Raw genomic sequence first — 55,697 nt, 5'->3', positions numbered from 1 at the left:
ACAGCACGTCGTCCGCATTGAATTCGCGCGTCGGCTTGAAGAAGTCGGTCGTGTGGAACTTCACGCCATGGCGCAGGTGGAACGTGTACACCTTGCCGTCGGACGAGACGTCCCACTTCTCGGCGAGGCCCGGCTCGACCTTCGTGCCGCCGCGCTCGAATTCGACGAGGCGGTTGTAGACGGTGAACGTGGCGGCGGTGAAATCGACGCCGGTCGTGAATTGCGCGGAATCGAAACCCGCCGGGCTGCCTTCTGAGCAGTAGACGAGCGTTTTGTTCGGGATCTGTGCGAATGCAGAACCCGCGACGCCGAGCGATGCCGCTGCCACGCCTGCCATGGCGGTAACACGCAGGGTGTGCAACAGACGGTTGTATTCCATGTTTCCTCCAGGTCTCCAGATCGGAACCGGTCCCGCCAGGGAGCCGGCGTACGCGGATATTACTTGAGCTAGCGATTCTGCAACAAGCTGGAGAAAAAACTCTTCTAGACGCCCGCCGGGTTTTTGCCGATGTTTAGTGTGGGTAAAAAAATGCGACAGCGCGCGTGAGCGGCGATTCCGTTCATTTCGCGCGTGTTTCGTTCGGCGACTAAACAATCCGGACGCGAACACGAAGGTGCGGCACGCGATCCTCGTCGTTCGGCCGCCCATCGTTGCGTTTTGCGAAACGATGTAATGACGGCATTCGATCCGTCACGCGCTCACGCCGGCGCATCGAGGTCGGCGCTGCGCGCGGGCACGAACGCGACCGCGACGATCGACAGCGCGATGCCCGCCATCACGTAGTAGGTGGGCGCGAGCGGCGTGCCCGTGACCTTGATCAGCCACGTGACGATGAACTGCCCGAAGCCGCCGAACAGCATCACCGCGACGTTGTACGCGATCGACAGCCCGGTCGAACGCACGTTGGCCGGGAACAGCTCGGCGATCATCGCGCCGAACGGCCCGTAGTAGCCGGCGAGCGTCACCGACAGCACGGCCTGCACCGCGATCAGCCGCCCGATGCTCGGCGCCGCGTCGAGCCACGCGAACAGCGGATACATCAGCGCGAGCGTCAGCACGAGCGACCACAGCGACAGCCCCTTGCGGCCGATGCGGTCCGACCATGCGCCCGCGACCGGCGACAGCACCATCAGCAGCAGGTTGCCCGCGATCACCGCGTAGAACGATTCCGCATAGGGCAGCTTCAGCTGCTTCACCGCGAACGTCGGCAGATAGCTGATCAGTACGTAGATCGTCACGGTGAGCGCGATCACCGAGCCGAGCCCGCACAGCACCTCGCGCGGGTGGCGCGTGAACACTTCGCCGAGCGTCGCGCGGCGCGCGCTTTGCTGCGCATGCAGGAATGCTTCGGAATCCGCGAGATGGCGGCGGATGTAGAAGCCGATCGGGCCGATCACGAGCCCGAGGACGAACGGCACGCGCCAGCCCCAGCTGCGCAGCGCGTCGGGCGACAGCCCGCGCGTGACGGCCGCGCCGACGAGCGCGCCGATCAGCAGCGCGGCCGCCTGGCTCGCCATCTGCCAACTGCCGTAAAAGCCGCGTTTCGAAAACGGCGCGGCCTCGATCAGCAGCGCCGTCGCGCTGCCGAATTCGCCGCCCGCGGAAAAGCCCTGCAGCAGGCGGCCGAGCACGATCAGAAGCGGGCCGCCGATGCCGATCGCCGCATAGGGCGGCGCGATCGCGAGCAGGAAGATGCCGGCCGTCATCAGCAGGATCACGAGCGACAGCGCGGCCTTGCGGCCCGCGCGGTCCGCGTACAGGCCGAACACGATGCCGCCGATCGGGCGCATGAAGAATGCGACGCCGAACGTCGCGGTGGTGAGCAGCAGCGACGAGTATTCGCTGGAGGTGGGGAAGAACAGCTCGGCGATCACGACCGTCATGAAGCCGAACACCGTGAAGTCGTACCACTCGAGCGCATTGCCGATCACGGCCGCCACGACGGCACGCCGGTTCAGCGCGCGCTCGGGCCGGGTCGTTTTCGTTGAATTCGCAATCGTCGCCATGCGTGCCTCGTCCTCGTGGATTCGCCGTATCGGGCGGTTCGGCGCGCGGGGTGCCGCGGCGCGCTGGTGTGCAGCGAGTGTAGAAAGCGACGGAACCGTTTTCAAGCATTAAAAAAACGCCCGCCATCGAACGACGGCGGGCGTTTGCGGTTTTCGCCGCATTGCGGCATCGCACGATGCCGCACGGGCCTCAACCCATCTTCGAGAAAGCGCTGCACCAGCCCTTCGCCGACACCTGCTTGCCGGGGAATGCGCCGCACGGGCCCGAAGCCGAGCCCTTCTTGCCCTGGTACAGCATGCAGGCCGCGCAATCCTGGCCCGCGGCGTATTTCGGGTACTTCGTCTTGTCGACCTTCGTGGCATCGGCCTTGTAGCCGAGCGCCACCGCGGTCGGATCGGTTTCCGACAGCATCGGCGCATCGGCCAGTGCTTCGCGCGACAGCGCCAGCGCGGACACGGCACCAATGCTCGTGATCAGGAAACTCCGACGGGATGTTTTCATGGGGACTCGCTCCAACGTTATCGGTTTGAAAGCCGTTCTGGCGACGGCGTCCAACAGAATAACGCTCAAGCGAATAAATGTGCGCGCCGAAATGCCGGAGATAAGGGATTTCACACGGGCTTCACACGCGCTTCACGCGGCCGGCCCGCGCGGCGGCGGGCCATGCGTCACACCCGCGACACCATGTCGCCCACGCGCTGCGCGAGCGCGAGCGACGCGGTCAGCCCCGGCGACTCGATGCCGAACAGGTTCACGAGCCCGCGCACGCCGTGCTGCGCGGGGCCCTGCACGATGAAGTCGGCCGGCGGCTCGCCGGGCCCCGCGAGCTTCGGCCGGATGCCCGCGTACGCGGGCTGCAGCGCATCGTCGGGCAGGCCCGGCCAGAATGCGCGGATCGACGCATAGAATGCCCCCGCGCGCGCCGGATCGACTTCGTAGCGCAGCGAATCGCACCACTCGACGTCCGGGCCGAAGCGCGCCTGCCCGCCAAGATCGAACGTCAGGTGCACGCCGAGCCCCGCGCGCTCGGGCATCGGGTAGATCAGGTGCGAGAACGGCGCACGGCCCGACAGGCTGAAATAATTGCCGCGCGCGAGATAGAGCGGCGGCACCCAGCGCGGGTCGAGGCCGCGCGTGCGGCGCGCGAGCGCCTGCGCGCCGAGCCCCGCGCTGTTGATCACGCACGCGGCGTCGATCTCGGCCGGCGCGGCGCCGCCGGTGCGCACGACGAAGCGCCCGCCGCGCAGCACGTCGATCGATTCGACCGGCGCGTGCAGCGCGCATACCGCGCCGTCGCGTTCCGCGTCGCCCAGCAGCGCGAGCATCAGCTGATGGCTGTCGACGATGCCGGTCGACGGCGAGAACAGCGCCTCGACGCATTCGAGCGCGGGCTCGAGCGTCTGCGCCTCGGCGCGCGTGAGCGGCAACAGGTCGAGCACGCCGTTTTCGGCCGCGCGCGCGGCGATCGCCTTCAACTGCTTCACCTGCGCGGCGCTCGTCGCGACGAGCAGCTTGCCGGTGCGCCGGTGCGGCACGTGATGCGTGTCGCAGAACTCGTACAGCAGGTCGCGCCCATGCACGCACGACGTCGCCTTCAGCGACCCGCGCGGATAGTAGAGCCCCGCGTGAATCACCTCGCTGTTGCGCGAACTCGTGCCCGTGCCGATCGCGTCGGCCGCCTCGAGCACGATCGTTTCACGCCCGCGCGCGGCCAGTTCGCGTGCAATCGCCAGACCGACGACACCCGCGCCGATCACGACACAATCCGTCTGCTCCATGGCTTTTCGCGCTGCTCGCGCGTCGAAGGGAGAGAGGACGATTGTACGTCCCGGTTCGCCCGCTTGCCGAACGCCCGCGCATCGCGACGAGGCCGACGATGCGGGCGCGCGCGCCACGAACGCCACGCGCGCACGCCGCGGCCGTGCGCGCGCGGCCGCGTCAGAAGCCGATCGGCCGGCGCTTCGCCGCGCCTTCGTCGGCGCGGATGTCGGCCGGCCCGATCGCATCGCGGCCGTCGAGCCGCGCGGCGCCGAACGCGTGCAGCAGCGCGCGGCGCATCGTGCGCGGCGGCGTCGCGGCCAGCACGTCGAGCGCATCGTCGCCGAGCGTCTCGGGGAAGCGCCGCCCCCACGCATGCGACGTGCGGATCTCGTCGTAGATCGTCTGCGCGATCCGGCGTGCGCCGGCCGCATCGGGCGGCGCGATCTCGTACACGTTCATCCGGTTGAGCAGCGGCTCCGGAATCGCGTGCGCGTCGTTCGCGGTCGCGATCCAGATCACGTTGCCCGCGTTGATCGGCACTTCCGCGAATTCGTCGACGAACGCGCGCGCGGTGTCGTGCTCGAGCAACGCGTACAGCGCGCCGAGCGGATCGTATTGCGCATCGCTGCCGGCCTTGTCGATCTCGTCGACGGCGATCACCGGGTTCGCGTAGCTGCCGTTCACGAGCGCATCGAACACCTTGCCGGGCTTCGCGTTCTTCCATTGCGACGACGCGCCCGACAGGATCCAGCCGGCCGTCAGCGAACTCATCGGCACGTAGTGATACGCGGTGCCGAGCAGCTGCGCGAGCGCCTTCGCGAAATGCGTCTTGCCGATCCCGGGCGGCCCGAGCAGCAGGATCGGCATCAGTTCGAGCCGGTCGTCCGTTTCGAGGCACAGCGCGATCTGCTTGCGCACGTCGTCGAGCGGCTCGCCGAAATTCGGCAACGCCTCGCCGAGCGCGTCGAACGACGGCATCCGGTTCGGCTTCACGCAGAAGCGCAGATTCCCCGTCTTGAGCATCTTCTCGTAGGTCGAGCGCAGTGCGTCGCTCGCGCTCTCGTTCAGGTCGCCCAGCGCCGTCTCGACCTGCTCGAGGTCGTACACCGTGCTGAAGGACGCCACCGCCAGTTCATGTTTCACCATCGCCGTCGTCATACTCACCTCGCTGCACTTGCCGTCATACACGCATCAGACCCTTACGATTTCAGTGTAGCGATCCCGCATCGCCGCGCAAGCAAGCAGCCGGGCGCGTCTGCTGCTAACAGCGCGCGCACGCTGCACGGCCGCGCACCGCGGCGTATCATCGAAGATTCACGACGCTCGCGCGGGGCTCGCCGATGGCGGCCACGCGCCGCGCGCATGCCGCTCCGCACCTCGCCTGACACCTCGCCAGAAGGGTTGCCGATGTCCGTCCCCGCTTCCCCGCGCGTCGACGCCGACGCGCTCCGTTGCGTCGATGCGGTCGATGCCGTCGACGCCGCGCTCAAGTCGCGCCGCGCGGTCCGCGCGTTCCTGCCGACGCCCGTGCCGCGCGACACGATCGAGGCGATCCTCGAAGCCGCGAGCCGCGCGCCGTCGGGCACCAACATCCAGCCATGGCGCGTGTACGTCGCCACGGGCGCGACGCGCGACGCGCTCGCGGCCGCGCTCACCGCGGCCTACGACGATCCCGCGCGCGACGAGAAATACGTCGCCGAATACGACTACTACCCGCGCGAATGGGTGTCGCCGTATCTCGACCGGCGCCGCAAGGTCGGGTGGGACCTGTACGGGCTGTTGAACATCCGCCGCGACGAGAAGGCGCGCATGCACGCGCAGCACGCGCGCAATTTCCGTTTCTTCGATGCGCCGGTCGCGCTGTTCTTCACGCTCGAGCGCATCATGGCGCAGGGCGCGTGGCTCGACTGCGGAATGTTCCTGCAGGGCGTGATGACGGCCGCGCGCGCCCGCGGCCTCGACACCTGCCCGCAGGCCGCGTTCGTGCCGTTTCACCGGATCGTCGCCGAACACCTCGGCATTCCCGCCAACGAGCAGTTCGTCTGCGGCATGGCGCTCGGCCATGCGGACCCCGACGCGATCGAGAACCGCCTCGTCACCGAGCGCGCGAGCGTCGCCGAGTTCACGCGCTTTTTCGCTTGAAAACGCATGACGCGGCCTCACTTGTCGGGCAGGACCGCATCGTGCTGCGAACCTGCCGCGGCACGTCCTGTCACATCACGGCCGAAATCGATCGGGCGTAAGATGTGCGTCCGTTCCCCGCTATCGCGCGTTTCCGGAGACGTTTCATGCTGAAACACGGCCTGGCCGTCCTGCTTGCGAGCATCGTGCTCGCCGCCCATGCGCAGAGCCCCGCGCCGGCCGTCGTCGCATGGGAAATCCAGGTGGTGCGCGACGGTCAGACGATCGACACGTTCCAGCAAAACACCACCGTGGGTCAGTCCCGCACCGATACCCATCGCTATCCGTCCTCCGTGCCGGTGGGCTGCGGCAATGCCGCGCGCGTCGTGCCGACCGAGCGCTCGCGCTCGGTGACGGTCGCCCCGCTCGCCGTCGACGCCAACGCGCACACCGTGTCGCTCGGGCTCGACGTGCAGGAAACGCTCGACGACGACAATGCGACGCATGGCGATGCGTGCGTGCCCGCGGCGCCGCGGCAGATCGTCGCGAGCCACCCCGGCCTGGCGGTCGGGGGCGACGCGTGGACCGACTGGACGCTCGTCGAGCAGCATCCGCATCTCGTGTACCGCGTGCGTGCGCACGTCGCGAAGGATTGAGCGTCATGTCCGCCGACGCCCTGTCCCTGCCGTTCGCCGAGCCGCACGCCGCGCCCGATGAAATCACCGCCGTGAGCTGGAACCTGCACAAGGGCCGCTCACCGCTCGGCTTCACCGCGTGGAACGCGATGCGCGACTGGATGCAGTCGATGCATGCCGACGTGTATTTCCTGCAGGAAGCGATGGCGCGCCGCATGCCGCGCCCGATGCTCGCACCGGGCTTCGGCTCGCCGATGGACGACGCGGTCGACGACGTGTGGCATTGCCAGGCCACCGAGATCGCGCAGGCGCTCGACTGGCAGATCGCGCTCGGGCCGAACGTGTTCAAGCCGTCGTGGCGGCACGGCAACGCGATCCTGTCGCCGCATCCGCTCGACCTCGGCGGCCGCTGGGACATCTCCGCGCACCGCTTCGAGCGGCGCGGGCTGCTGGTCGCGCGCGCGACGCTCGCGGGCGCGCGCCCGGTCACGCTGCTGTGCGCGCACCTCGCGCTCACGCGCGCCGCGCGGCTGCGCCAGATGCACTGGATCGCGCACTGGATCGTGCGCAACGCGGGCGACGGCCCGTTGATGCTCGCCGGCGACTTCAACGACTGGCGCAACGATTCGGTCGCGCTGTTCGGCGAGATCGGGCTGTCCGAGGTCGCGACGCTGCTCGGTGAATCAGGCCGCACGTTCCCCGCGTTCTCGCCGGCGCTCGCGCTCGACAAGATGTTCGTGCGCGGCCTGACGCCGCTCGAATGGCGCGCGCCGTCCGGCGAAGCCGCCTGGCTGTCGGACCACCTGCCGTACATCGCGCGGCTGCGCCTCGATCCGCAGTAACGCGCCGGCGGCCGCGCGCTGCCGTCAAGGCGCCGCCCGAACGTGTCGGCCTCGGCGCGAAACGCATGGTCGAGCGCGGCCGATCGCCGAAAGCCCATTGAAAGGATGCGTTGCGCCAAATCCGCGCGGCCGCGCGGGTCAAGCCCGCATCTGCCCCAAGCAGGGTAAAATAACGAGTTCCTCAAACGTCTGTCATCGAGAAGGCGCGTGTCCGACGCGCCGGCCGGCCGGTCCGCGATCGGGCCGACGCACTCGGTTTTTTTGCCCGTTTTTGGGCCCGTTACACGCGTCCGCTACGCGCGTCCGTTTTCAAAGCCATGAGCAAATACGACACCGCCACCGTCCAATCCGTCCATCACTGGACCGACACGCTTTTCAGCTTCACCTGCACCCGCGAGCCGAGCCTGCGCTTCAACAACGGCGAATTCACGATGGTCGGCCTCGAAGTCGACGGCAAGCCGCTCGCGCGCGCCTACTCGATCGTCAGCCCGAACTACGAAGAGCATCTCGAATTCTTCAGCATCAAGGTGCAGAACGGCCCGCTGACGTCGCGCCTGCAGCACCTGAAGGTGGGCGACACGGTGCTGATCGGCAAGAAGCCGACGGGCACGCTGGTCGCCGACAACCTGCTGCCGGGCAAGACGCTGTGGATGCTGTCGACGGGCACGGGCCTCGCGCCGTTCATGTCGATCATCCGCGATCCGGACATCTACGACCGCTTCGACAAGGTGATCCTGACCCACACGTGCCGCCTGAAGGGCGAGCTCGCGTACATGGACTACATCAAGCACGACCTGCCGGGCCACGAGTACCTGGGCGACATCATCAAGGAAAAGCTCGTCTACTACCCGACGGTCACGCGCGAAGCGTTCGACAACGAAGGCCGGATCACCGACCTGATCGCGACGGGCAAGCTGTTCACGGATCTCGGCGTGCCGGCGTTCTCGCCGGAAAACGACCGCGTGATGCTGTGCGGCAGCACCGCGATGCTGAAGGACACGACCGAGCTGCTGAAGCAGGCCGGCCTCGTCGAAGGCAAGAACAGCGCGCCGGGCCACTACGTGATCGAGCGCGCGTTCGTGGATTGACCGATCCCTCAGGGCCGTTCCCGCCAATAACGGGAACAGGCCCTCATTGCGCGTCATCAAGAACCGGAGCAAAAGCTCCGGTTTTTTTTCGTCCGCACTTGGCGAATTCGTAACAAACTGGGACCATTCCATCTCAAATAGTTACATTTGGATACGTCATCGCCCGGTGGTCGGGTGTCAGTGTTTTTCCTACAACACCTTCATTCCGATTATTCACATTTACCCTTAAATGTCCGCCCGACATGACGTTTTCGGAAGTTTTGAGATATTATTCGGCGCGCGTGGTTGCCGTTCGGAAGAGCATGGAAGGGTCGGATGCATGTGTTACAAGATGTAACTTTTGTTACCTCGGCATGGAGCGATTCTCTGGCGGCGACCGTCATCGAAACGGCAGCCAGCGCACGCAGCCAGCCGGTGTCTGAACCGCTTTCTGAGAGCAGGAGAGTCATGGATACGTCGCTTAACGCGCCCTCGGGCGCCCACGCCCCGTTCCCGTCACGGCAGCGCATGCCTGGCTGCGCTGCTACTCCGCCCATGGCCGACGCCGCGTCGACACGCGACGCGTCCGCCGCACGGATCGCCGCCCTGTCCGCCCAGCTTCTGGCCGCCGACGAAGCGGCCCGCCGCCATCTGGCCGGCGAGCTGCACGACGGGCTCGGCGCCGAACTGACCGCGGCCCGCTTCGCGCTCGCAAACGTTCAAACGTGGCTGCCGGCCGACGCGCCGGAAGGCTGCCTGCGCGCGCTGGCGCTGGCGCAGCAGGCGCTCGACGCCGCGACCGACGCGAATCGCCGGCTCATCGACGAACGCGATACGCCGGCACTGGACGCAGGCGTGGTCGGCGCGCTGTCGTCGTGGATCGACACCCATGCGGCGCGCACGGGCCTGCGCACGAGCTTCGTGTGCGCGGCCGACGCGCGCCTGACGCAGATCGCCGGCGCCGGTGCGCTCGCGGTGTTCCGCGTCGCGCAGGAAGCCCTGTCGAACGTCGCGAAGCACGCCCGCGCGACGTCGGTCGACGTCCGGATCGTCACCGACGGCACCCATCTGTCGCTGAGTGTCACCGACGATGGGACCGGTTTCGCCCGGCGCCGCCGCAACGGCTACGGCCTCGCCGGCATGCGCGCGCGCTGCGAGGCGTTCGGCGGCAGCTTCGAGACGGCCACGCCGGCAACCGGCCGCGGCACGCGCGTCATCGCGCGCTTCGCGTGGAATTCGCTGCTCGCGGTGCCCGTCGCGGCACGTCGCACGTCGCTTTCGTGAGGCCGCGATGAGCCTGAACATCCTGCTCGTGGACGATCACGCGATCGTCCGGCAAGGGATCCGCCAGTTGCTGATCGACCGCGGCGTCGCGCGCGACGTGACCGAGGCAGAGAACGGCGGCGATGCGATGGCCGCCGTCGACAAGCAGGAATTCGACGTGATCCTGCTCGACATCTCGCTGCCTGACACGAACGGCATCGAGCTGCTCAAGCGCCTGAAGCGCAAGCTGTCGCGCACGCCGGTGCTGATGTTCTCGATGTACCGCGAGGACCAGTACGCGGTGCGCGCGCTGAAGGCAGGCGCGTCCGGCTACCTGTCGAAGACGGTGAACGCCGCGCAGATGATCGGCGCGATCCAGCAGGTCGCGGCCGGCCGCAAGTACGTGAGCCCCGCGATGGCCGAGGCGCTCGCCGAATACGTGTCGTTCGAGAACGAGCCACTGCCGCACGAGAAGCTGTCCGACCGCGAATACCAGACGCTCTGCATGCTCGCGTCGGGCAAGCGGCTCACCGATATCGCGAACACGCTGTCGCTGTCGGTGAAGACGGTGAGCGTGTACCGGTCGCGGCTGCTCGAGAAGATGCGGCTGTCGAACAACGCGGAACTCACGTTCTACGTGATGAGCAACCAGCTCGTCGACATGGCGCCCACGGCCGGCGCCTGATCCCCCGGCCAGTTCGAATTCGTCCGATCCGGCGGCGCGGCGCAGGCCGCGCCGCGCCCAGGCGCGCCCGTTGCGCACGCAAGCGCTTGTTTTCTCGGCCGATTCCGCGGCGCGCCGCTGCACCGCAGCAGGGCTTGCACGCCAAATCGGCTAAAATTACGGGTTTTCACTCAATCGGCGCGCCGTGCCCGCGCGTGCCGGCGATTCCTCCGCAATGTCTCTCTTCCGCAAGAAAAACGTCGATCGCATGATCGCCGGCGCGCAAGCCGCCGGGCTCAAGAAAGCGCTCGGCGCGATCGACCTCACCTTCCTCGGCATCGGCGCGATCATCGGCACCGGCATCTTCGTGCTGACGGGCACCGGCGCCGTCCAGGCCGGCCCCGCGCTGATGCTGTCGTTCGTGATCGCCGCGATCGCGTGCGGCCTCGCCGCGCTGTCGTACGCGGAGTTCGCGTCGACGATCCCCGTCGCCGGCTCGATCTACACATATTCGTACGCGACGCTCGGCGAGCTGGTGGCGTGGATCATCGGCTGGGACCTGATGCTCGAGTACGGCCTCGCGTCGTCGGCCGTGTCGGTCGGCTGGTCGGGCTACCTGCAGTCGCTGCTGCAGGGCTTCGGGCTCACGCTGCCGGCCGTGCTGACGGCCGCGCCGGGCGCGGTGCCGGGCGTCACCACGTGGTTCAACCTGCCCGCGTTCCTCGTGATGATCGTGATCACGACGCTGCTGTCGATCGGCATCCGCAAATCGACCCGCATCAACAACATCATGGTGTTCATCAAGGTGTCGGTCGTGCTGCTCGTGATCGCGGTCGGCCTGTTCCACGTGACGCCCGCGAACTGGCAGCCGTTCATGCCGCACGGCTGGAACGGCGTGTTCGGCGCGGCGGCCGTGATGTTCTTCGCGTTCATCGGCTTCGACGCGGTGTCGTCGGCGGCCGAGGAAGTGAAGAACCCGAAGCGCGACCTGCCGATCGGCATCATCGCGTCGCTCGCGGTGTGCGCGGTGCTGTACGTGACGGTCGCCGCGGTCGCGACCGGCATCGTGCCGTCGGCCGAGTACGCGAACATCTCGCACCCGATCTCGTATGCGCTGCAGGTCGCCGGCGAGAAGTGGGTCGCGGGTTTCATCGATCTCGGCGCGGTGCTCGGCATGCTGACCGTGATCCTCGTGATGAGCTACGGCCAGACGCGCGTGATCTTCGCGATGTCGCGCGACGGGCTGCTGCCGGCCGCGCTGTCGCGCGTGCATCCGCGTTTTGCGACGCCGTTCCTGACCACCTGGCTGGTCGGCCTGTTCTTCGGGCTGATCGCCGCGCTCGTGCCGCTCAACGTGCTCGCCGAGCTGATCAACATCGGCACGCTCGCGGCGTTCTCGATGGTGTCGATCGCCGTGCTCGTGCTGCGCCGCACGCACCCCGAGCTGCCGCGCGCGTTCCGCTGCCCGGGCGTGCCCGTGGTGCCGATCCTCGCGGTCGCGTCGTGCCTGTTCCTGATGCTGAATCTGCAGGCCGTCACGTGGGCCGCGTTCGCCATCTGGCTCGTGATCGGCCTCGTGATCTACTTCCTGTACTCGCGGCACCACTCGAAGCTCGCGCACGGCCACCCCGACGCGCACTGAGCGCCGTCATGGCGCGATGACGCCTCCCGCGCGGGGCCGCTGCCGGCCCCGCACGCCCCCTTCTCTCCCGCCCCCCTCGGCACCCGCGCGATCACTGTCGGATCGTCGCGAAATCTTGCCCGATCGTCCGGATTTGCCCGCGCGAGCCGCACGCCGCCTGCACGCGCGCGCCGGGCGGTTCATAATCCCGCCATCGAACGACGGCGCCGCGCGGCGGGCCGTCCGACAACAGGAAAAACGATGGAAAGCGTCGATCTCGATGTACTGAAATCCAGCGCGCGCTGGCTCGAAGAAGGGCGGCGCGTGCTGCTCGTGACGGTCGTGAAAACGTGGGGCTCGTCGCCGCGCCCCGAAGGCGCGATGCTCGCGGTGCGCGAGGACGGCCTCGTGGTCGGCTCCGTGTCCGGCGGATGCATCGAGGACGACCTGATCGCCCGCGTGCATGCGAGCGGCATCGCGGCCGATGCGCGCCCGGAAGCGCTCAAGTACGGCGTGACCGCCGAGGAAGCGCACCGCTTCGGGCTGCCGTGCGGCGGCACGATCCAGCTGGTGCTCGAACCGCTCACGCGCGACAGCGGGATCGCCGCGCTGTGCGCGCAGATCGAGGCCGGCCACCTCGTCACGCGCACGATGACGCTCGCGACCGGCCGCGCGTCGCTGTCGCCCGCGCAGGCGACCGACGGGCTCGCGTTCGACGGCGAACGGCTCGTGACGATCCACGGGCCGCGCTACCGGATGCTCGTGATCGGCGCCGGCCAGTTGTCGCGCTATCTGTGCCAGATCGCGGTCGGGCTCGACTACCAGGTGACGGTGTGCGATCCGCGCGACGAATACACGGATGCGTGGGACGTGCCGGGCACGCGCGTCGTGCACTCGATGCCCGACGACACGGTGCTCGACATGAAGCTCGATGCGCGTTCGGCCGTGATCGCGCTCACGCACGACCCGAAGCTCGACGATCTCGCGCTGATGGAGGCGCTGAAGACGCCCGCGTTCTACGTGGGCGCGCTCGGCTCGCGGCGCAACAACGCGGCGCGGCGCGAGCGGCTGCGCGAATTCGACCTGAGCGAAGCGGAACTGGCCCGGCTGCACGGGCCGGCCGGCATCTACATCGGCAGCCGGACGCCGCCGGAAATCGCGATCTCGATCCTGGCCGAGATCACCGCCGCGAAGAACAACGTGTCGCTGCCGACGATCCTGCAGGTCGAAGGCGCGAAGGCCGCGCGCGAAATCGCGGCGAACGGCGGCGCGGCCTGCGGCCTCTGACCCGCGGCGGCGGGCGGCCGTGCTCGCGCCGGGCGCCGGCGCAGGCCGGCGCGATCGTCGATCAGGTCAGGCCGGCAGCCAGCGCGGCGGCAACCGAACCGACCACCAGCACGACGCCGACCGTGCGGCGCTTGTTCAGCTCGGTCCACAGCAGCACGCCCGTCAGCGACAGCAGGATCAACGAACCTGCGATCGTATCCATCAGCAGCACCCAGCCGAGGTTCATCCCGACGCCGCGATGCAGGTTGTTCAGCGTCGTCAGGAACGTGTTGCCCGTGCGTTTCACCGACACGTAGCCGTTGCCGACCCAGTACTCGGCCTGCAGGTTCTGGTGCGGCCCGAACACGCCGAATTGCCAGTGCTCGGGCTGCATCACGCGCTTGTCGCCCCACGCGACGGCCTGCGCCGGCTCCTTGCGCATGCGGCCGGGCTTGCCGTCGAAATGCAGCTCCTGCTGCAGCCACTTCGTCATCGCGGCGGGCGTCTTCGGCACCGGATCCGGCAGCGCGACCTGCATCTCCTCGACCTGCGGCTCGCCGGTCGGAATCTTCAGCGGCGGCGCGCGGTGATTCAGCACCACGCCGGTCACCCCGAACAGCAGCCCGAGCACCGCGCCCCACAGCCCGACCCAGCCGTGCACCTTGCGCAGCCACTTGATGAAGGTCGCGCGGCGCGAGCGCTGGCGGCGCGCGGCCAGTTCGTCGTCGCTCAGCGGGCGGCCCGCCGGGTGCAGCATGGTGACGCCGGCGCGCGGCATGCCCGTCTTGGGCGGGTCGATCGTTTCGGGCGCGTTCACGCGAAAGGTTCCATTCGTTCAAAACAACGGGCGGCGCGCAGGAAGTGCGCACCGCCGGGGCAGCATGAAAATGAGAATGGATATCATTACATAAATCAAAAGCCGGCTCAATCCGTGCGCGTGCGGAACGGCCGGTTCCCTGCGCGCCGGAACGCGCAAGAAAGGCGTCGGTTGCAGCACGAAGCCAATCGATCGGCGCACGATGCCGGCGGAATGATCCCGCCGACCACGAGCCGCATGTCGCAAGAAGCCGCGCGACGGCAGGCCGTTCAGCGCAACGGCGGCAGCGGGAAGCGCGGCGCGGCCGCGTCCGGCGCGGGCTCGGTGCGATCGAGCGCGTACAGCCACGCGAGCAGATCGGCGACCGCCTGATAGAGCTGCGGCGGGATCCGGTCGTCGAGATCGACCTGCATCAGCAGCGACACCATCTCCGGCGCCGTATGCACGTAGAGCCCCGCATCGTGCGCGCGCGCGACGATCATCTCGGCGAGCACGCCGTAGCCCTTCGCGACCACCCGAGGCGCCGCGTCGCCGCCTTTCGGGTCGTAGACGAGCGCGGCCGCGCGCTTGCGGGACGTCATGCTCATCACAGCGCCTCGTCGTCGTCGCCCGGCACCCGCACGTCGGCCGCGCCGCGCGCGTACGCGGCGGCGGCGGCCTGGGCGGCAAAGAGGTCGAAGCCGTCCGGCCCGTCGTCGACCGCGCGAATCGACAGCCCGCCCACCTTGAGCCCCGAACCCTCGAGCCGCTGCCGCAGCGCGGCTTCGTTGCGCGTGAGGCGGTCGGCGCCCGTCTGGTTCGCGCGCAGCCGAGCGACGAGCTGCGCGCCGTTGAGCACCAACTCTGCGTCGACCGTGCCGAGCGACGGCAGCGTCAGCGTCAGGCGCGTGCGCCACGCGATGCCGTCGCCCGTGTCGTCGTCACCGCCGCCGCGCGGTGCACGGTGGCCCGGCTCGTCGGGTTCGATCGTCCAGTCGAGCCGCGCGCCGGGCCACGCCTCGCCGGTCCAGCGAAACTGGTCGGTCGCGAGCGCATCGAGCTGCTGCCGAACGAGCGGCACGGCGGCCGGGTGCACGGGCGCGAGCGGCTGCGCCTGCGGGTCGGACGATGCGGCGGCCAGCCCGGCCCGCGCGGGCGTCCAGTGGGTATCGGCGTGCGCGGCCAGCGGATCGGCGGTGTCGGGCGGCGACGATGCGCCCGGCCGGGCGGCCGCCGGCGCGGCCTGGGCGGAGTCGCGTGCAGGCGCGCCGCCCTGGGCCGGCGGTTGCGCGGTGGCCCGCGCGGCGGCGGGCAGCGGCGGGCGCGGTGCGAGCAATTCGTCGAGCACGTCGGTCGGCTCGCGCGGGACGGCTTCCGGGTCGGCCGGCCCGGGCGCGAGCGCGGTCGCGAGGCGCGCCTGCGGCTCGCGCATCAGTGCCGCGAGCGGCCGCTGGCCGGCCAGCCATTGCGCGAGATGGGATTCGTAGAAGAGGCCGCTTTCGCTCACGGCCTGCGCCAACGCCGCCCGCAACGCCGCGACCGGCGGCGGCGCGGCCGCATCGCGCGTCGCTGCCGTGGACGACGCTTCAGCGGAAGCCGGCGTGGAAGACGCAGCGGGACCGGACGCAGCCGGCGCGCGCGCCGGCACGGGCGTCTCGGTGAGCAGCACGGCGGGATCGGCGAGCAGCGGCAGCCGGCCGGCGATCGCCGGCGTCGCGTCGCCGCCCGAGCGCGAGATCGCGTCGAGCACGCGCCCGACGTCGGACAGCGCGGTCTGCGTGGAAGCGGGCGGCGCGGCGCTCGGGCTGCCGGCCGGGGGCGGGGACGACGCGCCGGCGCCGGGCGTGCCGACCTGCGAGGCCGCGCCGCCGCCCGCCGGCGCCGATACGGTGCCGGTCAGCAGGCTGTCGAGGCGGCTCGCCAGCAGCGCGGCCGCAACGGAGTCGATACCGGTCATGATCGAAGCCTGCCTATATCAGCCACATCGTTGCGAATCGGGGCGCGGCACGCAGGTGCCGCCCGCGGGACCGGCACGCGCCGCGTGCGGCGCCGGGCCCGGGCGCCCCGCACCCGCCTCCGGACCACGGCCCTACCCGCGCGCGCGGTACAGATCGGTCAATACCTGGGTCGAGCGCCGCGCCTCGAACAGCGCGGACAGCCGCGCGACGTCGGGACTCGCGAGATCGCGGATCGCGGCGTCGTCGGCCAGGATGCGACGGATCAGGTCGAGCTTGCGGCCGAGATCCGACTCGTCGAGCGCGACGCCCGGATCGGCCTCCTTCAACCCGTCGACGAGTTGCATGAATTCGGCCTGCAACTCCGGCAACGCGCTCCAGTCGGCGTCGCGCGCGGCGCACAGCATCCGGCCCGACACGGCGGCGAGCGCCTCGTAACGCGCGAAGTATTCGGCCTTGTGATTCATCGTGATGCTTCCGCTACCTGTTGCGCGGCCATCCGCGCGACTTCCGGGGCGATGCCCGTCCATGCTTCCTCGAGCGTTGCGAGCAGGCGGTCGACCTCGACCAGCATCGCGTCGCTCGCCTGCGTGTTCGCTTCGAGCAGGCGCCGGCCGATATACGCATACAGCGCATCGAGCCGGTCGGCGATCTGGCCGCCCGCGTCGCGGTTCAGCGACGCCTGCAGGCCGCTCTCGACGATCCGGATCGCCTTGCCGATCGCCTCGCCGCGCCCGGACACGTTGTCCTGCTGCAAATGCATGCGCGCCAGTGCGATCGCCTGCCGTGCGCCCTGGTACAGCATCGCGATCAGCCGGTGCGGGGAGGCGCCCATCACCCCCGTCTCGACTCCGACACGCGCGTACGCATTGGCTCCAGCGTGTCCTGGGGAAAACATGCGCTTCTCCTTGTTATTTGCGTTGGCTAGTCAGGAGCCGCGGCCGTGCGTTGCACGGGACGGCCTTCACCGGAGTTATCGGAAGGGATTTGAAAAGCTTTAGGCGCGCGGTGGCTGCCGTCGGGCAAGCGATGCCGGCCGCCCGCCTCACCCGGCAAGCCCCGAGCCGTCGCCGGACGGCCGTCCCCGGATGGCCGTCACACCGCCATCTGCATGATGTCGTTGTAAGCGCTCACCAACTTGTTGCGGACCTGGAGCCCGAACTGGAAGCCGATATTGGCCTTCTGCATGTCGACCATCACGTCGTTCAGCGAGATGTTCGGCGCGCCGACCTCGAACGCCTTCGCCTCGCCGAGCGCGTGCTGCTGGTCGCCGCTGATCTTGTCGAGCGATGCCTTCATCGCGCTCGCGAACGTGCCGGCCGTCGCCGCGCCCGAGCCGGCCAGCGCCGCCGTCGGGCTCGCGACGCCGCCGGACGCCTGCGCGGCCATCGACTGCATCTGTTGCAACACCGAACCGATTCCGCTGACGTTCGCAGTCATGCTGTCCCCAGACATAGAGAAGAGACCCGGACATACCGGGCGACCCGCCGGCGCCGCACCACGCGCACCATGCCGGATCGCGACAAAGGATAGCAGCGCGGTGCGCGTCAAAGCCGCGAAAGTACGGGGGAAACCCCGCTCTTTTCGGTCGATCGGAGTGCGCCGCGGGTCCCGATAATCGCATCGTGTCATTGTCCGCCCGCTCGTCCGAGCGAGCTCAGTCGTCCCGCTCCGGAGAAACTCGACGCATGGATTCGCAGGCCAACTCGCTGATCAACCCAGACGCCCGCGCGGGCCTCAGCCCGGTGCCCGGCGCCGCCGCGGCCGCCGCGTTGCCGGGCGCGGGCGGCGCAGGCGCAGGCGCGGACTTCGGGCTTGGCGGCTTCGCGGAACGCATTCCCGGCATCTCACGGATGAAGGGCAACCCGAAGCTGCCGTTCGTGATCGCCGTCGCGTTCGCCATCGCCGCGATCACCGCGCTCGTGCTGTGGAGCCGGGCGCCCGACTACCGCGTGCTGTACAGCAACCTGTCGGACCGCGACGGCGGCGCGATCATCGCCGCGCTCCAGCAGGCAAACGTTCCCTACAAGTTCGCCGATGCCGGCGGCGCGATCCTCGTGCCGTCGAGCCAGGTGCACGAGACGCGCCTGAAACTCGCCGCGATGGGGCTGCCGAAAGGCGGCTCGGTCGGCTTCGAGCTGATGGACAACCAGAAATTCGGCATCAGCCAGTTCGCCGAGCAGATCAACTACCAGCGCGCGCTCGAAGGCGAGCTGCAGCGCACCATCGAATCGATCAATGCCGTGCGCGGCGCGCGCGTGCATCTCGCGATTCCGAAGCCGTCGGTGTTCGTGCGCGACAAGGAAGCGCCGAGCGCGTCGGTGTTCGTCGACCTCTACCCGGGCCGCGTGCTCGACGAGGGCCAGGTGCAGGCGATCACGCGGATGGTGTCGTCCGGCGTGCCCGACATGCCGGCCAAGAACGTGACGATCGTCGACCAGGACGGCAACCTGCTGACCCAGACCGCGTCCGCTTCCGGCCTCGACGCGAGCCAGCTCAAGTACGTGCAGCAGGTCGAGCACAACACGCAGAAGCGCATCGACGCGATCCTCGCGCCGATCTTCGGCGCCGGCAACGCGCGCTCGCAGGTCAGCGCGGATCTCGATTTCTCGAAGATCGAGCAGACCTCGGAAAGCTACGGCCCGAACGGCACGCCGCAACAGGCCGCGATCCGCAGCCAGCAGACCAGCAGCGCGACCGAACTCGCGCAGGGCGGCGCGTCGGGCGTGCCGGGCGCGCTGTCGAACACGCCGCCGCAGCCGGCCTCCGCGCCGATCGTCGCCGGCAACGGCCAGAACGCGCCGCAGACCACGCCGGTCAGCGACCGCAAGGACCAGACGACCAACTACGAGCTCGACAAGACGATCCGCCATACCGAACAGCCGATGGGCAGCGTGAAGCGGCTGTCGGTGGCGGTCGTCGTCAACTACCAGCCGGTGGCCGACGCGAAGGGCCACGTGACGATGCAGCCGCTGCCGCCCGCGAAGCTCGCACAGGTCGAACAGCTCGTGAAGGACGCGATGGGTTACGACGCGAAGCGCGGCGACTCGGTGAACGTCGTGAACAGCGCGTTCTCGACCGTGAGCGACCCGTACGCCGACCTGCCGTGGTGGCGCCAGCCCGACGTGATCGCGATGGCGAAGGAAGCCGCGAAGTGGCTCGGCATCGCGGCGGCCGCGGCGGCGCTCTACTTCATGTTCGTGCGCCCGGCGATGCGCCGCGCGTTCCCGCCGCCCGAGCCGGCCGCGCCGGCGCTCGCGGCGCCGGAGGACACGGTCGCGCTCGACGGCCTGCCCGCGCCGGAGAAGGCGGCGGAGGAAGCCGATCCGCTGCTGCTCGGCTTCGAAAACGAGAAGAACCGCTACGAACGCAACCTCGACTACGCGCGCACGATCGCCCGCCAGGATCCGAAGATCGTCGCCACCGTCGTGAAGAACTGGGTGTCCGATGAACGCTGAAGGCTTGACCAAGAGCGCGCTGCTGCTGATGTCGATCGGCGAGGAAGAGGCCGCGCAGGTATTCAAGTTCCTCGCGCCGCGCGAGGTTCAGAAGATCGGCGTGGCGATGGCCGCGCTGAAGAACGTCACGCGCGAGCAGGTCGAGGACGTGCTGCAGGAGTTCGTGAAGGAAGCCGAGCAGCACACCGCGCTGTCGCTCGATTCGAACGAGTACATCCGCTCGGTGCTGACGAAGGCGCTCGGCGAGGACAAGGCCGGCGTGCTGATCGACCGCATCCTGCAGGGTAGCGACACGAGCGGCATCGAGGGCCTCAAATGGATGGATTCGGCCGCGGTGGCCGAACTGATCAAGAACGAGCATCCGCAGATCATCGCGACGATCCTCGTGCACCTCGACCGCGACCAGGCGTCGGAAATCGCGTCGTGCTTCACCGAACGGCTGCGTAACGACGTGCTGCTGCGGATCGCGACGCTCGACGGCATCCAGCCGGCCGCGCTGCGCGAGCTCGACGACGTGCTCACCGGCCTGCTGTCCGGCAGCGACAACCTGAAGCGCAGCCCGATGGGCGGCATCCGCACCGCGGCCGAGATCCTGAACTTCATGACGAGCGTGCACGAGGAAGGCGTGCTCGAAAGCGTGCGCCAGTACGACGCCGATCTCGCGCAGAAGATCATCGACCAGATGTTCGTGTTCGAGAACCTGCTCGACCTCGAGGATCGCGCGATCCAGATGATCCTCAAGGAAGTCGAGTCCGAAACGCTGATCATCGCGCTCAAGGGCGCGCCGCCCGCGCTGCGCCAGAAGTTCCTCGCGAACATGTCGCAGCGCGCGGCCGAACTGCTCGCCGAGGACCTCGACGCGCGCGGCCCGGTACGCGTGTCCGACGTCGAGACGCAGCAGCGCCGCATCCTGCAGATCGTGCGCAACCTCGCCGAGAGCGGCGCGATCGCGATCGGCGGCAAGGCGGAAGACGCCTATGTCTGATTCGGCGAGCGATCGCGTGGGCACCCTCACCGCGTACCAGCGGTGGGAGATGGCGTCGTTCGACCCGCCGCCGCCCCCGCCGCCGCCCGACGACGCGGCGGCCGCTGCGGCCGCGCTCGCCGAGGAGTTGCAGCGCGTGCGCGACGCCGCGCACGCCGAAGGCCATGCGGCCGGCCACGTCGAAGGCCAGGCGCGCGGCTACCAGGCCGGTTTCGAACAGGGCCGCGAACAGGGTTTCGAGGCCGGCCAGGCCGAAGCGCGCGAACAGGCCGCGCAACTGGCGGCGCTCGCCGCGTCGTTTCGCGAAGCCGTCTCGGCCGTCGAACACGATCTCGCGTCCGACCTCGCGCAGCTTGCCCTCGACATCGCGCAGCAGGTCGTGCGCCAGCACGTGAAGCACGACCCGGCCGCGCTGGTCGCCGCCGTGCGCGACGTGCTCGCGGCCGAACCGGCGCTCGCCGGCGCGCCGCATCTCGCGGTGAATCCGGCCGACCTGCCCGTCGTCGAAGCGTATCTGCAGGACGACCTCGACACGCTCGGCTGGAACGTGCGCACCGACGCGTCGATCGAGCGCGGCGGCTGCCGCGCGCACGCCGCGACCGGCGAGGTCGACGCGACGCTGCCCACGCGCTGGCAGCGCGTCGCCGCCGCGATCGGCAAGGTGAGCACGTGGTGACGCGCTCGCCCGACGCGCTCGCGCACGACGGCATGACGCCGCTCGAACGCGAGCTCGCGCTCGCGTCGTTCGGGCCGGCTGCCCCGCACGATCCCGCATCCGACGCCTCGCCGCACGCGGCATCCGAGGCCGCCGGCGCCGCCCCGCGCGCGCCGCACAATCCGCACCTCGCGCACTGGCGCACGCACCTGAACGGGCTCGCCGCGCGCAGCCACCGCGCGCTGCCGCTGCGGCCGTGCGGCCGCCTCACGCGCGCGGCCGGCCTCGTGCTCGAGGCGATCGGGCTGCGCCTGTCGGTCGGCGCCGAATGCACGATCGAACTGCCGCCAGGCAGCACGCTGCCGCACGCGCAAGCCGAAGTCGTCGGCTTCGCCGGCGACCGCCTGTTCCTGATGCCGACCACCGACGTCGCGGGCGTGCTGCCCGGCGCACGCGTGTGGCCGCTCGAGGCCGCGCCCGTCGCCGATCCGCTCGCGGGCGCGAAGCGGCTGCCGGTCGGCTGGGAAATGCTCGGGCGCGTCGTCGACGCATCGGGCCGCCCGCTCGACGGCCTCGGCCCGCTCGCGTCGAAAGTCGATGCGCCGCTGTCGGCGCCGTCGATCAACCCGCTCGATCGCGAGCCGATCCACCATGTGCTCGACGTCGGCGTGCGCGCGATCAACGCGCTGCTCACCGTCGGCCGCGGCCAGCGGATGGGCCTGTTCGCCGGCTCCGGCGTCGGCAAGTCGGTGCTGCTCGGCACGATGGCGCGCTACACGAGCGCGGAAGTGATCGTGATCGGGCTGATCGGCGAACGCGGCCGCGAAGTGAAGGAATTCATCGAACAGATCCTCGGCGAAGACGGGCTCGCGCGCTCGGTCGTCGTCGCCGCGCCGGCCGACGTGTCGCCGCTGCTGCGGATGCAGGGCGCCGCGTACGCGACGTCGCTCGCCGAGTACTTCCGCGACCAGGGCAAGCACGTGCTGCTGCTGATGGATTCGCTGACGCGCTACGCGATGGCGCAGCGCGAGATCGCGCTGGCGATCGGCGAGCCGCCCGCGACGAAGGGCTATCCGCCGTCGGTGTTCGCGAAGCTGCCCGCGCTCGTCGAGCGCACCGGCAACGGGCCCGAAGGCGGCGGCTCGATCACCGCGTTCTACACGGTGCTGACCGAAGGCGATGACCAGCAGGACCCGATCGCCGATTCGGCGCGCGCGATCCTCGACGGCCACATCGTGCTGTCGCGCGCGCTCGCCGAGGCCGGCCACTATCCGGCGATCGACATCGAGGCGTCGATCAGCCGCGCGATGACCGCGCTGATCGACGAAACGCATCTCGACCACGTGCGGCAGTTCAAGCAGATGCTGTCGCGCTACCAGCGCAATCGCGACCTGATCGCGGTCGGCGCCTACGCACCCGGCCGCGACGCGCAGCTCGACCGCGCGATCGCGCTCTACCCGCGCATCGAGGCCTTCCTGCAGCAGGGCTTTCGTGAATGCGCGCCGTTCGCATCGAGCCTCACCGCGCTCGATGCGCTGTTCGACGCTTACGGAGGCTGATCCCGATGGCCCACGGCTTTCCCCTTCAGTTGCTGCTCGACCGTGCGCAGGAAGACCTCGACTCGGCCGCGAAGCAGCTCGGCACCGCGCAGCGCGACCGCACCGCGGCGGCCGAACAGCTCGACGCGCTGCTGCGCTACCGCGACGAATATCACGCGCGCTTCGCCCAATCCGCGCAGAGCGGGATGCCGGCCGGCAACTGGCGCAATTTCCAGGCGTTCATCGACACGCTCGATGCGGCGATCGCGCAGCAGCGCACCGTGCTCGCCGCGGCCGACGTCCGCATCGACGAGGCGCGCCCGAACTGGCAGCAGAAGAAACGGACCGTCGGCTCGTATGAAATCCTGCAGGCGCGCGGCGTCGCGCAAGAGGCGAAGCGCGACGCCCGGCGCGAACAGCGCGACGCCGACGAACATGCCGCGAAGATCCTGCGCATGCGGGCCGACGCGGCCCGCTCGTCGTAACCGACCACCGCCTTCGAACGAGAGAACCGTCATGCCTCCCCTGCCCCTGCTCGGCGCGCTGCTCGACACCGCCGGCGCCGCACTCAAGGCCACCCGCGGCCCGGGCGCGTCCGCCACTGCCAACGATGCGTCGGCTGCCGCGAGCGCCGTGCCGTTCGCGCAGACGCTGAAGCAAAGCGTCACCACGCGCGGCGACACGGCCAGCACCGCTGCGCCGGACGTGCCGGCCAAACAGGCTGCGTCGAAGCCGGCCGCCGGTGCGAAGCCGTCCGGCACGGACGACGACGACGCAACCGACGCCACGGCCGCGAACGCCACCGCCACCGCCAACCCCGATGCCGCCGCGCTCGCGGCTGCCGCGGCCGTGCAGGCGCAACTGCAGGCGCGCCCGGACACCGCGACGCCGGCCGACGCGACGACCGCTGCCGCCGCGGCTGCCGCTGCCGCCGCGCAAAAGACGGCCATGCCGGGCCAGCCGGACGCCGCCGCCACGCTCGCCGACCATGCGACCCAGGACGCAGCCGCCCTGCCAACCGACCCGGCATCGAGCCGCGACGCGCTGCAAGCGGCGCTCGCCAAGCTGACGGGTGGTGCGAGCGCGATTGCGATGCCTGCGACCGGCACGAGCGCCGCCGCCACGCCGACGGCGCCGGCCGCGACCACGTCGAACGCCGCCGCGCCGCTCACGCCGAAAGTGCCGACCTTCGACCGTACGCTCGCCGACGCGAAAGGCGCGCTCGCCACCCAGCAGGCGCCGGCCCAGGTCACGCCGCAGACGCTGCAGGCCGACGCGAACGCGCAATCCGGCGCACAGCACGCGCTCGCGGCAGCCGGCAACGCAACCGACCCGGCCGCCAGCGCGACGCTCGCGGCAGGCGCGGCGGCCACCGCCGCCGCGCAGGCGAACCTGCAACTGTCGCCGGCCGCCGGTGCGATCGCCGCCGCCAACGCGCACGCGCTCGCGCCGCACGTCGGCACGGCCGACTGGACGGATGCGCTGAGCCAGAAGGTCGTGTTCCTGTCGAATGCGCACCAGCAGAGCGCCGAGCTGACGCTCAACCCGCCCGATCTCGGGCCGCTGCAGGTCGTACTGCGCGTCGCGGACAATCACGCGCACGCGCTGTTCGTGTCGCAGCACGCGCAGGTGCGCGACGCGGTCGAAGCCGCGCTGCCGAAGCTGCGCGAGGCGATGGAAGCGGGCGGGCTCGGGCTCGGCAGCGCGACCGTCAGCGACGGCGGCCTCGCGTCGCAGCAACAGCAGCAAAACCCGCAGCAGACCTTCGCCGGCGGCCAGCCGTCGCGACGCGGGAACGGCGGACCGTCAGCCGTCGATGCACCCGTCGACGCCGCGCGATCCGCACCGGTCGCCGCACCCGTGAGCCGCGCCGGCCTCGTCGATACGTTTGCCTGAGCATGGTCGCTGCCGTGCGCGCGCCGCGTCTAGCGACCGTGCACCGCCGCGGCCGCCTCGCCGCGCGGCACGCCGCCCTTGCGCGCCGCGGCGATGAAGTCCGCCGCGCGTTCGCCGATCATCACCGACGGCGCATTCGTGTTCCCGCCGACCAGCGTCGGCATCACCGACGCATCCACCACGCGCAATCCGTCGACGCCGCGCACGCGCAGTTGCGGATCGACGACCGCGCGCGCATCCGAGCCCATCCGGCAGGTGCCGACCGGGTGATAGATCGTGTCCGCATGCGCGACGATCGTCGCGCGCAGCTCCGCTTCGCTCTGGTCCGGCCGCGTGTACAGCTCGCGCCCGCCCTGCGACGCCAGCGGCGCCTGCGACAGGATGCGGCGCATCGCCTGCGTGCCGCGCACCAGCAGGTCGAGGTCGCGTGAATCGCTGAAGAAGCGCGGATCGATCAGCGGCGCATCGCGCGCATCGCCGCTCGCGAGCGCGACCGTGCCGCGGCTGAACGGCCGCAGTGCGCACACGTGCAGCGAATAGCCGAAGCCCCAGTGCATCTTGCGGTTGTGATCGTCGACGAGCGCCGTGCAGAAATGCAGTTGCAGGTCGGGACGCTCGAGCGACGGGTCGCTCTTGATGAAGCCGCCGGCCTCCGCGACGTTGCTCGTCATCATCCCCGTGCGGCGCGAGAAATAGCGCACGAGCGCCGGCGTCATCTTCGCGATGCCGCGCAGGCACACGCCGACCAGCTCCGACGAATTCACGCGCGTGTTGATGATGAAATCGATGTGGTCGATCAGGTTCGCGCCGACGTCCGGCGCATCGTGCACGACCGCGATCCCGTGCCGGCGCAACTGCTCGGCCGGGCCGATCCCCGAACACATCAGCAGTTGCGGCGAATTGAACGCGCCGGCCGACAGGATCACTTCCGCGCGCGCGCCGAGCGTCTCGACCCGCCCGTTGCGCGACACGACGACGCCGACCGCGCGCTTGCCGTCGAACCCGACGCGCAGCACCGTCGCATCGGTGATCACGTGCAGGTTCGGCCGGTTGCGGCCGTAGATATACGCGCGCGCCACGCTGCAGCGCGCGCCGTCGCGATGCGTGACCTGGTAGAAGCCGACGCCTTCCTGCGTCGCGCCGTTGAAGTCGTCGTTCAGCGGATAGCCGGCCGCATGCGCGGCCTGGATGAATCGTTCGGAGAACGGATTGCGAAAGCGCAGATCCGACACCGTGAGCGGGCCGTCCGCGCCGTGCCATGCATCCGCGCCGCGCTCGTTGCCTTCCGCGCGGCGGAAATACGGCAGCACGTCCTGCCAGCCCCAGCCCGTCGCGCCCAGTTGCGCCCACTCGTCGTAGTCGCCCGGGTGGCCGCGCGTATAGATCATCGCGTTGATCGCGCTCGAGCCGCCCATCCCGCGCCCGCGCGGCTGGTAACCGCGCCGCCCGCCGAGGCCCGGCTGCGGTACCGTCTCGTAGCCGTAGTTCGTGCCGAGCTTGAACGGCACCAGCGCCGCGATGCCGACCGGCATGTTGACGAGCAGATTGCGCTCCGTATGCGAGCCGGCCTCGATCAGCGCGATCGTCGCATCGGGGCAGGCATCGGCGAGACGGCCGGCAAGGCTCGCTCCGCCCGAACCTCCGCCCACGATGATGTAGTCGTATTGCATGTCACGTCTCCGTCGTGTCATGGAGGTCGCCCGGCACTGCCGCGCGACCGTGTCTCCTCTTTGGAGGGTCTGTTTGCAGATGGAACCGCATGCGAATGCCCGAAATCGCTCGTAGGGCAAGGGGCGACGAGCGACGCAGCCATACGCCCCGAAGGAAGTCCCCTTGGGGGATGGGCGATTTCGGGCATTCCCGTGACATGATTTTTTTAATTTGGAGTTGCCACGAGAACGGCCGCTCGCGAGGCGCGCGACGCCGCGAGCGGCCGTTCTCGTGGCAACGCATGCGTGTTCCATCTGCAAACAGACCCTCGGCGCATTGTAGGAATGGCCGTCCCGTGCGCGGCGCGCCGATTCAAGAGCGATTCCTCTAAACGCCCGCGTGAACTAAATTTAAGATGTGTCGATGCGCTTCGCGCGATGCACCGGCCACGAGAAGCCGATTCGTCGCGAAACGGGAGGAATGACGATGCAGCGCCAGATCCTGCAGGCCGCGTGCCGACCGGGTGATCCAGAGGTCAAGCGCGCGGCCCGTATTTCATTTCAAACGGCGGCCCGCGCGACGCTGCGCGGCGTGATGCGCGCCCTCGGTCGAAATCGAACGGCGCGTGTCGTCGCCGACCGTTTGGACGGTGTCTCGGCGCCGTCGCACGACGCGCGGCGACGCGCCGTCACGGACCCGTCGCGCGACGCTGCCGCGGTGCACCGGCACACGCTCGCAAGACGGCGTCGCGTGCCCGCGCGTCACCGCATCGGGCCGTGCGCGCGTGCCGTGCGGCACGACTTTCGGACACGGACACCGTCGCGCGGATACGACGCCGGCCGCATGCATCAACCGGTTTTCGAGCACCCGTCGCATCCGGCCCCGTGCCGCGCGACACGCATCACCCGATCCGCGTCGCCGCGCTCGCCGAGCGTGCGGCGTGACGGCCGGCCGACCAGCCAGGCCCAACTGGAGGAGACGACATGAAGAACGACCTGCCCGAACTGGCTCCGCAAGCACGCCCGTCGGTCGATGCGCTGACGTCGCTGCTGCACGACCAGCGCGCGGCGTACCTGCGCGCACCGTACCCGGCGTGGGACACGCGTGCGCAGCACCTGCGCGCGCTGCGCACGATGCTGATCGACCACGCGGATGCGCTCGCCGACGCGATCAGCGCCGATTTCGGCCATCGCGCGAAGCAGGAAGTGCTGCTGTCGGAAATCTGGATGGCGAAGGAAGAGATCGACGACGCGCTGAAGCACGGCAAGCGCTGGATGAAGCCGATCCGCAAGCCGATGAACAAATGGCTGCGCCCGGCGCGCGCGAAGGTCGTGCCGCAGCCGCTCGGCGTGGTCGGCATCGTCGTGCCGTGGAACTACCCGGTGCTGCTCGCGGCCGGCCCGCTGATCTGCGCGCTCGCCGCCGGCAACCGCGCGATCATCAAGATGTCCGAACTGACGCCGCGCACGTCGGCGCTGTTCGAGCAGCTCATCGGCAAGACCTTCACGCGCGACCACGTCGCGGTCGTCAACGGCGACGCGGAGGTCGGCGCCGCATTCAGCGCGCTGCCGTTCGACCATCTGCTGTTCACCGGCTCCACGCAGGTCGGCCGCCACGTGATGCGCGCGGCCGCCGACAACCTCACGCCCGTCACGCTCGAGCTCGGCGGCAAGTCGCCGGCGATCATCGGCCCGAATGCGCGCTTCGACGCGGCCGTCGACGCGATCGTCGCCGGCAAGACGCTGAACGCCGGCCAGACCTGCATCGCGCCCGACTACGTGCTGCTGCCGCGCGGGATGGAAGGCGCGTTCATCGAACGCGCGCGAACCCGCTTCGCGAAGCTGTATCCGGACCTGTCGGCCAACGGCGACTACACGACGATCGTGTCACCGCGCCACTACGCGCGTCTGCAGCAACTCGCGAGCGACGCGCAGGCGGGCGGCGCGCAGTTGCATCCGCTGTCCGACGCGCAGTCCGATCCCGTGTCGCGCCGCTTCGTGCCGTGCGCGCTCACGCGGGTGCCGGCCGCGTCGCAACTGATGCAGGAGGAAATCTTCGGGCCGCTGCTGCCGCTCGTGCCGTACGAACGGCTCGACGAAGCGATCGCATACGTCAACGCGCGCCCGCGTCCGCTCGCGCTGTACCTGTTCGACGAGGATGGCGGCACGGTCGACCGCGTGATGCACGAAACGATCTCCGGCGGCGTAACGGTCAACGAAACGCTGATGCACATCGCGTGCGGCAGCTTGCCGTTCGGCGGCGTCGGCGCGAGCGGCATGGGCGCGTATCACGGCTACGACGGCTTCGTGACGTTCTCGAAGATGAAGCCCGTGCTCACGCAGGCGCGGCTGAACGCGCGCAACCTGCTCGCGCCGCCATACGGCAAGCGCTTCGCCGCGCTGATCAAGCTGATGCTGAAGTTCTGAGGTAGACGGGCCGCGCGCGTCGCGCCGCGGCCCTTGCCGCACGGCATGGGATGCCGCGCACGCAGCCGTCGTCCATCACACGGGCCAGAGCGGCCCTTCCTGCATCGCGCCGATCTGCTCGCGCAATTCGAGCACGCGCGCTTCCCAGTAACGATGCGTGTTGAACCACGGGAACGCGGCCGGAAACGCCGGGTCGTCCCAGCGCCGCGCGAGCCACGCCGCATAGTGGATCAGCCGCAGCGTCCGCAGCGCTTCGACCAGATGCAGCTCGCGCGGCTCGAATTCGCAGAAATCCTCGTAGCCGGCGAGCAGGTCCGCCAGCGCGCGCGACGCGCCTTCGCGATCGCCCGGCAGCAGCAGCCACAGATCCTGGACGGCCGGCGCCATCCGGCTGTCGTCGAAGTCGACGAAATGCGGGCCGGCATCGGTCCACAGCACGTTGCTCGGATGACAGTCGCCGTGCGTGCGCAGCAGGCGGATCTCGCCCGCGCGTTCGAACGCGGCCTCGACGCCTTCGAGCGCGAGTGCGACCGCGGTCTCGTACGCCGGCCTTACGTCATCCGGAATGAAATCGTGCGCGAGCAGGTAATCGCGCGGCTCGTAGCCGAACGTACCGATGTCGAGCACGGGACGCGCGGCATACGGTTGCGTCGCGCCGACCGCATGAATGCGGCCGATGAAGCGGCCGAGCCATTCGAGCGTGTCGCTGCGATCGAGATCGGGTGCGCGGCCGCCGCGCCGCTCGAAGATCGAGAAGCGGAAGCCGTCGAACGCGTGCAGCGTGCGGCCGTCGAAGGCTCGCGCGGGCACCGCCGGAATCTCGCGCGCGGCGAGTTCGGCGACGAACGCATGCTCTTCGAGAATCGCGTCGTCCGACCAGCGCGCCGGGCGATAGAACTTCGCGACGACCGGCGGGCCGTCTTCGATACCGACCTGGTAGACGCGGTTTTCGTAGCTGTTGAGGGCGAGCAGGCGCCCGTCGGTGCGCAGGCCGGCCGGCATCAGCACGCTGTCGAGCGCGTCGAGCACGCACTCGGGCGTGAGGCCGGCGAACGGCGGGCTGGCGGGAGAAGCGGGAGCGGAAGTGGTGTCGGTCATGCCCCGCATTGTGCCGCCAGCCGGACCGAAAGACGAGCGTCCGGTACGAGCGCCCTTAGTGAAGCGCCGCGCCGGCCGGCAAGACGGATTCGCCGGTATCGATCAGGTCCTCGAGAAAGAACGGCTCGGTGTTGAGTTCTTTCGACTCACCCGGCACGCCCGCGTACCAGGTCACCATGGCCATGTCGCCCAGGATGCGCTGGACGATGCCGCGCGCGCCCTTCGGCACCGCGATATGGGTAGTGCAGACAATCGACCCGATATGCATGATGGTTCCCCACTCTTGAATCTTGAAACCCGGCCCGCTGGCGAGCCGGCAAATGCACGATCCGCGCCGCTCTCGGCGGAGCGTTGCGCGTGATCCCATTGTTCACGGTTTATCGAAGCGCGAAAAGAAGAAGAAGCGGGCGAAGTGCCGCGAATTCGTCGAATGTCTCCAATCAACCACTGCGCCGGGCACGCACTTGCCCGCCCGGTTACCCCCATCATACCCTGTCGAATGCGGCTGCCTACCGAAACCGTCCGGCGCCGCCGCGCACACGCGATCGACGCAACGCGCGTCCCGTTTCGCTTGCGCCGCGCGGGATCGTCGGAACACGCCCGCGATCGGCGCTGACATCACCTCACGCGCGTCGCTTGCCGATCGCCTTCTTCCGGTCGTCGAAAGCTTGCATGCGCATCGGCCAGCGAGCCGGCGCCGTCTTGCATCGCCCCGCCCGCGATGCGCCGCCGCCGACAGCAGTTGCGTTCGACGGCTGCCTTGCGGTACCTTTGGCTTTCATTCGCGTTCAATCGCATTCCGACACGATGCATCCGCTCACGTCCGCCCGCGCAACATCCCGGCCGCAGTTCGACTCGCGGCCGCGGGCGTGCGTGCATCCGTCGGTCCTTCCTCCTCATGTCGCACCGCCGCGCGTCTGCGCCGCGCCGCCCCCGCCGGCGGCACGCGCCGGCTGACTCGCCGGCTTCTTCGTCTTCCATTCGCCCCGTTGTCTGCACGTGCGTGCGTCATGACGCACGGCACGTTGCCGCGCGCGGATGGAACGTTTCGATCCGTTCGACAGGTGGATTCACATGGTTTCGTTCAAACGCGCGCTTGCCGCGCATGGCGCGACGTCGCTCTTCGTACTGCTGTGGAGCAGCGGCGCGATCTTCGCTGAACTCGGTTTGCGGCACGCCTCCGCGTTCGCCTTTCTCACTGCCCGTTTCGCGCTCGCCTCATTCGTGCTGCTCGTGCTGGCCTTCATGCGCAAACGCTGGCTGCCGCCGCGCGGCGAGCGGCGCATGGCCGCGCTGACCGGATTGCTGATGATGGGCGGCTATTCGATCTTCTATCTGCTCGCGCTCGAGCGCGGCATCGCGCCCGGCGTGCTCGCGACGATCCTCGGCGTGCAGCCGATCCTCACGCTCGCGATCGTCGAGCGGCGCTGGCAGCCGGCGCGCATCGCGGGGCTCGCGCTGTCGCTCGCGGGCCTCGCGCTCGTCGTCGGTCGCGGCGTGAGCGGCGGGACGGGCGGCCTGTCGGCGGCCGGCATCGCGTGCGCGCTCACGGCGCTCGTCGCGCTGACCGTCGGCTCGCTGCTGCAAAAGCGCGTGCGCGCGGCGCCCGCCGACGTGCTGCCGATGCAGAACGCGATCGGCCTCGCGCTGTGCGTCGCGATCGTGCCGTTCCGGCCGGTGTCGTTCGAGCTGAACTGGGCGTTCGTCGTGCCGCTGCTTTGGCTCGGCATCGTGATTTCGGTGATCGCGCAACTGCTGTTCTACCGATTGATGCAGCGCGGCGATCTCGTGAACGTGACGAGCCTGTTCTATCTCGTGCCGGTCGTCACCACGCTGATGGATGCCGCGTGGCTCGGCAACCGGCCCGAGCCGCTCGCGCTCGCCGGCATGGGCGCGATCATCGCCGGGCTCGCGCTCGTGTTCCGCGCGCCGGCCGGCCGCCCGCAACCCGACCGCGCGTGAGCGGGCCGGCCGCCGCGCCCGCGGGTGCGGCGGCCCGTATCGGACACATACGACGATTCCGCGAAAATCGAAAGGAATGGGAAAGATGCGTGCAAGGCGTTCGTCTTGTTCGCACGAAAAATGCGGGATTCCCGGGGCTTTCCGCTGATTTTTAATGGTTCGGATAGCGAAAAACGCCGCCGGTTGCCTATACTCGAATGGACCGGCCTGCTCGTAACGGGCCGGACCAACTAGAAACACCCGGCATGGGGCCGGGGTGAGCGCACGCGTGCCGGCTTCGGCCGATATCCCGCGGGGATGGAGCCGCCAAGGCACGCACTGAAGCGCTCACTTCGGCCGACACTGGAGACACGCATGACGACCTACTTCACGATCGGCGACTTCATCCTGTTGATTCCGATGGCGCTGGCCGGAGCGCTATTTCTCGGCGCGGTGCCGTGCGCCACCCAGTTCCGTCACAACCTGCTGCGCGTACTCGGCGTCATTCTCGGCGTCGGCGTCGCGGTATTGCTCGTTGAAGGCCTGCCCGCGCTGATCTAGCGCCACCGCCGTGCGCGACACACCTCGCTGCACGGCAGCGAGGTGACGCACTGCCTGCGCGTCGACGATACGGCGCGCGATGTTTCGCATGCCGTATCGACTTCCGGTCAGATCGCCTGATCGGTGGACGGCTTTTCCCACAGATTGATGCCGCCTTCCGTCGCGTAGCGATCGATCTCCGCGAGCTCCTCCGCCGAGAATTCGAGGTTCTTCAACGCGCCGACGTTCTCGCGCACCTGCTCCATCCGGCTCGCGCCGATCAGCGCGGACGTCACGCGGCCGTCACGCAGCACCCACGCCAGCGCCATCTGCGCGAGGCTCTGCCCGCGCCGTTCGGCGATCGCGTTGAGCTTGCGTACATGCTCGAGGTTGTCCGCGCTCAGGTGCTCCTGCTTCAGCGAGCCGCCGCCCGGCTTGTTCACGCGCGCGTCGGCCGGCACGCCGTTCAGATACTTCGACGTGAGCAAGCCCTGCGCGAGCGGCGTGAACGCGATGCTGCCCGCGCCGACGTCGTCGAGCGTGCCGAGCAGGTCGCGCTCGATCCAGCGGTTCAGCAGGTTGTACGACGGCTGGTGAATCAGCAGCGGCACCTTGTACTGCGCGAGCAGGTCGGCCATCTCGCGCGTCTTCGCGGCCGAATACGACGAGATGCCGATGTAGAGCGCCTTGCCCTGCTGCACGGCCGACGCCAGCGCGCCCGCCGTTTCCTCGAGCGGCGTATGCGCGTCGAAACGGTGCGAATAGAAGATGTCGACGTAGTCGAGCCCCATCCGCTGCAGGCTCTGATCGAGGCTCGCGAGCACGTACTTGCGCGACCCGCCGCCGCTGCCGTACGGGCCCGGCCACATGTCCCAGCCGGCCTTCGTCGAGATCAGCAGCTCGTCGCGATACGGCCGGAAATCCTCCTTCAGCAGCCGGCCGAAATTGGTTTCGGCGCTGCCGTACGGCGGCCCGTAGTTGTTCGCGAGGTCGAAATGGTTGATGCCGAGATCGAACGCGGTGCGCAGGATCTCGCGCTGCGTCGAGATCGGCGTCGAATCGCCGAAGTTGTGCCACAGGCCGAGCGACAGGGCGGGCAGTTTGAGCCCGGATTTGCCGCAGGTACGGTATTGCATGTCGGCATAACGTTCGGAAGCTGCTTCGTAGGCCATGAGTCTGTTCCGTCAGGACATCGGGGGAAGGGACGCGCGCCGGCCGCGCCGATGGCGCGACGGCGGCGAAGGAGTCATACGACGACTATGGTAGCGAAAGCGGCCGAATCGCGCACGGCGGCACGGCGATGGACGCGACCGCGGCGCTCGCCTACACTGCGGCGTCTCGAATCACCGTTTCAGCGAGGTTGGTATGTCCCGGGCCATCTCGGTTGCACTGCTCGTCGGCGGCATCGTGCTGCTGTATTTCGGCGGCCAGTCGTTCCATTCGATCAACGACAACGTGTCGCGCTTCTTCACCGGCTCGCCCGCGACGAAGACGATCCTGCTGATCGTCGGCGGCGCCGTCGCGTCGTTCATCGGCCTGATCGGCCTCGCGATGCCGGGCGGCAAGCGCTGATCGCGACGCATCCGCGGCTCGCGTCACGCGCGGGGGCCGCGCCACACGAAACGGGCGGCCAGGCCGCCCGTCGTTTCATCCGCCCGCGATGCGCCGCATCGCGTGGCCGCGGCGGCTTCACCGGCCGCCAGATCCGCGCCTAGAACTGCACTTCCGGCTTCGACGCCGAGCGCGTGCCGGGCACCGGCCGGTTGCTCGCGCCATGGTACGTGTACACGAGCGAGAACTTCACCTGGTCGGAACGGTTCTGCCCGGCCGAATGCAGCGTGTTGCAGTGGAAGAACACGACGTCGCCCGTCTGCAGCGACGGGCACGTGGCCGCGTCGATCATCCTGCGATTTTCCGGCAGATCGCCGCGGAAGAACTTCGCGTCATCGAACGCTTCCGGCCCGAATTCGGCCGTATGCGAGCCGGGCACCAGCCACAACGCGCCGTTCTCGTTGGTTTCCGGCCCGAGCGCGAGCCACACCGACACCATGTCCGGGCGCTCGAACGCCCAGTAGCGGAAATCGCGATGCCAGCCGGTCAGGCTGCCGTACGCCGGGTGCTTCGTCATCATGCAGTTGTGATGCGCGCGCGACAGCACCGGTTGCTCACCGAAATACTCGCGCATCCACGCGCCGATTTCGGGCGCGATCGCACGCTCGGCGAATGCCGGATCGCGCGCGTACGCATCGAGCAGGCGCCGCACCGTATGCCCGCCCGGCGCATGCTTCGACTCGGGCGCGCCCGGGTAGCGCAGGTCGGCCTCGAATTCGATCGGCTCGGCGGCCTCCCGCAACTGGCGCTCCGCGATCTGCCTGAGCGTCGCGCACTGCGCTTCGCCGACGAGGCCGCGCGCGACGACGAAGCCGCGCTCGCGCAATTCCGCGACTTGCGCGCGGATCGATTCCGACTGCAATGGAGACGACATGGGATGCCAGACGTTTATTGTGTGAATGTGACGATTGTAAATCGGCGCCGGATACCGCGAACAGCGCCATTGTCGTGCGCAGGGGCATGCCAATCGCGGATTTGATCCAGCGCAAGGGAACTGTGCGACGCGGCACCTGCCTGAGCGACAGGCGGTATGCGGCACACGCGTTGCGGCACAAGGGTTTATCGCGACTTTTGCCCGTCACGAATCCCCTGTAGCCTGACGCGGCCTGTCAATTCTGGCGGGCGCGGCGCGCAACGGGTTTCGGTAAGATCCGTTGCGTCATCCGAGGCCGTTCATACCAGTGCGCTCTGCAGGGCGCCATCCATACAAGCGAAGCATCGTTCACATGCCATTCCGTCTGACTTCCCGTTTCAACCGCGCCGCGAAGCGCGTCGTGCCGTCCGCTCCCGCCCGCCCGCTGCGCCACCACCGCGCACGCACGCAGGCGCTGGCCGAACGTACGCACCCGCACAGCCGGCTGGACGGCATCCGTGCGTGGTTTCACGCGTTTTTCTCGATGATGAGCACGCAGGCGTTCGCGCGCCGCGCCGGCCTGCGCTCGCTGCTGCAGAAGCCGTCGTCGCTGCGCGCGCTCGCGCTGCGCCGCAAGCTCGGCCCGCAGCGCCGCATCAACCGCCCGCGTCGCCTCGCGGCCAGCAACGGCTGGTTCGGGTTCGGCGCGCGCTGAGAATGTACCTGGCCGGCGTCGTCCGCCCCGATCGGCCGCCATTGCTTCGGCGATCGAACCCATAAAAAAACCCCGGCTTGGCCGGGGTTTTTCATTTCAGGCGAGCGACGCTCACGCGACGCGTGCGGTCGGCTCCACGCCGGCCGCTTCGGCCAGCGCGAGCGCCTTGTCGGTCGCTTCCCACGAGAACTCCGGCTCTTCGCGGCCGAAGTGACCGTAAGCCGCGGTCTTCTCGTAGATCGGGCGCAGCAGGTCGAGCATCTTGATGATGCCCTTCGGACGCAGGTCGAAATGCTCGCGCACGAGCTTCGTGATCACCGCATCCGACACGCGGCCCGTGCCGAACGTGTTGACCATCACCGAGGTCGGCTCGGCCACGCCGATCGCGTACGACACCTGGATCAGCGCGCGCGACGCGAGGCCGGCGGCGACGATATTCTTCGCGACGTAGCGGCCCGCATACGCGGCCGAACGGTCGACCTTCGACGGATCCTTGCCCGAGAACGCGCCGCCGCCGTGCGGTGCGGCACCGCCGTAGGTGTCGACGATGATCTTGCGGCCGGTCAGGCCGCAATCGCCCTGCGGGCCGCCGATCACGAACCGGCCGGTCGGGTTCACGAGGAACTTGATGTCGCCCTTGATCAGCTCGGCGGGCAGCGTCGGCTTGATGATTTCCTCGATCACCGCTTCGCGCAGCGCGGGCAGCTCGATGTCCGGTGCGTGCTGCGTGGACAGCACGACGGTGTCGATCGAATCGGGCTTGCCGTCGACGTAGCGGACGGTGACCTGCGACTTCGCGTCCGGACGCAGCCATTGCAGGCGGCCGTCGCGGCGCAGGCTGGCCTGGCGCTCGACGAGGCGGTGCGACAGGTAGATCGGCAGCGGCATCAGTTCCGGGGTTTCGTCGCACGCATAGCCGAACATCAGGCCCTGGTCGCCCGCGCCTTGATCGAGGTTGTCGTCGTGTGCACGATCGACGCCCTGCGCGATGTCCGGCGATTGCTTGTCGTATGCGACGAGCACCGCGCAACCCTTGTAGTCGATGCCGTAGTCGGTGTTGTCGTAGCCGATGCGCTTGATCGTATCGCGCGCGATCTGGATGTAATCGATGTTGGCCGTCGTGGTGATTTCACCGGCCAACACGACGAGACCCGTGTTGCACAGCGTTTCCGCCGCGACGCGGGAGTATTTGTCCTGCTCGAGGATGGCGTCGAGAATCGCGTCCGAGATTTGGTCCGCGACCTTGTCCGGATGGCCTTCGGAGACGGATTCGGACGTGAAGAGATAATCGTTTGCCACTTTTTCAGGCTCCTGTGTGGTTACGGTTGGTTTCACGTAGCCAGCTTCGTTGGGCCTGAAGCGGCGACGCTTTAGCGGATTACCAGGACCGGGCAGCGTGTGTCGCGCCAGCCGGCTTCGCCCCGCAAGTTGTCAGTTAACTCGGCGAAGCCCGTATTATAGCGGCTTTCCTGAATTGTCACAGAGCGCCGCCCGTGCTGCATCTTCCGCTGTCTTACCACCCTGTTCGCAACGTGCCGGCCAGCCGGCCCCACGGAGATTCCGCATGCTAGGCCGCCTCGGCACGCACCTCGCCATCGGCTTGCTGAAGCTGCTCGCGCTACTGCCGTACGGTCTGACCGCACGGTTCGGCGATGGCCTCGGCTGGCTGCTGTATCAGATCCCCAGCCGGCGAAAGCGCATCGTACATACGAATCTGAAACTCTGCTTCCCCGACTGGAGCGACGAGCGGCGCGAGGACGTGGCGGGCCGGCATTTCCGCCATGCGATCCGCAGCTACGTCGAGCGCAGCGTGCAGTGGTTCGGCTCGGAGAAGAAGCTCGCGAAGCTGATCCAGGTCGACAGCGCGGTCGATCTCACCGATCCGGACCTGCCGCCGACGCTGTTCCTCGGTCTGCACTTCGTCGGCATCGAAGCCGGTTCGATCTGGCTGAACCGGTCGCTGCACCGCCGCTGCGGATCGCTGTACCAGCCGTTCTCGAACGCGGTGCTCGAGGAGGAGGCGAAGAAGGCGCGCGGGCGCTTCGACGCCGAGATGGTCGGCCGCGCGGACAGCGCGCGCGTCGTGCTGCGCTGGCTGCGCGACCGCAAGCCGGTGATGCTCGGCGCCGACATGGACTACGGGCTGCGCAACTCGACGTTCGTCCCGTTCTTCGGCGTGCCGGCGTGCACGCTGACGGCCGTCGGCCGGCTCGCGAAGACGGGCCGTGCGCAGGTCGTGCCGTTCATCGGCGAGGTGTTGCCGAACTACAAGGGCTACCGTCTGAAGGTATTCAAGCCGTGGGATCACTACCCGACCGGCGACGACGATCTCGACGCGCGGCGGATGAACGCATTCCTCGAGGAACAGATTCCGCTGATGCCCGAGCAGTACTACTGGGTGCACAAGCGCTTCAAGACGCGCCCGCCCGGCGAGCCGAGCCTGTACTGACCCTGCCGCGAGACGTTCGCGGGCGCGCCGTCATGCGCGTGCCCGCGCCCTCGCCACCTTCGGCGCGCCCTTGGCGCGCGCGCGCCAGAGATCGTAGGCCGACTGCTGCGCGAGCCACAGATCGGCCCTTCCCCCGTTTTCCTCGCCGAGCCACGCTTCGAGGCGCAACGCCATTTCCGGCGAGATGCCGGCATGGCCGTGCAGGATCCGCGACAGTGCGGCACGCGTCACGCCGAGTTGCGACGCGGCCTCGGTGACGGTCAGGCCGAGCGCCGGCAGCACGTCGTCGCGCAGCGTTTCGCCCGGATGGGGCGGATTGAAGATGCGGGTCATGGCTTGAATCACCTTAGTGGTAGTCCTGGTAATCGACCAGAACGACGTCGGGGCCGTCGAATCGGAACGTCAGCCGCCAGTTGCCGTTGACGCCGACTGCGTAATGTCCGCCCAGCGCGCCGGCGAGGCCGTGAAAACGCCAGCCGGGCACATTCATGTCGTGCGGCGCGCCTGCGACGTCGAGACGCGCCAGCATGCGCCGCAGCCTGGGCGCATGATCGGGCCGAATGCCCGCCTTGCTCCCGGTGACGAAAAACGCTTCCAGTCCCTTGTGTACCCATGACTTGATCATGGACCTCCCACACTCGAGCGCGACGTCGACAGCATGGCCCGAATGTGTATAGCCAAACTATACGAATCACTTGATTTCCTCGTCAATCTGACCAGTACGAAAACGTTCGTCCGGGTCACCTCACACCTTCGTCGTGCGTGCGAGCACGCATCGCCGGTCCCGCCACCGTTGCGCGCGCCACACCACGCCAATTTGTCTCCTCGCCACGTACCCGACCAGTCGGCCCATCGACATATGCCGCCCACCCGGTCCGCAGGCGCGACCCGGAGCACCGTCCCGGCGCAGGACGCCCCTGTCGGCTGCATGTATCATTTGCGGTTGAGATCGGCACGACGAACGAGGCCGCCCGGCATGGCAGCCGGCCGTCCGTGTCGTGCCGACCGCCTTGTTCGCCATGGAATTCCGGACCCAGTGAAACTCTCGTTCACCAAGATGCACGGCGCGGGCAACGACTTCGTCGTGCTCGACGGCTATTCGCGCGCGCTGCCGCCGCTCACCGAAGCGCAGGTGCGCGCGCTCGCCAACCGCCACTTCGGTATCGGCGCCGATCAGTTGCTGCTCGTCGAGAAACCGACCGTCGAAGGCGCGGATTTCAAGTACCGGATCTTCAATTGCGACGGCGGCGAGGTCGAGCACTGCGGCAACGGCGCACGCTGCTTCGTGAAGTTCGTCAGCGACCGCGGCCTGACCGACAAGCGCAGCGTGCGCGTGCAGGTCATGAAGGGCCTGATCACGCTGACGCTGCAGGAGAACGGCGAAGTCGTCGTCGACATGGGCGCGCCCGTGTTCGCGCCCGCGCAAGTGCCGTTCGAGGCGTCGGGCCTCGACGGCCGCACGGAAGGCAACGACACGCTGTGGCCGCTCGACGTCGGCGGCGCGACGCGCTGGATCTCGACGGTGTCGATGGGCAATCCGCACGCGGTGCAGGTCGTCGCCGACGTCGAAGCGTATCCGGTGCTGGAAGAAGGCCCGCTGATCGAGCGCCATGCGCGCTTCCCGCAGCGCGTGAACGCCGGCTTCATGCAGATCGTGTCGCGCCACGAGGTGAAGCTGCGCGTGTACGAGCGCGGCGCGGGCGAGACGCTCGCGTGCGGCACCGGCGCGTGCGCGGCGGTCGCGGCCGGTATCCGGCGCGGCCTGCTCGATTCGCCCGTGACCGTGCACACGCACGGCGGCACGCTGACGATCGGCTGGGACGGCGCGCGCGACGAAACCGCCGCGCTGATGATGGCCGGCCCCGCCACGACCGTGTTCGAAGGCGAGATCGACCTGAACGCCTGACCCTGCAACGTCCCTGATAACTGAACGCTCCAGCCACATGAACGATCGCGAAGTCGCCGACTACCTGCTCGCCAATCCCGAATTCTTCGCGCAGCACGCCGAACTGCTCGCGACGATCCGTCTCGCGAACCCGCACGGCAAGGCCGCGATCTCGCTGCAGGAGCGGCAGATGGAAATGCTGCGCGACAAGAACAAGCATCTCGAACGCCGGCTCGCCGAGCTCGTGCGCTACGGCCACGAGAACGACAGCCTGTCCGCGAAGTTCAGCCGCTGGACCGCGCGCGTGATCGCGGAACGCGATCCGTATGCGCTGCCGCGCACGATCGCCGACGGCATCGCCGACGTGTTCGACGTGCCGCAAACCGCGCTGCGCGTGTGGGACGTGGCCGACACCTACGCGCAAGCCGATTTCGCCCGCCAGGTCGGCGAGGAAGTGCGCCTGTTCACGAACGGGCTGTCGACGCCGTACTGCGGCGCGAACACGGGCTTCGAGGCCGCCCAGTGGCTCGCGCCCGCGCGCGCCGCCGCGAGCGCGGCGGAAGGCGCCGAAGCCGCGCCGGCCGGCGACGGCTCGGCCGCGTCGGTCGCGCTGCTCGCGCTGCGTGCGCCGCTCGCCGGCAACGATGCACCCGCGTTCGGCCTGCTGGTCCTCGGTTCGCCCGATCCGCGCCGCTTCCACGACGGGATGGCCACCGACTTCCTCGCGCAGATCGCGACGCTCGCAAGCGCCGCGCTCACGCGCCTGCTGCCGCACTGATCCGCCGCACGCGATGACCGACGATCCGATCGCCGCCTACCTGTCGAACCTGAAGCACGTCAGGCAACTGTCGGAACACACGCTGCGCGCATACACGCACGAGCTCGACGAACTGAGGAAGCTTGCCGCCGGCCGGCCGCTCGAAGCATTGACCGCCGCCGACATGCGCGGCGCGGTCGCGCGCGCGCATGCGGGCGGGCTGTCCGCGCGCTCGATCTCGCACCGGCTGTCCGCCTGGCGCGCGTTCTACCGCTGGCTCGCGCAACGCATCGAGATGCCCGCGAACCCGGTCGCCGCGGTACGCGCGCCGAAGCGCCCGAAAACCCTGCCGAAGGCGCTGTCGGTCGACGACGCATCCGCGCTGATGGACGCGCCGCTCGCCGACACGACCGAAGGCATCCGCGATCACGCGATCCTCGAGCTGTTCTATTCGTCGGGGCTGCGCCTCGCCGAATTGATCGGGCTCGACGTCCGGTACACGCAGGCCGACGGCTACCGCTCGGCCGGCTGGCTCGATCTCGCCGAGGCCGAAGTCACCGTGCGCGGCAAGGGCAACAAGGAGCGCAAGGTGCCGGTCGGCCGCAAGGCGATCGACGCGCTGAACGCGTGGCTCGCGGTGCGCGGCGAGTTCGTGAAGCACGATCCGCATCCGCTGTTCGTGTCGGTGCGCGGCAACCGGATGTCGCCGGGCGTGGTGCGCGAGCGCGTGAAGCGCGCGGCGCTCGCCGCCGGCATCCCCGCCAACGTCCACCCGCACGTGTTGCGCCACTCGTTCGCGACGCACGTGCTGCAGTCGAGCGGCGACCTGCGCGCGGTGCAGGAACTGCTCGGCCACGCGAGCGTCGCCGCGACGCAGGTCTATACGTCGCTCGACTTCCAGCATCTCGCGAAGATTTACGACAGCGCGCATCCGCGCGCGAAGAAGCGCGACTGACGCGCGTCCCGTGTTACCCGCCGCGCGCGGCGGCCGGCACCGGCCGGCGTCGCGCCCGGCCCCTTTCGATCTCACCATGCAAACCGTCACCCTCAAGCCGTCCAAGGAAAAATCGCTGCTGCGCCGCCATCCGTGGATCTACGCCAATGCGATCGACCGCGTCGACGGCAAGCCCGCGCCCGGCGCGACCGTGCTCGTGCGCGCGCACGACGGCCGCTTCCTCGCGCGCGGCGCGTACAGCCCGCAGTCGCAGATCCGCGTGCGGGTGTGGAGCTTCGACGAGCACGAGCCGATCGATCACGCGTTCTTCAAGCGCCGCGTGCAGCGCGCGGTCGCGCACCGCACGACGATGGTGTCGGGCACGGGCGCGGTGCGGCTCGTGTTCGGCGAGGCCGACGGGCTGCCCGGGCTGATCGTCGATTACTACGTCGCGGACACCGCCGAAGCCGGCGCCGCGCCGCGCGGCCAGCTCGTCTGCCAGTTCATGGCCGCGGGCGTCGAAGCGTGGAAGGACGCGATCGTCGCGGCGCTCACCGGCGCGACCGGCTGCCCGAACGTGTACGAGCGCTCGGACGTGTCGATCCGCGACAAGGAAGGGCTCGAACAGACGACGGGCGTGCTGGCCGGCGACGCGCCGCCCGCGACGCTGATCGCGAACGAAAACGGCGTGCGCTACCACGTCGACGTGCCGAACGGCCACAAGACGGGCTTCTACGTCGACCAGCGCGACAACCGCGCGCTCGTCGCGCAGTACGCGGCCGACCGCGACGTGCTGAACTGCTTCTGCTACACGGGCGGCTTCTCGCTCGCGGCGCTCAAGGGCGGCGCGAAACGCGTCGTGTCGATCGATTCGTCGGGCGACGCGCTCGCGCTCGCGCAGCAGAACGTCGTGGCCAACGGCTTCGACGCCGGGCGCGCGACCTGGCTCGACGCCGATGCGTTCAAGACGCTGCGCCGCCTCGTCGACGAAGGCGAGCGTTTCGACCTGATCGTGCTCGATCCGCCGAAGTTCGCGCCGACGCGCGACAGCGTCGATCGCGCGGCGCGCGCGTACAAGGACATCAACCTGAGCGGCTTCAGGCTGCTGCGTCCGGGCGGCCTGCTGTTCACGTACTCGTGCTCGGGCGCGATCGACATGGACCTGTTCCAGAAGATCGTCGCCGGCGCGGCCGCCGACGCGAAGGTCGACGCGCGCATCCTGAAGCGACTCGGCGCGGGCGTCGATCATCCGCTGCTCGCCGCGTTCCCGGAAGGCGAATATCTGAAGGGCCTGCTGTTGCAAATCGTCTGATCGCCCCGATCTTGGCGGACACCTGGTCCGCCGGCCCCGCCCGTCGGGCCGACGCTTGCCCCTGTCGTCCGGACGACGGGCGGGGGCTTGACAGGTATGTTTCAATGGATGGTTGTGCGCCCCGGCTCGCAGCGCGAGGGCGCGACGCACATCCTGGTTTTGACCCCGATTCACGAACCACAGGCGACCGACATGGCCACTCCCGTCACCATCCTTACCGGCTTCCTCGGCAGCGGCAAGACGACGCTGCTCAAGCGCATCCTGAACGAACAGCACGGCATGAAGATCGCCGTGATCGAGAACGAGTTCGGCGAAGAGAACATCGACAACGAAATCCTCGTGCAGGATTCGAACGAGCAGATCATCCAGATGAGCAACGGCTGCATCTGCTGCACGATCCGCGGCGACCTCGCCCGCGCGCTCGGCGATCTGGCCGCGAAGAAACGCGAAGGCAAGCTCGACTTCGACCGCATCGTGATCGAGACGACCGGCCTCGCGAACCCGGGCCCCGTCGCGCAGACCTTCTTCATCGACAGCGAGATCGCCGACGATTTCCTGCTCGACGCGATCATCACGCTGGTCGACGCGAAGCACGCGAACGCGCAGCTCGACGAACACGAAGTGGTGCAGCGCCAGGTCGGTTTCGCCGACCGCCTGTTCATCACGAAGTCGGACCTGGTCGACGACCAGACCGTCGCCGGCCTCAAGCACCGCCTGATGCACATGAACCCGAAGGCCGCGATCAAGGTCGTGAATTTCGGCGAGGCGGACATCAAGGAAATCTTCGACCTGCGCGGCTTCAACCTGAATGCGAAGCTCGAGATCGATCCCGATTTCCTCGCCGAGGACGATCACGCGCACGACCACCACGATCACGGCCATGATCACGATCACGCGAATTGCGACCACGATCACGGCCAATGCGCGCACGATCACGACCACGGCCACCACCATCACCACCACGCGCACCACGACGACAAGATCAAATCGTTCGTGTACCGCAACGACCGCCCGTTCGATCCGAACAAGCTGGAAGACTTCCTCGGCGGCATCCTGCAGATCTACGGCGAGCGGATGCTGCGCTACAAGGGCGTGCTGTACATGAAGGGCGTCGACCGCAAGGTCGTGTTCCAGGGCGTGCACCAGATGATGGGCAGCGACCTCGCGGCGAAGTGGCTGCCGGTCGAGAAGAAGACCAACAAGATGGTGTTCATCGGCGTCGACCTGCCGCAGGACCTGATCACCGACGGCCTCGACGCCTGCCTCGCCTGACCCGCGCAGGCGCCCGCCGCGCCCTTGCTGCCCGGCCGCCCGCGAGGCGGCGGGGGGCCGCCGCGCGACGCCTTTGCCGGGCAGGGTTTCGCCGTCATCGCTTTTTCGCGATTTGCGCGTTATATTTTCTAGATATTGGCGCAGCCGACGGGGATCGACCCGATACGGCGCCCGCTTGCGATTCAGTTACAATACGTGCCCGCTGGAGTACGGCAACAAACAGGCCCGGTTCTTGCTGAACCAGTTTTCCGGGCATCGCAACCGCGCCGGATCGCCAATCCGCCTCCCGGCCGCGGCCGATGCGATGTGCCGCGCAGCACACCGGTTCGCAGCGCGCGCAAATCTGCGCCAGGCCTATCCTGGTATTTGAGAACCGGTTTTCCAGAGGCTTTCGGCCCCGCGGCGGCAAATCGCAAATGATTGCAAGCGCGGTTGCGGGTAATCCCAAAGTGCAGGCAATATCTGTTGATTTGCCGCACATTGAAGAAGCAAGCAGATGACGAAGAAACTCTTGACCGAAGCCGAAATCCTGAAGATGAGCGACAAGGATTACATGAATGAGGATCAGCTCGCCTTCTTCAAAAATCGGCTCGAACAGTTGCAGGCGGACATCCTCAAGAATGCAGGCCAGACGACCGAGAACCTGCGCGAGACGGTGATCGTCCCCGATCCCGCCGACCGCGCGACGATCGAGGAAGAGCACGCGCTCGAGCTGCGCACGCGCGATCGCGAACGCAAGCTCCTCAAGAAGGTTCAGCAGTCGCTCGCCCGCATCGATTCCGGCGATTACGGCTGGTGTGAGGAAACGGGCGAGCCGATCGGCATTCCGCGCCTGCTCGCGCGTCCGACCGCCACGCTGTCGCTCGAGGCGCAGGAGCGCCGCGAGCTGCGCCAGAAGCTGTTCGGCGACTGATCGAGCGGCATTCCGCTCCGACACACGCTGCTTCCCGAAAGCGCGCGGCCTGCCGCGCGCTTTTTGTTTTCCGGCACCGGTTCAGGGCCTGTTCCCCTGATAACGGGCTTGCGCCGGCCGATTTGCCTCCCCCTCTTGATATCCCGGCGCCCGCCCTAAAATGAAACGGACGCGCGCCGGGCCGCTCCCTGGCGCACTGCGGATTCACGCGGCGGCGCGTCGCGCCGCCCGACTCTTCCCCGTTTTTCTCAAGGAACGCAGATGGAGCAATTTCACGGCACGACCATCGTTTCGGTCCGGCGCGGCGACAAGGTCGCGCTCGGCGGCGACGGCCAGGTAACCCTCGGCAACATCGTCATGAAGGGTGGCGCGCGGAAAGTGCGGCGGATCTACAACAACCAGGTACTGGTCGGATTCGCGGGCGGCACCGCCGATGCGTTCTCGCTGCTCGACCGCTTCGAGGCGAAGCTCGAGAAGCACCAGGGCAACCTGACCCGCGCGGCCGTCGAGCTCGCGAAGGACTGGCGCACCGACCGGATGCTGCGCCGCCTCGAGGCGATGCTGATCACGGCCGATGCGAACACCACGCTCGTCATCACCGGCAACGGCGACGTGCTCGATCCGGAAGGCGGCATCTGCGCGATCGGCTCGGGCGGCGCGTACGCGCAGGCAGCGGCCCGCGCGCTCGTCGAGAACACCGAACTGTCACCGCGCGAGATCGTCGAGAAGTCGCTCGGGATCGCCGGCGACATGTGCATCTACACGAACCACAACCGCATCATCGAAACGATCGAGTAAGGACCGCCCCATGAGCACCATGACCCCTGCCGAGATCGTCTCGGAACTCGACAAGCACATCATCGGCCAGAACAAGGCGAAGAAGGCCGTCGCCGTCGCGCTGCGCAACCGCTGGCGCCGCCAGCAGGTCGCCGATCCGCTGCGCACGGAAATCACCCCGAAGAACATCCTGATGATCGGGCCGACGGGCGTCGGCAAGACCGAAATCGCGCGCCGCCTCGCGAAGCTCGCCGATGCGCCGTTCATCAAGATCGAGGCGACCAAGTTCACCGAAGTCGGCTACGTCGGCCGCGACGTCGACAGCATCGTGCGCGACCTCATGGAGACGTCGGTCAAGCAGACGCGCGAGACCGAAATGCGCAAGGTGCGCAGCAAGGCCACCGACCAGGCGGAAGACCGCATCCTCGACATCCTGCTGCCGCAACCGCGCGCGGTGGGTTTCGGCGGCAATGCCGATCACGCCAACGACGACAACAACGCGACGCGCCAGACCTTCCGCAAGCGCCTGCGCGAAGGCCAGCTCGACGACAAGGAAGTCGAGCTCGACCTCGAGCAGCCGTCGGTCGGCATGGACATCATGGCGCCGCCGGGCATGGAAGAGATGACCGAGCAGATCCGCTCGATGTTCTCGAACCTCGGCAGCGGCAAGAAGCAGCGCCGCAAGGTGAAGATCAAGGAAGCACTGAAGCTGCTGACCGACGAGGAAGCGGCGAAGATGCTGAACGAAGAGGAAGTGAAGACGAAGGCCGTGCAGAACGTCGAGCAGAACGGCATCGTGTTCCTCGACGAGATCGACAAGATCACGTCGCGCAACAACGAAGGCAGCGGCGGCGAAGTGTCGCGCCAGGGCGTGCAGCGCGACCTGCTGCCGCTCGTCGAAGGCACGACGGTCAACACGAAGTACGGGATGGTGAAGACCGATCACATCCTGTTCATCGCGAGCGGCGCGTTCCACCTCGCGAAGCCGAGCGACCTGATTCCCGAACTGCAAGGCCGCTTCCCGATCCGCGTCGAGCTCGATTCGCTGTCGGTGAACGATTTCGAAGCGATCCTCGTCGCGACCGACGCAAGCCTCGTCAAACAGTACCAGGCGCTGCTCGCGACCGAGGACGTGCAGCTCGAATTCGCCGACGACGGCATCCGGCGCCTCGCCGAGATCGCGTTCGCGGTCAACGAGAAAACCGAGAACATCGGCGCGCGCCGGCTGTACACGGTGATCGAGAAGCTGCTCGAGGAAGTGTCGTTCTCGGCCGGCAACCATGCGGGCGAGCGCGTGACGATCGACGCGAAGTATGTCGATCGCGCGCTCGGCGAAGTGTCGCAGGACGAAGACCTGTCGCGCTACGTGCTGTAACGCGCGCAGTGCGGGACGAGAGACGGGCGGCCCCTTCGGGGGTCGCCCGTTTTCATTGGTGCGCCCGCTTACTGCCGCACCGGCTTCTTCGCGAGCTTGCGCTGCAGCGTGCGGCGGTGCATGTTCAGCGCGCGCGCGGTCGCCGAAATGTTGTTGTTGTTCTCGGCCAGCACGCGCTGGATGTGCTCCCATTCGAGCCGGTCCACCGACAGCACGACCGGATTCTCGAGCGCCTCGTCGGCCTGCACTTCGGTCGCGTTGGTCTGCAGCGCGGCCAGGATCGACTCGACGTTCGCCGGCTTCGCGAGGTAGTTGTCGGCGCCTTCCTTCACGGCCTGCACGGCGGTCGCGATGCTTGCGTAGCCGGTCAGCACCAGGATCCGCGCATCGGGCTGCAGGTCGCACAGCGGCGCGATCAGGCTCAGCCCCGAATCCTCGCCGAGATGCAGGTCGACGGTGATGAACTGGAACTTGCCGCCCGCGGCGAGCCTGAGCGCCGCCTCCTTGTCGTGCGCCTGCTGGACCGCGTAACCGCGGCGCTCGAGGCCGCGCGCGAGCGTGCCCGCGAACACCTCGTTGTCGTCGATCACCAGGAAATTGTTCTCGCTCATGTGGTTTCTCCGTCTACGTGTTGGTTGAGGCCGCCGGCATCGCGACGCGCACGACCGGCAGGCGCAGCACGGCCCGCGTGCCGCGCCCGGCCGCCGCGCCGGCCGGGCGGCTCTCCGGCGTGCCGGCTGGCCGGTCGACTGTACGTGCGCCCGTGCGTTGTCCCGATGCGGCCGCCGCGTGGCCGTTTGCCGCGCCGCCGGCCCGCCCGTTGCCGCTCGCGGCGCGCGGCGCGACATCGGACAGCTCGATCTCGCCGCCGAGCCGCGCGGCCGCGCTGAACGCGAGGTACAGGCCGACGCCGTGCCCGCCCTGCGTGCTGTCGACCGGCATCGCGCCGAGCGATTCGCGCAGCGCGGCCGGAATGCCGGGCCCGTCGTCGCATACTTCGAATTCGATTTCGTCGGCCGTGCCGCCATGCGCGACCTTCGCGGCGAGCGTCACGCGCTGCGGGCTCGCCCGCGCGGCGTTGTCGAGCAGGATCGTCAGGATCTGGCCGGCCGCGACGGTATCGTCGAGCGCGACGCCGGCCGGGCGCGCACCGAGCAGCTCGAACTGCACGTGCGGATGCCGCAGGCGCCAGTGCTCGACGAACGTGTCGAGCCAGTCGTCCACCGGCTGGCGGCTCGCCGGCGCGCTCGCGCGGCTGCGCAGGCGCGCGAGCGCCGACGTGCAGAGCGTCATCTGTTCCTCGAGCACCTTCAGGTCGGCCTCGTAGCGCGCGAGCCCCGGATCGGCGCGCGCCGCATCGCGCAACTCCTCGGCGAGCATCGCGATCGTCGACAGCGGCGTGCCCATTTCATGTGCGACGGTGGCGGCCTGCACGCCGAGCGCAACCGCCCGCTCGTCGCGCAGCAGGTGCTGCTGCGCCTCGCCGAGCGCCGCGTCGCGCTGGCGCAGCGCATTCGACATGCGCGCGACGAACCACGCGATCAGCCCGACGCTGACCATGAAGTTCGCCCACATGCCGGTACGGTAGTAGTCGAACAGGTTCGCCGGATTGTCCATGTTGAGCGGCACCGAGTCGAAGCCGAGCGCCGCGTAGCAGGCCACCGCGAACGCCGCGAGCCAGATCATCAGGTGCCACGGCAGCACGGCCGCGGCGATCGCGAGCGACGGCAGGTACAGCGACACGAACGGATTGGTCGTGCCGCCCGACAGGAACAGCAGCGCGGACAGCGCGCCGAGGTCGACCCACAGCTGGCCGAGCAGCTCGAAATTGGTCTCGGGCCGCGCGCGCAGCACGCGCACCCAGGTCAGCGCGTTGAAAACGATTTCGAGTGCGATGACCATCAGCATCGCCGGCAACGGCAGGTGCACGCCGAAATAGGTCTGCACGACGCCGATCGTCACGAGCTGGCCGATGATCGCGAGATTGCGCAGCCAGAACAGGTGGCTGAGGTTGACGCGTCCGGTGGTGGTGATTCGTTGCATCCAAGCAGTTTACCCGTTTAGCGGGCGGCGCCTCCACGGGGCCGGATCGGGAAGGACGAATGGACGGTCGGACGGCCCGGCGCGGCGTCCGGCTGCACGAGCGAGCGCCGTCAGCCAGGCGCCGCCGCCATGCGCCGCGCGATCTCGTCGGCGAGGCATTCCGGGCAGAGGCAGCGCGCGCGGGCTGCCGGTGCCGTGTCGCCCGGCAAGACCGGCATCGCAGCGCACCAGCAGTCGAACGGCTGCGTGTGCGCGCCGCAGTCGAAACCGCGCCCGCAGTGCGGACAACGCGCACGGCGCGGGGCCGAACGGGCGTCGGCGGCGGAATCGGTCATGGTCGAGGTGCGGAAGCGGGCGCGAACGTCACCCTACGCGACTAGCATAGCGCGGCCGACGGATTTTGCACGTCGGCCGTCCGGCCGACGGCTGCCGCCAACCCCGCCTGATGCGCCGGGCGGGGCCCCGTCCCGCGCGCCGCCGCGGCAGCGGGAGCCTTGGCCGGCGGGCCGCCGCGCGCGCCGTCCGACCTGCGCGACCCACCGTCCGACCAGCCCAAAAACCGATGCTGCGCTGCGCCACTCCTGTACAATTCGGCCTGTTTCAACCGTTCCCAGCCAGAGCCGCCGCCATGTCAGAGCCCATCGACCTCTCGCAGATCGCCCCCACGCTGAAAGCAGAAATCCTCGCGGAGGCGCTGCCGTACATCCGCCGCTACCACGGAAAGACCGTGGTCATCAAATACGGCGGCAACGCGATGACGGAAGAGCGGCTCAAGCAGGGCTTCGCGCGCGACGTGATCCTGCTGAAACTGGTCGGCATCAACCCGGTGATCGTCCACGGCGGCGGTCCGCAGATCGATCACGCGCTGAAGAAGATCGGCAAGGCCGGCACCTTCATCCAGGGCATGCGCGTCACCGACGAAGAGACGATGGAAGTCGTCGAATGGGTGCTGGGCGGCGAAGTGCAGCAGGACATCGTGATGCTGATCAACCACTTCGGCGGTCACGCGGTGGGCCTCACGGGCAAGGACGGCGGCCTGATCCATGCGCGCAAGCTGCTGATGCCGGATCGCGACAACCCGGGCCAGTACATCGACATCGGCCAGGTCGGCGAAGTCGAGGCGATCAACCCGGCAGTCGTGAAGGCGCTGCAGGACGACGCGTTCATTCCGGTGATCTCGCCGATCGGCTTCGGCGAGGACGGCCTGTCGTACAACATCAACGCAGACCTCGTCGCGGGCAAGCTGGCCACGGTGCTGAACGCCGAGAAGCTGCTGATGATGACCAACATCCCCGGCGTGATGGACAAGGACGGCAACCTGCTGACCGACCTGTCCGCACGCGAGATCGACGCGCTGTTCGAGGACGGCACGATCTCGGGCGGCATGCTGCCGAAGATTTCGTCGGCGCTCGACGCCGCGAAGAGCGGCGTGAAGTCGGTACACATCGTCGACGGCCGCATCGAGCACTCGGTGCTGCTGGAAATCCTGACCGAGCAGCCGTTCGGCACGATGATCCGCTCGCATTGAGCGCGCGCCGCCCGCCTGCCAGCCCCGGCCTGCCGGCGTCGCTGCGGCGCCGGCGCATCTCCCGCAGCCGGCCGCGCGCAGGCACGCCCGTGTGGCTGTTCGATCTCGACAATACGCTGCACCACGCGTCGCACGCGATCTTTCCCGAGATCAATCGTGCGATGACGCAATACATCATCGACGCGCTGCAGGTCGAGCGCGCCGAAGCCGACCGGCTGCGCATCGGCTACACCGAGCGCTACGGCGCCGCGCTGCTCGGCCTCACGCGCCATCATCCGATCGATCCTCACGATTTCCTGCGCGTGGTCCACACGTTTTCCGACCTGCCCGCGATGGTGCGCGCCGAGCGCGGCCTCGCGCGCATCGTCGCCGCGCTGCCGGGCCGCAAGCTGATCCTGACCAACGCGCCGGAAAACTATGCGCGCGCGGTGCTGCGCGAGCTGGGCATCGAGCGGCTGTTCGAGCGCGTGATCGCGATCGAGCACATGCGCGACCGTCGCACGTGGCGCGCGAAGCCCGACCCTGCGATGCTGCGCCGGACGCTGCGAGCCGCGCATGCGCGGCTCGCCGACGCGATCCTCGTCGAGGATACGCGCGGCCACCTGAAGCGCTACAAGCGTCTGGGCATCGGTACCGTATGGATCACCGGCCACCTGCCCGGTCATCTGCCGGCAACCGGACGCCCTCATTATGTCGACCAGCGCATTCGTTCGTTAAAATCGCTGCGACTGGGCACACGATCGGGGCGACAGAAATGCAGCCGACTTACCCGCAGGACCAAGCCGTAACGGAAGGCCAGGCCACACCCTCTCGCCCGCGTCCGAAGCCGGGCGAGCGGCGCGTGATGATCCTGCAGACGCTCGCCGCGATGCTCGAGGCCCCGAAACCCGAGAAAATCACGACCGCCGCGCTCGCGGCCCGGCTCGACGTGTCCGAAGCCGCGCTGTACCGGCACTTCACCAGCAAGGCGAAGATGTACGAAGGGCTGATCGAGTTCATCGAGCAGGCGCTCTTCGGGCTCGTCAACCAGATCGTCGCGAAGGAGCCGAACGGCGTGCTGCAGGCGCGCACGATCGCGCTGACGATGCTCAATTTCGCCGCGAAGAACCCGGGCATGACGCGCGTGCTGACCGGCGAGGCGCTGGTCGGCGAGGACGAGCGGCTGACCGAGCGCGTGAACCAGTTGCTCGACCGCATCGAGGCGACGGTCAAGCAATGCCTGCGGGTCGCGCGCACCGAGGCGAATGCGCCGCACGAGAGCGCGGCGCCGTTCGTGCTGCCGGCCGACTACGATCCCGGCGCCCGCGCGAGCCTGCTCGTCAGCTACGTGATCGGCCGGTGGCATCGGTTCGCGAAGGGTGGGTTTCAGAAACCGCCGGGCGAGCAGGCGGATGCGCATTTGCGGTTGATTCTGCAGTGAACGCCGCTTGATGGCACACCCCGCCGCGCGCCGAAATCCACGCTTCACAATTTCCGCTATACTTTGCCGACTTGCCGCCCCTGGCGGCAGGTCGGAAGCGCGCCGATTTGCTGACTCGATTGCGGGCGCGCGAACCGGCCGGGGTTTGATGCGTCGATGCGTCGCTCCCCCGGTGGGTTCACTACAAATGCGGCTAAAGAGGTCGTCAGCCGCGCACCTTCGCCTCCGCGCATCGCCGACACCGTTTAGCCGCCCAGTCATAAGGCGGAACGAATGGAATCGATCGGCATCGTCGCTCCACAGACCATGCACTTCGCCGAACCGCTGCGCTTGCAAAGCGGCAGCGTGCTCGGCAACTATCAGCTCGTCGTCGAGACGTACGGCGAACTCAACGCCGCGCGCTCGAACGCGGTGCTCGTCTGCCACGCGCTGAACGCGTCGCACCACGTCGCCGGCGTCTATGCGGACGATCCGCGCAGCACCGGCTGGTGGGACAACATGGTCGGCCCGGGCAAGCCGCTCGACACCAACCGCTTCTTCGTGATCGGCGTGAACAACCTCGGGTCGTGCTTCGGCTCGACGGGCCCGATGAGCGTCGATCCGTCGACCGGCAAGCCGTACGGCGCCAAGTTCCCGGTGGTCACCGTCGAGGACTGGGTGCACGCCCAGGCGCGCGTCGCCGACGCGTTCGGCATCGAGCGCTTCGCGGCCGTGATGGGCGGCAGCCTCGGCGGGATGCAGGCGCTTGCATGGAGCCTGATGTATCCCGAGCGCGTCGCGCACTGCATCGACATCGCGTCGACGCCGAAGCTGTCCGCGCAGAACATCGCGTTCAACGAGGTCGCGCGCTCGGCGATCCTGTCCGATCCCGATTTCCACGGCGGCGACTATTACGCGCACAACGTCAAGCCGAAGCGCGGCCTGCGCGTGGCGCGGATGATCGGTCACATCACGTACCTGTCCGACGACGACATGGCCGAGAAATTCGGCCGGGCGCTGCGCCGCGCGGACGGCGCGCTCGACGCGTACAACTTCAGCTTCGACGTCGAGTTCGAGGTCGAGTCGTACCTGCGCTACCAGGGCGACAAGTTCGCCGACTACTTCGACGCGAACACCTACCTGCTGATCACGCGCGCGCTCGACTACTTCGATCCGGCCAAGGCGTTCGACGGCAACCTGACGGCCGCGCTCGCGCATACGCAGGCGAAGTACCTGATCGCGAGCTTCTCGACCGACTGGCGCTTCGCGCCCGCGCGCTCGCGCGAGATCGTGAAGGCGCTGCTCGACAACAAGCGCACGGTCAGCTACGCGGAAATCGATGCGCCGCACGGCCATGATGCGTTCCTGCTGGACGACGCGCGCTATCACAACCTGATCCGCGCGTATTACGAACGAATCGCCATCGAGGTGGGAGCATGAACCAGCAAGCGCTGAATTCCCTGTCCGCGCGCGCGGACTTCCGCACGATCGCACGCTGGGTCGAGCCGCGCTCGAGCGTGCTCGACCTCGGCTGCGGCGACGGCTCGCTGCTCGCGCTGCTGATGGAAGAACTGGACGTGACCGGCTACGGGATCGAGCTGAACGACGCGGGCGTGCTCGCGAGCGCGAAAAACGGCATCAACGTGATCCAGCAGAACCTCGAGGACGGCCTGCGCCTGTTCGAGGATCACAGCTTCGACATCGCGATCCTGTCGCAGACGCTTCAGACGATCCACCAGACCGCCGCGATCCTGCGCGAAACCGCGCGCGTCGGGCGCGAATGCATCGTGTCGTTCCCGAACTTCGGCTACTGGGCGCACCGGCTGTCGGTGCTGCGCGGCCGGATGCCGGTGTCGAAGTCGCTGCCTTATCAGTGGCACAACACGCCGAACGTGCGGGTGCTGACGATCAAGGATTTCGAGGCGCTCGCGCCCGAAGTCGGCGTCACGATCCTCGACCGCGTCGTGCTGCACGAAGGCCAGCCGATTCGATGGGGAGCGAACTGGCGTGGTAGTCTTGCTGTCTATCGCGTCAAGCGCAGCTGAGCCGGGGAGCCGTTGACGGAAGATCCGGCCCGCCCACGCGCGCGGCCGCCCCACCTTCGCCGGCCGCGCCGCCCGCGCTGCCGCCGCCTTCAGTCAACGCTACCCAGTTCCAGTCCATGTCGAAAACGCCACACGAGGCGCCCGCACTCACCGCTCACGAGGATCACCCCGGCTGGCGCGCCTATCTGAACAAGCACATGCTGATCTGCGTGTTCCTGGGCTTCACGTCGGGTCTGCCCCTGTTCACGCTCGTCTACCTCGTGCAGGCATGGCTGCGCTCCGAGGGCGTGAACCTGAAGGAGATCGGCCTGTTCGCGCTGATCCAGTTCCCGTACACGTGGAAGTTCCTGTGGGCGCCGCTGATGGACCGCTACATCCCGCGGCTGCCCGGCTGGCGGCCGGGCCGCCGGCGCGGCTGGCTGCTGCTCACGCAGGTGCTGGTCGCCGGCGCGATCGCCGCGCTCGGCTTCGTGTCGCCGCGCGACTCGATCTGGACGGTCGCCGCGCTCACGACGCTCGTCGCGTTCTTCGGCGCGAGCGCCGACATCGTGATCGACGCGTACCGCCGCGAACTGCTGCGCGACACCGAGCAGGGCCTCGGCAACGCGGTGCACGTGAACGCGTACAAGCTTGCCGCGCTGATTCCCGGCTCGCTGGCGCTGATCCTGTCCGACCACATGCCGTGGGACGCCGTGTTCGCGATCACCGGCGCATTCATGCTGCCGGGCATCCTGATGACGCTCGTCGTGCGCGAGCCGGAAGTGGCGGGCGCGCCGCCGCGCAACCTGCGCGACGCGATCGTGCTGCCGTTTCGCGAATTCATCCAGCGCGACGGCTGGGCCGGCGCGCTGCTCGTCGTCGCGTTCATCTTCCTGTTCAAGATCGGCGACACGATGGCCACCACGCTGTCGACGTCGTTCTTCCTCGACATCGGCTTCACGCGCACCGAAATCGGCATCGTCGCGAAGACCACCGCGCTCGTCGCGAGCGTCGCCGGCGGCATCATCGGCGGCATCTGGCTCGTGAAGATCGGCATCGGCCGCGGGCTGTGGATCTTCGGCGCGCTGCAGATGGTGTCGACGCTCGGCTTCGCATGGCTCGCGCAGCTCGGCCCCGGCTCGCCCGTGCTCGCGATGCTGTACGACTTCACCGTGTCGACCAGCCACGCGATCGCGGCCGCGCTGTCGGTGTTCGGCATCGCCGTCACGCCGCAATTCAGCCCGATGACGGTCGCGCTCGCGATCGTCTACGGCTTCGAAACCTTCACGACCGGGCTGACGATGGCCGCGTTCGTCGCATACATCGCGAGCACGACCGATCCGCGCTACACGGCCACGCAGTTCGCGCTGTTCACGAGCCTGGCCTCCGTGCCGCGCACGCTCGCGTCGGCGGCGAGCGGCTTCATCGTCGCGAAGATCGGCTGGTTCGACTACTTCATCGTGTGCACCGCGCTCGCGATTCCCGGCATGCTGCTGCTGTTCAGGATCGCGCCGTGGAACGGTGCCGCGCGCAACGGCGAGGCGAGCCGTGCGCGGTAACCGCCTGCGCCGTCTCGCACGCGTGGCGGCCGCGTTGGGCGTCGGCGCCGCGGCGCTCGCCGCGCACGCGAGCGACACCGGCGCGACGGCCGCGGGCTCCGCGCC

At 68.6% G+C, this 55,697-nt stretch carries 57 protein-coding genes (1 of these 57 running past the window's edge); 35 read left to right on the top strand and 22 right to left on the bottom strand.

Annotation, left to right across the window (positions count from 1 at the left end):
• From LGM42_RS30880 to LGM42_RS30860, 5 genes are all read right to left on the bottom strand, one after another.
• Positions 1–379 carry the start of an ABC transporter substrate-binding protein gene (locus tag LGM42_RS30880; protein ID WP_059642489.1) on the bottom strand. Its footprint begins 1,250 nt before the window's first position, so only the first 379 of its 1,629 coding nucleotides appear in the window; its start codon is at positions 377–379; the stop codon falls past the left edge of the window.
• Between the two features lie 320 nt (positions 380–699).
• The gene (locus tag LGM42_RS30875; protein ID WP_059583938.1) at positions 700–2,007 is read right to left on the bottom strand and encodes an MFS transporter; all 1,308 of its coding nucleotides are present in this window, start codon (positions 2,005–2,007) and stop codon (positions 700–702) included.
• A gap of 190 nt (positions 2,008–2,197) precedes the next feature.
• The gene (locus LGM42_RS30870; protein WP_021163765.1) at positions 2,198–2,509 is read right to left on the bottom strand and encodes a high-potential iron-sulfur protein; all 312 of its coding nucleotides are present in this window, start codon (positions 2,507–2,509) and stop codon (positions 2,198–2,200) included.
• A 167-nt stretch (positions 2,510–2,676) separates the two neighbouring features.
• Positions 2,677–3,786 (bottom strand): NAD(P)/FAD-dependent oxidoreductase, encoded by a 1,110-nt coding sequence (locus tag LGM42_RS30865; RefSeq protein WP_226234228.1) that lies wholly within the window; start codon positions 3,784–3,786, stop codon positions 2,677–2,679.
• A gap of 160 nt (positions 3,787–3,946) precedes the next feature.
• Positions 3,947–4,927, bottom strand: coding sequence for an AAA family ATPase (locus LGM42_RS30860; protein ID WP_060312330.1), 981 nt, complete (start codon positions 4,925–4,927; stop codon positions 3,947–3,949).
• A 249-nt stretch (positions 4,928–5,176) separates the two neighbouring features.
• Between LGM42_RS30860 and LGM42_RS30855 the strand changes: the two genes are divergently transcribed.
• The 8 genes from LGM42_RS30855 (at position 5,177) to LGM42_RS30820 (ending at position 13,269) form a co-directional block, all read left to right on the top strand.
• Positions 5,177–5,911 (top strand): nitroreductase, encoded by a 735-nt coding sequence (locus tag LGM42_RS30855; RefSeq protein ID WP_059584035.1) that lies wholly within the window; start codon positions 5,177–5,179, stop codon positions 5,909–5,911.
• Positions 5,912–6,057: 146 nt separating this feature from the next.
• A complete protein-coding gene (locus tag LGM42_RS30850; RefSeq protein ID WP_059583941.1) occupies positions 6,058–6,546 on the top strand; it encodes a hypothetical protein in 489 nt (162 codons plus the stop codon).
• Positions 6,547–6,551: 5 nt separating this feature from the next.
• Positions 6,552–7,367, top strand: coding sequence for an endonuclease/exonuclease/phosphatase family protein (locus tag LGM42_RS30845; RefSeq protein ID WP_059642498.1), 816 nt, complete (start codon positions 6,552–6,554; stop codon positions 7,365–7,367).
• Positions 7,368–7,684: 317 nt separating this feature from the next.
• Positions 7,685–8,455, top strand: a complete 771-nt coding sequence (locus LGM42_RS30840; RefSeq protein WP_059583944.1) for a ferredoxin--NADP reductase — start codon at positions 7,685–7,687, stop codon at positions 8,453–8,455.
• Positions 8,456–8,902: 447 nt separating this feature from the next.
• Complete coding sequence (gene rqpS / locus LGM42_RS30835; RefSeq protein ID WP_226234227.1) at positions 8,903–9,718, top strand: quorum system sensor histidine kinase RqpS; 816 nt, start codon at positions 8,903–8,905, stop codon at positions 9,716–9,718.
• 7 nt (positions 9,719–9,725) lie between these two features.
• Positions 9,726–10,382: a response regulator transcription factor RqpR gene (rqpR, locus tag LGM42_RS30830; protein WP_059583947.1), complete on the top strand. Its 657-nt coding sequence runs from the start codon at positions 9,726–9,728 to the stop codon at positions 10,380–10,382.
• Positions 10,383–10,596: 214 nt separating this feature from the next.
• Complete coding sequence (locus tag LGM42_RS30825) at positions 10,597–12,003, top strand: amino acid permease (RefSeq protein ID WP_226234226.1); 1,407 nt, start codon at positions 10,597–10,599, stop codon at positions 12,001–12,003.
• A gap of 240 nt (positions 12,004–12,243) precedes the next feature.
• Positions 12,244–13,269 carry an XdhC family protein gene (locus LGM42_RS30820; protein WP_059642502.1) on the top strand — a complete coding sequence of 342 codons (1,026 nt, stop codon included), beginning with the start codon at positions 12,244–12,246 and terminating at the stop codon, positions 13,267–13,269.
• 61 nt (positions 13,270–13,330) lie between these two features.
• Here the strand turns inward: LGM42_RS30820 and LGM42_RS30815 are convergent, their stop codons facing one another.
• The 6 genes from LGM42_RS30815 to fliE form a co-directional block, all read right to left on the bottom strand.
• Positions 13,331–14,065, bottom strand: coding sequence for a PepSY-associated TM helix domain-containing protein (locus tag LGM42_RS30815; protein WP_099316906.1), 735 nt, complete (start codon positions 14,063–14,065; stop codon positions 13,331–13,333).
• 269 nt (positions 14,066–14,334) lie between these two features.
• On the bottom strand, positions 14,335–14,652 hold the full coding sequence (locus LGM42_RS30810) for an EscU/YscU/HrcU family type III secretion system export apparatus switch protein (RefSeq protein WP_059583955.1): 318 nt from the start codon (positions 14,650–14,652) through the stop codon (positions 14,335–14,337).
• The gene (locus LGM42_RS30805) at positions 14,652–16,001 is read right to left on the bottom strand and encodes a flagellar hook-length control protein FliK (protein ID WP_226234225.1); all 1,350 of its coding nucleotides are present in this window, start codon (positions 15,999–16,001) and stop codon (positions 14,652–14,654) included. Before LGM42_RS30805 ends, LGM42_RS30810 begins: the two co-directional genes overlap by 1 nt.
• A gap of 132 nt (positions 16,002–16,133) precedes the next feature.
• Complete coding sequence (locus tag LGM42_RS30800) at positions 16,134–16,466, bottom strand: flagellar protein FliT (protein WP_059583960.1); 333 nt, start codon at positions 16,464–16,466, stop codon at positions 16,134–16,136.
• Positions 16,463–16,897, bottom strand: coding sequence for a flagellar export chaperone FliS (gene fliS, locus LGM42_RS30795; protein WP_059583963.1), 435 nt, complete (start codon positions 16,895–16,897; stop codon positions 16,463–16,465). Before fliS ends, LGM42_RS30800 begins: the two co-directional genes overlap by 4 nt.
• A gap of 197 nt (positions 16,898–17,094) precedes the next feature.
• Positions 17,095–17,439, bottom strand: a complete 345-nt coding sequence (gene fliE, locus LGM42_RS30790; RefSeq protein WP_050014225.1) for a flagellar hook-basal body complex protein FliE — start codon at positions 17,437–17,439, stop codon at positions 17,095–17,097.
• Between the two features lie 248 nt (positions 17,440–17,687).
• Here fliE and fliF point away from each other — a divergent pair, with 248 nt between their 5' ends.
• Genes fliF through LGM42_RS30760 form a run of 6 tightly spaced genes read left to right on the top strand, consistent with a single transcriptional unit; the run spans position 17,688 to position 24,531 of the window.
• A complete protein-coding gene (fliF, locus tag LGM42_RS30785; RefSeq protein ID WP_059583966.1) occupies positions 17,688–19,457 on the top strand; it encodes a flagellar basal-body MS-ring/collar protein FliF in 1,770 nt (589 codons plus the stop codon).
• Positions 19,447–20,442 (top strand): flagellar motor switch protein FliG, encoded by a 996-nt coding sequence (gene fliG, locus LGM42_RS30780; RefSeq protein ID WP_050014223.1) that lies wholly within the window; start codon positions 19,447–19,449, stop codon positions 20,440–20,442. Before fliF ends, fliG begins: the two co-directional genes overlap by 11 nt.
• Positions 20,435–21,118 carry a flagellar assembly protein FliH gene (fliH, locus tag LGM42_RS30775; protein ID WP_059583968.1) on the top strand — a complete coding sequence of 228 codons (684 nt, stop codon included), beginning with the start codon at positions 20,435–20,437 and terminating at the stop codon, positions 21,116–21,118. The genes fliG and fliH overlap by 8 nt, the downstream gene beginning before the upstream one ends.
• A gap of 32 nt (positions 21,119–21,150) precedes the next feature.
• Positions 21,151–22,656, top strand: coding sequence for a flagellar protein export ATPase FliI (fliI, locus tag LGM42_RS30770; RefSeq protein WP_264162944.1), 1,506 nt, complete (start codon positions 21,151–21,153; stop codon positions 22,654–22,656).
• A gap of 5 nt (positions 22,657–22,661) precedes the next feature.
• A complete protein-coding gene (gene fliJ, locus LGM42_RS30765) occupies positions 22,662–23,120 on the top strand; it encodes a flagellar export protein FliJ (RefSeq protein WP_059583972.1) in 459 nt (152 codons plus the stop codon).
• Between the two features lie 31 nt (positions 23,121–23,151).
• A complete protein-coding gene (locus LGM42_RS30760) occupies positions 23,152–24,531 on the top strand; it encodes a flagellar hook-length control protein FliK (protein ID WP_226234224.1) in 1,380 nt (459 codons plus the stop codon).
• 29 nt (positions 24,532–24,560) lie between these two features.
• Here the strand turns inward: LGM42_RS30760 and LGM42_RS30755 are convergent, their stop codons facing one another.
• Entirely contained in the window at positions 24,561–26,201 is a 1,641-nt protein-coding gene (locus tag LGM42_RS30755; RefSeq protein ID WP_226234223.1) for a GMC family oxidoreductase, read from the bottom strand.
• 466 nt (positions 26,202–26,667) lie between these two features.
• On the opposite strand from LGM42_RS30755, the gene LGM42_RS30750 reads away from it, so the two are divergent.
• Together LGM42_RS30750 and LGM42_RS30745 are read left to right on the top strand one after the other, a co-directional pair.
• A complete protein-coding gene (locus LGM42_RS30750; protein ID WP_226234222.1) occupies positions 26,668–27,168 on the top strand; it encodes a hypothetical protein in 501 nt (166 codons plus the stop codon).
• Positions 27,165–28,607, top strand: coding sequence for a coniferyl aldehyde dehydrogenase (locus LGM42_RS30745; protein ID WP_059642526.1), 1,443 nt, complete (start codon positions 27,165–27,167; stop codon positions 28,605–28,607). The genes LGM42_RS30750 and LGM42_RS30745 overlap by 4 nt, the downstream gene beginning before the upstream one ends.
• 75 nt (positions 28,608–28,682) lie before the next feature.
• Here the strand turns inward: LGM42_RS30745 and LGM42_RS30740 are convergent, their stop codons facing one another.
• Together LGM42_RS30740 and LGM42_RS30735 are read right to left on the bottom strand one after the other, a co-directional pair.
• Positions 28,683–29,714 (bottom strand): serine/threonine protein kinase, encoded by a 1,032-nt coding sequence (locus LGM42_RS30740; RefSeq protein ID WP_124658838.1) that lies wholly within the window; start codon positions 29,712–29,714, stop codon positions 28,683–28,685.
• A gap of 46 nt (positions 29,715–29,760) precedes the next feature.
• Positions 29,761–29,973 (bottom strand): hypothetical protein, encoded by a 213-nt coding sequence (locus tag LGM42_RS30735; RefSeq protein ID WP_006477514.1) that lies wholly within the window; start codon positions 29,971–29,973, stop codon positions 29,761–29,763.
• 806 nt (positions 29,974–30,779) lie between these two features.
• On the opposite strand from LGM42_RS30735, the gene LGM42_RS30730 reads away from it, so the two are divergent.
• A complete protein-coding gene (locus LGM42_RS30730) occupies positions 30,780–31,667 on the top strand; it encodes a DMT family transporter (RefSeq protein WP_226234221.1) in 888 nt (295 codons plus the stop codon).
• Between the two features lie 354 nt (positions 31,668–32,021).
• Complete coding sequence (locus LGM42_RS30725; RefSeq protein ID WP_006482800.1) at positions 32,022–32,207, top strand: hypothetical protein; 186 nt, start codon at positions 32,022–32,024, stop codon at positions 32,205–32,207.
• A 107-nt stretch (positions 32,208–32,314) separates the two neighbouring features.
• On the opposite strand, the gene mgrA is transcribed toward LGM42_RS30725, so the two are convergent.
• Positions 32,315–33,358: an L-glyceraldehyde 3-phosphate reductase gene (gene mgrA / locus LGM42_RS30720; RefSeq protein WP_226234220.1), complete on the bottom strand. Its 1,044-nt coding sequence runs from the start codon at positions 33,356–33,358 to the stop codon at positions 32,315–32,317.
• Between the two features lie 193 nt (positions 33,359–33,551).
• Here mgrA and LGM42_RS30715 point away from each other — a divergent pair, with 193 nt between their 5' ends.
• Positions 33,552–33,758, top strand: a complete 207-nt coding sequence (locus tag LGM42_RS30715) for a DUF3185 family protein (RefSeq protein ID WP_226234219.1) — start codon at positions 33,552–33,554, stop codon at positions 33,756–33,758.
• A 139-nt stretch (positions 33,759–33,897) separates the two neighbouring features.
• Here LGM42_RS30715 and LGM42_RS30710 read toward each other — a convergent pair whose 3' ends face one another.
• Positions 33,898–34,671: a phytanoyl-CoA dioxygenase family protein gene (locus LGM42_RS30710; RefSeq protein ID WP_059583986.1), complete on the bottom strand. Its 774-nt coding sequence runs from the start codon at positions 34,669–34,671 to the stop codon at positions 33,898–33,900.
• A 352-nt stretch (positions 34,672–35,023) separates the two neighbouring features.
• On the opposite strand from LGM42_RS30710, the gene LGM42_RS30705 reads away from it, so the two are divergent.
• Positions 35,024–35,365: a hypothetical protein gene (locus LGM42_RS30705; RefSeq protein WP_059583988.1), complete on the top strand. Its 342-nt coding sequence runs from the start codon at positions 35,024–35,026 to the stop codon at positions 35,363–35,365.
• Between the two features lie 111 nt (positions 35,366–35,476).
• On the opposite strand, the gene metK is transcribed toward LGM42_RS30705, so the two are convergent.
• A complete protein-coding gene (gene metK / locus LGM42_RS30700; protein WP_011546455.1) occupies positions 35,477–36,664 on the bottom strand; it encodes a methionine adenosyltransferase in 1,188 nt (395 codons plus the stop codon).
• Between the two features lie 265 nt (positions 36,665–36,929).
• Here metK and lpxL point away from each other — a divergent pair, with 265 nt between their 5' ends.
• Positions 36,930–37,814, top strand: a complete 885-nt coding sequence (gene lpxL, locus LGM42_RS30695) for a lauroyl acyltransferase LpxL (protein WP_059583990.1) — start codon at positions 36,930–36,932, stop codon at positions 37,812–37,814.
• 30 nt (positions 37,815–37,844) lie between these two features.
• Here the strand turns inward: lpxL and LGM42_RS30690 are convergent, their stop codons facing one another.
• Together LGM42_RS30690 and LGM42_RS30685 are read right to left on the bottom strand one after the other, a co-directional pair.
• Positions 37,845–38,147 carry a HigA family addiction module antitoxin gene (locus tag LGM42_RS30690; protein ID WP_059583991.1) on the bottom strand — a complete coding sequence of 101 codons (303 nt, stop codon included), beginning with the start codon at positions 38,145–38,147 and terminating at the stop codon, positions 37,845–37,847.
• Positions 38,148–38,160: 13 nt separating this feature from the next.
• Positions 38,161–38,439, bottom strand: a complete 279-nt coding sequence (locus tag LGM42_RS30685) for a type II toxin-antitoxin system RelE/ParE family toxin (protein ID WP_060312246.1) — start codon at positions 38,437–38,439, stop codon at positions 38,161–38,163.
• A 411-nt stretch (positions 38,440–38,850) separates the two neighbouring features.
• On the opposite strand from LGM42_RS30685, the gene dapF reads away from it, so the two are divergent.
• The 8 genes from dapF to hslU all read left to right on the top strand — a co-directional run bounded on the left by dapF (position 38,851) and on the right by hslU (position 47,039).
• Positions 38,851–39,720, top strand: coding sequence for a diaminopimelate epimerase (dapF, locus tag LGM42_RS30680; RefSeq protein ID WP_226234218.1), 870 nt, complete (start codon positions 38,851–38,853; stop codon positions 39,718–39,720).
• A gap of 37 nt (positions 39,721–39,757) precedes the next feature.
• Positions 39,758–40,477, top strand: coding sequence for a DUF484 family protein (locus LGM42_RS30675; protein ID WP_059583995.1), 720 nt, complete (start codon positions 39,758–39,760; stop codon positions 40,475–40,477).
• Positions 40,478–40,490: 13 nt separating this feature from the next.
• Positions 40,491–41,411: a tyrosine recombinase XerC gene (gene xerC / locus LGM42_RS30670; protein WP_226234217.1), complete on the top strand. Its 921-nt coding sequence runs from the start codon at positions 40,491–40,493 to the stop codon at positions 41,409–41,411.
• Between the two features lie 76 nt (positions 41,412–41,487).
• Positions 41,488–42,702, top strand: coding sequence for a class I SAM-dependent rRNA methyltransferase (locus tag LGM42_RS30665; protein WP_226234216.1), 1,215 nt, complete (start codon positions 41,488–41,490; stop codon positions 42,700–42,702).
• Between the two features lie 96 nt (positions 42,703–42,798).
• Complete coding sequence (locus tag LGM42_RS30660; protein ID WP_226225974.1) at positions 42,799–43,974, top strand: CobW family GTP-binding protein; 1,176 nt, start codon at positions 42,799–42,801, stop codon at positions 43,972–43,974.
• A 496-nt stretch (positions 43,975–44,470) separates the two neighbouring features.
• Entirely contained in the window at positions 44,471–44,887 is a 417-nt protein-coding gene (gene dksA / locus LGM42_RS30655; protein WP_006477498.1) for an RNA polymerase-binding protein DksA, read from the top strand.
• Positions 44,888–45,148: 261 nt separating this feature from the next.
• Entirely contained in the window at positions 45,149–45,685 is a 537-nt protein-coding gene (gene hslV, locus LGM42_RS30650; protein WP_059583998.1) for an ATP-dependent protease subunit HslV, read from the top strand.
• Between the two features lie 10 nt (positions 45,686–45,695).
• Entirely contained in the window at positions 45,696–47,039 is a 1,344-nt protein-coding gene (gene hslU / locus LGM42_RS30645; protein WP_059584000.1) for an ATP-dependent protease ATPase subunit HslU, read from the top strand.
• 68 nt (positions 47,040–47,107) lie between these two features.
• Here the strand turns inward: hslU and LGM42_RS30640 are convergent, their stop codons facing one another.
• From LGM42_RS30640 to LGM42_RS30630, 3 genes are all read right to left on the bottom strand, one after another.
• A complete protein-coding gene (locus tag LGM42_RS30640; protein ID WP_021156278.1) occupies positions 47,108–47,650 on the bottom strand; it encodes a response regulator transcription factor in 543 nt (180 codons plus the stop codon).
• 13 nt (positions 47,651–47,663) lie between these two features.
• Entirely contained in the window at positions 47,664–49,082 is a 1,419-nt protein-coding gene (locus LGM42_RS30635) for an ATP-binding protein (RefSeq protein WP_059642554.1), read from the bottom strand.
• A gap of 110 nt (positions 49,083–49,192) precedes the next feature.
• On the bottom strand, positions 49,193–49,417 hold the full coding sequence (locus tag LGM42_RS30630; RefSeq protein ID WP_059584003.1) for a cysteine-rich CWC family protein: 225 nt from the start codon (positions 49,415–49,417) through the stop codon (positions 49,193–49,195).
• 293 nt (positions 49,418–49,710) lie between these two features.
• Here LGM42_RS30630 and argB point away from each other — a divergent pair, with 293 nt between their 5' ends.
• The 6 genes from argB (at position 49,711) to LGM42_RS30600 (ending at position 55,592) form a co-directional block, all read left to right on the top strand.
• The gene (gene argB / locus LGM42_RS30625) at positions 49,711–50,610 is read left to right on the top strand and encodes an acetylglutamate kinase (protein WP_006490510.1); all 900 of its coding nucleotides are present in this window, start codon (positions 49,711–49,713) and stop codon (positions 50,608–50,610) included.
• Positions 50,607–51,398, top strand: a complete 792-nt coding sequence (locus LGM42_RS30620) for a pyrimidine 5'-nucleotidase (RefSeq protein ID WP_059584005.1) — start codon at positions 50,607–50,609, stop codon at positions 51,396–51,398. Before argB ends, LGM42_RS30620 begins: the two co-directional genes overlap by 4 nt.
• Positions 51,365–52,030 (top strand): nucleoid occlusion factor SlmA, encoded by a 666-nt coding sequence (gene slmA, locus LGM42_RS30615; protein ID WP_060312254.1) that lies wholly within the window; start codon positions 51,365–51,367, stop codon positions 52,028–52,030. The genes LGM42_RS30620 and slmA overlap by 34 nt, the downstream gene beginning before the upstream one ends.
• A gap of 273 nt (positions 52,031–52,303) precedes the next feature.
• Positions 52,304–53,449, top strand: coding sequence for a homoserine O-succinyltransferase MetX (metX, locus tag LGM42_RS30610; protein WP_059573629.1), 1,146 nt, complete (start codon positions 52,304–52,306; stop codon positions 53,447–53,449).
• Positions 53,446–54,054 (top strand): methionine biosynthesis protein MetW, encoded by a 609-nt coding sequence (gene metW, locus LGM42_RS30605; protein ID WP_059573628.1) that lies wholly within the window; start codon positions 53,446–53,448, stop codon positions 54,052–54,054. Before metX ends, metW begins: the two co-directional genes overlap by 4 nt.
• Before the next feature lie 116 nt (positions 54,055–54,170).
• Positions 54,171–55,592 (top strand): AmpG family muropeptide MFS transporter, encoded by a 1,422-nt coding sequence (locus tag LGM42_RS30600; RefSeq protein ID WP_059573627.1) that lies wholly within the window; start codon positions 54,171–54,173, stop codon positions 55,590–55,592.
• Positions 55,593–55,697: the final 105 nt, after the last annotated feature.

This window comes from Burkholderia sp. AU39826 (assembly GCF_020419965.1).
Classification (GTDB): domain Bacteria; phylum Pseudomonadota; class Gammaproteobacteria; order Burkholderiales; family Burkholderiaceae; genus Burkholderia; species Burkholderia semiarida.
The sequence above is the reverse complement of the archived record's forward strand: the minus strand, read 5'-3'. Positions and strand labels throughout refer to the sequence as shown.

Coding starts and splice junctions, on each gene's coding strand:
- LGM42_RS30640 (WP_021156278.1), bottom strand. CDS start 47,650: ATGAGCGAGAACAATTTCCTGGTGATCGACGACAACGAGGTGTTCGCG.
- fliF (WP_059583966.1), top strand. CDS start 17,688: ATGGATTCGCAGGCCAACTCGCTGATCAACCCAGACGCCCGCGCGGGC.
- fliE (WP_050014225.1), bottom strand. CDS start 17,439: ATGACTGCGAACGTCAGCGGAATCGGTTCGGTGTTGCAACAGATGCAG.
- LGM42_RS30660 (WP_226225974.1), top strand. CDS start 42,799: ATGTTTCAATGGATGGTTGTGCGCCCCGGCTCGCAGCGCGAGGGCGCG.
- LGM42_RS30725 (WP_006482800.1), top strand. CDS start 32,022: ATGACGACCTACTTCACGATCGGCGACTTCATCCTGTTGATTCCGATG.
- fliJ (WP_059583972.1), top strand. CDS start 22,662: ATGGCCCACGGCTTTCCCCTTCAGTTGCTGCTCGACCGTGCGCAGGAA.
- fliG (WP_050014223.1), top strand. CDS start 19,447: ATGAACGCTGAAGGCTTGACCAAGAGCGCGCTGCTGCTGATGTCGATC.
- LGM42_RS30715 (WP_226234219.1), top strand. CDS start 33,552: ATGTCCCGGGCCATCTCGGTTGCACTGCTCGTCGGCGGCATCGTGCTG.
- LGM42_RS30850 (WP_059583941.1), top strand. CDS start 6,058: ATGCTGAAACACGGCCTGGCCGTCCTGCTTGCGAGCATCGTGCTCGCC.
- LGM42_RS30740 (WP_124658838.1), bottom strand. CDS start 29,714: ATGCGGGGCATGACCGACACCACTTCCGCTCCCGCTTCTCCCGCCAGC.
- LGM42_RS30875 (WP_059583938.1), bottom strand. CDS start 2,007: ATGGCGACGATTGCGAATTCAACGAAAACGACCCGGCCCGAGCGCGCG.
- lpxL (WP_059583990.1), top strand. CDS start 36,930: ATGCTAGGCCGCCTCGGCACGCACCTCGCCATCGGCTTGCTGAAGCTG.
- LGM42_RS30840 (WP_059583944.1), top strand. CDS start 7,685: ATGAGCAAATACGACACCGCCACCGTCCAATCCGTCCATCACTGGACC.
- LGM42_RS30735 (WP_006477514.1), bottom strand. CDS start 29,973: ATGCATATCGGGTCGATTGTCTGCACTACCCATATCGCGGTGCCGAAG.
- LGM42_RS30825 (WP_226234226.1), top strand. CDS start 10,597: ATGTCTCTCTTCCGCAAGAAAAACGTCGATCGCATGATCGCCGGCGCG.
- fliS (WP_059583963.1), bottom strand. CDS start 16,897: ATGTTTTCCCCAGGACACGCTGGAGCCAATGCGTACGCGCGTGTCGGA.
- argB (WP_006490510.1), top strand. CDS start 49,711: ATGTCAGAGCCCATCGACCTCTCGCAGATCGCCCCCACGCTGAAAGCA.
- LGM42_RS30635 (WP_059642554.1), bottom strand. CDS start 49,082: ATGCAACGAATCACCACCACCGGACGCGTCAACCTCAGCCACCTGTTC.
- LGM42_RS30750 (WP_226234222.1), top strand. CDS start 26,668: ATGCAGCGCCAGATCCTGCAGGCCGCGTGCCGACCGGGTGATCCAGAG.
- LGM42_RS30685 (WP_060312246.1), bottom strand. CDS start 38,439: ATGATCAAGTCATGGGTACACAAGGGACTGGAAGCGTTTTTCGTCACC.
- LGM42_RS30755 (WP_226234223.1), bottom strand. CDS start 26,201: ATGCAATACGACTACATCATCGTGGGCGGAGGTTCGGGCGGAGCGAGC.
- xerC (WP_226234217.1), top strand. CDS start 40,491: ATGACCGACGATCCGATCGCCGCCTACCTGTCGAACCTGAAGCACGTC.
- LGM42_RS30665 (WP_226234216.1), top strand. CDS start 41,488: ATGCAAACCGTCACCCTCAAGCCGTCCAAGGAAAAATCGCTGCTGCGC.
- rqpR (WP_059583947.1), top strand. CDS start 9,726: ATGAGCCTGAACATCCTGCTCGTGGACGATCACGCGATCGTCCGGCAA.
- LGM42_RS30805 (WP_226234225.1), bottom strand. CDS start 16,001: ATGACCGGTATCGACTCCGTTGCGGCCGCGCTGCTGGCGAGCCGCCTC.
- dksA (WP_006477498.1), top strand. CDS start 44,471: ATGACGAAGAAACTCTTGACCGAAGCCGAAATCCTGAAGATGAGCGAC.
- hslV (WP_059583998.1), top strand. CDS start 45,149: ATGGAGCAATTTCACGGCACGACCATCGTTTCGGTCCGGCGCGGCGAC.
- LGM42_RS30745 (WP_059642526.1), top strand. CDS start 27,165: ATGAAGAACGACCTGCCCGAACTGGCTCCGCAAGCACGCCCGTCGGTC.
- fliI (WP_264162944.1), top strand. CDS start 21,151: ATGACGCCGCTCGAACGCGAGCTCGCGCTCGCGTCGTTCGGGCCGGCT.
- LGM42_RS30855 (WP_059584035.1), top strand. CDS start 5,177: ATGTCCGTCCCCGCTTCCCCGCGCGTCGACGCCGACGCGCTCCGTTGC.
- mgrA (WP_226234220.1), bottom strand. CDS start 33,358: ATGGCCTACGAAGCAGCTTCCGAACGTTATGCCGACATGCAATACCGT.
- slmA (WP_060312254.1), top strand. CDS start 51,365: ATGCAGCCGACTTACCCGCAGGACCAAGCCGTAACGGAAGGCCAGGCC.
- LGM42_RS30710 (WP_059583986.1), bottom strand. CDS start 34,671: ATGTCGTCTCCATTGCAGTCGGAATCGATCCGCGCGCAAGTCGCGGAA.
- LGM42_RS30705 (WP_059583988.1), top strand. CDS start 35,024: ATGCCATTCCGTCTGACTTCCCGTTTCAACCGCGCCGCGAAGCGCGTC.
- LGM42_RS30690 (WP_059583991.1), bottom strand. CDS start 38,147: ATGACCCGCATCTTCAATCCGCCCCATCCGGGCGAAACGCTGCGCGAC.
- hslU (WP_059584000.1), top strand. CDS start 45,696: ATGAGCACCATGACCCCTGCCGAGATCGTCTCGGAACTCGACAAGCAC.
- LGM42_RS30865 (WP_226234228.1), bottom strand. CDS start 3,786: ATGGAGCAGACGGATTGTGTCGTGATCGGCGCGGGTGTCGTCGGTCTG.
- LGM42_RS30870 (WP_021163765.1), bottom strand. CDS start 2,509: ATGAAAACATCCCGTCGGAGTTTCCTGATCACGAGCATTGGTGCCGTG.
- fliH (WP_059583968.1), top strand. CDS start 20,435: ATGTCTGATTCGGCGAGCGATCGCGTGGGCACCCTCACCGCGTACCAG.
- LGM42_RS30820 (WP_059642502.1), top strand. CDS start 12,244: ATGGAAAGCGTCGATCTCGATGTACTGAAATCCAGCGCGCGCTGGCTC.
- rqpS (WP_226234227.1), top strand. CDS start 8,903: ATGGATACGTCGCTTAACGCGCCCTCGGGCGCCCACGCCCCGTTCCCG.
- LGM42_RS30675 (WP_059583995.1), top strand. CDS start 39,758: ATGAACGATCGCGAAGTCGCCGACTACCTGCTCGCCAATCCCGAATTC.
- LGM42_RS30800 (WP_059583960.1), bottom strand. CDS start 16,466: ATGAATCACAAGGCCGAATACTTCGCGCGTTACGAGGCGCTCGCCGCC.
- LGM42_RS30845 (WP_059642498.1), top strand. CDS start 6,552: ATGTCCGCCGACGCCCTGTCCCTGCCGTTCGCCGAGCCGCACGCCGCG.
- LGM42_RS30810 (WP_059583955.1), bottom strand. CDS start 14,652: ATGAGCATGACGTCCCGCAAGCGCGCGGCCGCGCTCGTCTACGACCCG.
- metX (WP_059573629.1), top strand. CDS start 52,304: ATGGAATCGATCGGCATCGTCGCTCCACAGACCATGCACTTCGCCGAA.
- LGM42_RS30730 (WP_226234221.1), top strand. CDS start 30,780: ATGGTTTCGTTCAAACGCGCGCTTGCCGCGCATGGCGCGACGTCGCTC.
- metW (WP_059573628.1), top strand. CDS start 53,446: ATGAACCAGCAAGCGCTGAATTCCCTGTCCGCGCGCGCGGACTTCCGC.
- LGM42_RS30600 (WP_059573627.1), top strand. CDS start 54,171: ATGTCGAAAACGCCACACGAGGCGCCCGCACTCACCGCTCACGAGGAT.
- LGM42_RS30760 (WP_226234224.1), top strand. CDS start 23,152: ATGCCTCCCCTGCCCCTGCTCGGCGCGCTGCTCGACACCGCCGGCGCC.
- LGM42_RS30630 (WP_059584003.1), bottom strand. CDS start 49,417: ATGACCGATTCCGCCGCCGACGCCCGTTCGGCCCCGCGCCGTGCGCGT.
- LGM42_RS30860 (WP_060312330.1), bottom strand. CDS start 4,927: ATGACGACGGCGATGGTGAAACATGAACTGGCGGTGGCGTCCTTCAGC.